The 56,786-nt window shown below is 56.7% G+C and carries 57 protein-coding genes, 1 other RNA gene and 2 pseudogenes (2 of these 60 only partly in view); 43 read left to right on the top strand and 17 right to left on the bottom strand.

Annotation, left to right across the window (positions count from 1 at the left end):
• The 10 genes and pseudogenes from pth to A7P96_RS09245 form a co-directional block, all read left to right on the top strand.
• Positions 1-244, top strand: the end of a protein-coding gene (gene pth / locus A7P96_RS09270; protein ID WP_067526542.1) for an aminoacyl-tRNA hydrolase. The gene continues 329 nt to the left of window position 1, outside the view; the window shows 244 of its 573 coding nt (coding positions 330-573); the start codon falls outside the window, past its left edge; it ends in the stop codon at positions 242-244.
• A gap of 39 nt (positions 245-283) precedes the next feature.
• On the top strand, positions 284-1,165 hold the full coding sequence (locus A7P96_RS10490) for a DUF1176 domain-containing protein (protein ID WP_082887971.1): 882 nt from the start codon (positions 284-286) through the stop codon (positions 1,163-1,165).
• A 32-nt stretch (positions 1,166-1,197) separates the two neighbouring features.
• A complete protein-coding gene (locus A7P96_RS10485; RefSeq protein ID WP_231863671.1) occupies positions 1,198-1,527 on the top strand; it encodes a DUF1176 domain-containing protein in 330 nt (109 codons plus the stop codon).
• Between the two features lie 95 nt (positions 1,528-1,622).
• Positions 1,623-1,972, top strand: a pseudogene (locus A7P96_RS10480) (3-octaprenyl-4-hydroxybenzoate decarboxylase); the annotation flags it as partial.
• A 211-nt stretch (positions 1,973-2,183) separates the two neighbouring features.
• The gene (locus tag A7P96_RS10870) at positions 2,184-2,438 is read left to right on the top strand and encodes a hypothetical protein (RefSeq protein ID WP_156496322.1); all 255 of its coding nucleotides are present in this window, start codon (positions 2,184-2,186) and stop codon (positions 2,436-2,438) included.
• On the top strand, positions 2,428-2,829 hold the full coding sequence (locus A7P96_RS09265) for a hypothetical protein (RefSeq protein ID WP_067526540.1): 402 nt from the start codon (positions 2,428-2,430) through the stop codon (positions 2,827-2,829). Before A7P96_RS10870 ends, A7P96_RS09265 begins: the two co-directional genes overlap by 11 nt.
• Positions 2,830-3,021: 192 nt before the next feature.
• On the top strand, positions 3,022-4,539 hold the full coding sequence (locus tag A7P96_RS09260) for an ABC transporter permease/substrate-binding protein (RefSeq protein ID WP_067526538.1): 1,518 nt from the start codon (positions 3,022-3,024) through the stop codon (positions 4,537-4,539).
• Positions 4,540-4,646: 107 nt separating this feature from the next.
• Positions 4,647-5,537: an SDR family oxidoreductase gene (locus A7P96_RS09255; protein WP_067526537.1), complete on the top strand. Its 891-nt coding sequence runs from the start codon at positions 4,647-4,649 to the stop codon at positions 5,535-5,537.
• Between the two features lie 160 nt (positions 5,538-5,697).
• Positions 5,698-6,672 (top strand): serine hydrolase, encoded by a 975-nt coding sequence (locus A7P96_RS09250; RefSeq protein WP_067526535.1) that lies wholly within the window; start codon positions 5,698-5,700, stop codon positions 6,670-6,672.
• Positions 6,673-6,675: 3 nt separating this feature from the next.
• Positions 6,676-7,506, top strand: a complete 831-nt coding sequence (locus A7P96_RS09245) for an ABC transporter ATP-binding protein (RefSeq protein WP_067526533.1) — start codon at positions 6,676-6,678, stop codon at positions 7,504-7,506.
• Between the two features lie 88 nt (positions 7,507-7,594).
• Here the strand turns inward: A7P96_RS09245 and A7P96_RS09240 are convergent, their stop codons facing one another.
• Positions 7,595-8,716: an NADH-dependent flavin oxidoreductase gene (locus A7P96_RS09240; RefSeq protein WP_067526531.1), complete on the bottom strand. Its 1,122-nt coding sequence runs from the start codon at positions 8,714-8,716 to the stop codon at positions 7,595-7,597.
• 389 nt (positions 8,717-9,105) lie between these two features.
• On the opposite strand from A7P96_RS09240, the gene A7P96_RS09235 reads away from it, so the two are divergent.
• The 5 genes from A7P96_RS09235 (at position 9,106) to A7P96_RS09215 (ending at position 13,214) form a co-directional block, all read left to right on the top strand.
• The gene (locus A7P96_RS09235) at positions 9,106-9,912 is read left to right on the top strand and encodes a class I SAM-dependent methyltransferase (protein ID WP_067526529.1); all 807 of its coding nucleotides are present in this window, start codon (positions 9,106-9,108) and stop codon (positions 9,910-9,912) included.
• A gap of 191 nt (positions 9,913-10,103) precedes the next feature.
• Positions 10,104-10,646, top strand: coding sequence for a 5'-3'-deoxyribonucleotidase (locus A7P96_RS09230; protein ID WP_067526527.1), 543 nt, complete (start codon positions 10,104-10,106; stop codon positions 10,644-10,646).
• 408 nt (positions 10,647-11,054) lie between these two features.
• A complete protein-coding gene (locus A7P96_RS09225; RefSeq protein WP_067526525.1) occupies positions 11,055-12,440 on the top strand; it encodes a Na+/H+ antiporter family protein in 1,386 nt (461 codons plus the stop codon).
• Positions 12,440-12,664 (top strand): SlyX family protein, encoded by a 225-nt coding sequence (locus tag A7P96_RS09220; RefSeq protein ID WP_067447543.1) that lies wholly within the window; start codon positions 12,440-12,442, stop codon positions 12,662-12,664. Before A7P96_RS09225 ends, A7P96_RS09220 begins: the two co-directional genes overlap by 1 nt.
• Positions 12,665-12,878: 214 nt before the next feature.
• Positions 12,879-13,214, top strand: coding sequence for a hypothetical protein (locus A7P96_RS09215; protein WP_231863670.1), 336 nt, complete (start codon positions 12,879-12,881; stop codon positions 13,212-13,214).
• A gap of 279 nt (positions 13,215-13,493) precedes the next feature.
• On the opposite strand, the gene ssrA is transcribed toward A7P96_RS09215, so the two are convergent.
• The 6 genes from ssrA to A7P96_RS09180 all read right to left on the bottom strand — a co-directional run bounded on the left by ssrA (position 13,494) and on the right by A7P96_RS09180 (position 16,133).
• Positions 13,494-13,855: a transfer-messenger RNA gene (ssrA, locus tag A7P96_RS09205) on the bottom strand.
• A 227-nt stretch (positions 13,856-14,082) separates the two neighbouring features.
• Complete coding sequence (gene rplT / locus A7P96_RS09200) at positions 14,083-14,439, bottom strand: 50S ribosomal protein L20 (protein WP_067526521.1); 357 nt, start codon at positions 14,437-14,439, stop codon at positions 14,083-14,085.
• 13 nt (positions 14,440-14,452) lie between these two features.
• Positions 14,453-14,650 (bottom strand): 50S ribosomal protein L35, encoded by a 198-nt coding sequence (rpmI, locus tag A7P96_RS09195; RefSeq protein WP_003823953.1) that lies wholly within the window; start codon positions 14,648-14,650, stop codon positions 14,453-14,455.
• 150 nt (positions 14,651-14,800) lie between these two features.
• Positions 14,801-15,322 carry a translation initiation factor IF-3 gene (gene infC / locus A7P96_RS09190; protein WP_082880675.1) on the bottom strand — a complete coding sequence of 174 codons (522 nt, stop codon included), beginning with the start codon at positions 15,320-15,322 and terminating at the stop codon, positions 14,801-14,803.
• 16 nt (positions 15,323-15,338) lie between these two features.
• A complete protein-coding gene (locus A7P96_RS11065) occupies positions 15,339-15,596 on the bottom strand; it encodes a hypothetical protein (protein ID WP_151085934.1) in 258 nt (85 codons plus the stop codon).
• 24 nt (positions 15,597-15,620) lie between these two features.
• On the bottom strand, positions 15,621-16,133 hold the full coding sequence (locus A7P96_RS09180) for an O-acetyl-ADP-ribose deacetylase (RefSeq protein ID WP_067526519.1): 513 nt from the start codon (positions 16,131-16,133) through the stop codon (positions 15,621-15,623).
• Between the two features lie 304 nt (positions 16,134-16,437).
• Here A7P96_RS09180 and A7P96_RS09175 point away from each other — a divergent pair, with 304 nt between their 5' ends.
• Positions 16,438-18,639: a primosomal protein N' gene (locus tag A7P96_RS09175; protein ID WP_067526517.1), complete on the top strand. Its 2,202-nt coding sequence runs from the start codon at positions 16,438-16,440 to the stop codon at positions 18,637-18,639.
• A 617-nt stretch (positions 18,640-19,256) separates the two neighbouring features.
• Here A7P96_RS09175 and A7P96_RS11540 read toward each other — a convergent pair.
• Positions 19,257-19,733 (bottom strand): molybdopterin-dependent oxidoreductase, encoded by a 477-nt coding sequence (locus A7P96_RS11540; protein ID WP_067526515.1) that lies wholly within the window; start codon positions 19,731-19,733, stop codon positions 19,257-19,259.
• A gap of 338 nt (positions 19,734-20,071) precedes the next feature.
• Here A7P96_RS11540 and A7P96_RS09165 point away from each other — a divergent pair, with 338 nt between their 5' ends.
• The 4 genes from A7P96_RS09165 (at position 20,072) to ribF (ending at position 22,828) form a co-directional block, all read left to right on the top strand.
• Complete coding sequence (locus A7P96_RS09165) at positions 20,072-20,389, top strand: hypothetical protein (RefSeq protein WP_067526513.1); 318 nt, start codon at positions 20,072-20,074, stop codon at positions 20,387-20,389.
• 72 nt (positions 20,390-20,461) lie between these two features.
• Entirely contained in the window at positions 20,462-20,767 is a 306-nt protein-coding gene (locus A7P96_RS10865; RefSeq protein ID WP_067526511.1) for a hypothetical protein, read from the top strand.
• A 136-nt stretch (positions 20,768-20,903) separates the two neighbouring features.
• A complete protein-coding gene (locus A7P96_RS09155) occupies positions 20,904-21,716 on the top strand; it encodes a class I SAM-dependent methyltransferase (RefSeq protein ID WP_067526509.1) in 813 nt (270 codons plus the stop codon).
• Positions 21,717-21,889: 173 nt separating this feature from the next.
• Entirely contained in the window at positions 21,890-22,828 is a 939-nt protein-coding gene (ribF, locus tag A7P96_RS09150) for a bifunctional riboflavin kinase/FAD synthetase (RefSeq protein WP_067526507.1), read from the top strand.
• Between the two features lie 240 nt (positions 22,829-23,068).
• Here the strand turns inward: ribF and A7P96_RS09145 are convergent, their stop codons facing one another.
• From A7P96_RS09145 to A7P96_RS09135, 3 genes are all read right to left on the bottom strand, one after another.
• The gene (locus A7P96_RS09145; RefSeq protein ID WP_067526505.1) at positions 23,069-23,704 is read right to left on the bottom strand and encodes a DUF4189 domain-containing protein; all 636 of its coding nucleotides are present in this window, start codon (positions 23,702-23,704) and stop codon (positions 23,069-23,071) included.
• Positions 23,705-23,863: 159 nt separating this feature from the next.
• Positions 23,864-25,318 carry a cysteine--tRNA ligase gene (cysS, locus tag A7P96_RS09140; RefSeq protein WP_067526503.1) on the bottom strand — a complete coding sequence of 485 codons (1,455 nt, stop codon included), beginning with the start codon at positions 25,316-25,318 and terminating at the stop codon, positions 23,864-23,866.
• An 80-nt stretch (positions 25,319-25,398) separates the two neighbouring features.
• Entirely contained in the window at positions 25,399-25,992 is a 594-nt protein-coding gene (locus tag A7P96_RS09135; protein WP_156496321.1) for a hypothetical protein, read from the bottom strand.
• 144 nt (positions 25,993-26,136) lie between these two features.
• Between A7P96_RS09135 and A7P96_RS09130 the strand changes: the two genes are divergently transcribed.
• From A7P96_RS09130 to A7P96_RS09065, 14 genes are all read left to right on the top strand, one after another.
• The gene (locus A7P96_RS09130; RefSeq protein WP_067526499.1) at positions 26,137-26,793 is read left to right on the top strand and encodes an OmpA family protein; all 657 of its coding nucleotides are present in this window, start codon (positions 26,137-26,139) and stop codon (positions 26,791-26,793) included.
• A 465-nt stretch (positions 26,794-27,258) separates the two neighbouring features.
• Positions 27,259-28,647, top strand: a complete 1,389-nt coding sequence (locus A7P96_RS09125; RefSeq protein ID WP_067526497.1) for an MATE family efflux transporter — start codon at positions 27,259-27,261, stop codon at positions 28,645-28,647.
• Positions 28,640-29,665: a UDP-N-acetylmuramate dehydrogenase gene (murB, locus tag A7P96_RS09120; RefSeq protein ID WP_067526495.1), complete on the top strand. Its 1,026-nt coding sequence runs from the start codon at positions 28,640-28,642 to the stop codon at positions 29,663-29,665. Before A7P96_RS09125 ends, murB begins: the two co-directional genes overlap by 8 nt.
• A 168-nt stretch (positions 29,666-29,833) precedes the next feature.
• Positions 29,834-30,478, top strand: a complete 645-nt coding sequence (locus tag A7P96_RS09115; protein WP_067526494.1) for a TetR/AcrR family transcriptional regulator — start codon at positions 29,834-29,836, stop codon at positions 30,476-30,478.
• Between the two features lie 308 nt (positions 30,479-30,786).
• Positions 30,787-31,971 carry a 1-deoxy-D-xylulose-5-phosphate reductoisomerase gene (gene ispC, locus A7P96_RS09110; protein WP_067526492.1) on the top strand — a complete coding sequence of 395 codons (1,185 nt, stop codon included), beginning with the start codon at positions 30,787-30,789 and terminating at the stop codon, positions 31,969-31,971.
• 232 nt (positions 31,972-32,203) lie between these two features.
• Positions 32,204-33,547 carry an RIP metalloprotease RseP gene (rseP, locus tag A7P96_RS09105; RefSeq protein ID WP_067526808.1) on the top strand — a complete coding sequence of 448 codons (1,344 nt, stop codon included), beginning with the start codon at positions 32,204-32,206 and terminating at the stop codon, positions 33,545-33,547.
• Positions 33,548-33,550: 3 nt separating this feature from the next.
• On the top strand, positions 33,551-35,947 hold the full coding sequence (gene bamA / locus A7P96_RS09100) for an outer membrane protein assembly factor BamA (RefSeq protein WP_067526490.1): 2,397 nt from the start codon (positions 33,551-33,553) through the stop codon (positions 35,945-35,947).
• Positions 35,948-35,956: 9 nt separating this feature from the next.
• Positions 35,957-36,460, top strand: coding sequence for an OmpH family outer membrane protein (locus A7P96_RS09095; protein ID WP_082887968.1), 504 nt, complete (start codon positions 35,957-35,959; stop codon positions 36,458-36,460).
• A gap of 72 nt (positions 36,461-36,532) precedes the next feature.
• Positions 36,533-37,564, top strand: a complete 1,032-nt coding sequence (gene lpxD, locus A7P96_RS09090) for a UDP-3-O-(3-hydroxymyristoyl)glucosamine N-acyltransferase (protein WP_067526489.1) — start codon at positions 36,533-36,535, stop codon at positions 37,562-37,564.
• A gap of 3 nt (positions 37,565-37,567) precedes the next feature.
• Positions 37,568-38,032 carry a 3-hydroxyacyl-ACP dehydratase FabZ gene (gene fabZ / locus A7P96_RS09085; protein ID WP_023887998.1) on the top strand — a complete coding sequence of 155 codons (465 nt, stop codon included), beginning with the start codon at positions 37,568-37,570 and terminating at the stop codon, positions 38,030-38,032.
• A gap of 121 nt (positions 38,033-38,153) precedes the next feature.
• Entirely contained in the window at positions 38,154-38,930 is a 777-nt protein-coding gene (gene lpxA, locus A7P96_RS09080) for an acyl-ACP--UDP-N-acetylglucosamine O-acyltransferase (RefSeq protein WP_067526487.1), read from the top strand.
• Between the two features lie 144 nt (positions 38,931-39,074).
• The gene (locus A7P96_RS09075) at positions 39,075-39,416 is read left to right on the top strand and encodes a hypothetical protein (protein ID WP_067526485.1); all 342 of its coding nucleotides are present in this window, start codon (positions 39,075-39,077) and stop codon (positions 39,414-39,416) included.
• A 136-nt stretch (positions 39,417-39,552) separates the two neighbouring features.
• Entirely contained in the window at positions 39,553-40,515 is a 963-nt protein-coding gene (locus A7P96_RS09070) for a tRNA-dihydrouridine synthase (RefSeq protein WP_067526483.1), read from the top strand.
• A gap of 69 nt (positions 40,516-40,584) precedes the next feature.
• Positions 40,585-41,313, top strand: coding sequence for a TIGR02117 family protein (locus A7P96_RS09065; RefSeq protein WP_067526481.1), 729 nt, complete (start codon positions 40,585-40,587; stop codon positions 41,311-41,313).
• 249 nt (positions 41,314-41,562) lie between these two features.
• On the opposite strand, the gene A7P96_RS09060 is transcribed toward A7P96_RS09065, so the two are convergent.
• From A7P96_RS09060 to A7P96_RS10860, 5 genes are all read right to left on the bottom strand, one after another.
• The gene (locus A7P96_RS09060) at positions 41,563-42,114 is read right to left on the bottom strand and encodes a DNA-3-methyladenine glycosylase I (protein ID WP_067526479.1); all 552 of its coding nucleotides are present in this window, start codon (positions 42,112-42,114) and stop codon (positions 41,563-41,565) included.
• A 4-nt stretch (positions 42,115-42,118) separates the two neighbouring features.
• A complete protein-coding gene (locus A7P96_RS09055; RefSeq protein ID WP_067526477.1) occupies positions 42,119-43,261 on the bottom strand; it encodes a DUF1294 domain-containing protein in 1,143 nt (380 codons plus the stop codon).
• Between the two features lie 80 nt (positions 43,262-43,341).
• Positions 43,342-46,803 carry a transcription-repair coupling factor gene (mfd, locus tag A7P96_RS09050; RefSeq protein ID WP_067526473.1) on the bottom strand — a complete coding sequence of 1,154 codons (3,462 nt, stop codon included), beginning with the start codon at positions 46,801-46,803 and terminating at the stop codon, positions 43,342-43,344.
• A 209-nt stretch (positions 46,804-47,012) separates the two neighbouring features.
• Complete coding sequence (locus A7P96_RS09045; protein WP_023887707.1) at positions 47,013-47,498, bottom strand: YbaK/EbsC family protein; 486 nt, start codon at positions 47,496-47,498, stop codon at positions 47,013-47,015.
• 225 nt (positions 47,499-47,723) lie between these two features.
• A complete protein-coding gene (locus A7P96_RS10860; RefSeq protein ID WP_156496318.1) occupies positions 47,724-47,879 on the bottom strand; it encodes a hypothetical protein in 156 nt (51 codons plus the stop codon).
• 276 nt (positions 47,880-48,155) lie between these two features.
• Here A7P96_RS10860 and ilvC point away from each other — a divergent pair, with 276 nt between their 5' ends.
• From ilvC to A7P96_RS09020, 5 genes and pseudogenes are all read left to right on the top strand, one after another.
• On the top strand, positions 48,156-49,169 hold the full coding sequence (gene ilvC, locus A7P96_RS09040) for a ketol-acid reductoisomerase (RefSeq protein WP_067526471.1): 1,014 nt from the start codon (positions 48,156-48,158) through the stop codon (positions 49,167-49,169).
• 483 nt (positions 49,170-49,652) lie between these two features.
• A pseudogene (locus A7P96_RS10470) lies at positions 49,653-50,012 on the top strand (methylenetetrahydrofolate reductase); the annotation flags it as partial.
• A 142-nt stretch (positions 50,013-50,154) separates the two neighbouring features.
• Complete coding sequence (locus A7P96_RS09030) at positions 50,155-50,493, top strand: CidA/LrgA family protein (protein ID WP_067442780.1); 339 nt, start codon at positions 50,155-50,157, stop codon at positions 50,491-50,493.
• Positions 50,490-51,185 (top strand): LrgB family protein, encoded by a 696-nt coding sequence (locus A7P96_RS09025; protein WP_067526467.1) that lies wholly within the window; start codon positions 50,490-50,492, stop codon positions 51,183-51,185. The genes A7P96_RS09030 and A7P96_RS09025 overlap by 4 nt, the downstream gene beginning before the upstream one ends.
• A 146-nt stretch (positions 51,186-51,331) precedes the next feature.
• Positions 51,332-52,027, top strand: a complete 696-nt coding sequence (locus A7P96_RS09020) for a hypothetical protein (RefSeq protein ID WP_067526465.1) — start codon at positions 51,332-51,334, stop codon at positions 52,025-52,027.
• A 64-nt stretch (positions 52,028-52,091) separates the two neighbouring features.
• On the opposite strand, the gene A7P96_RS09015 is transcribed toward A7P96_RS09020, so the two are convergent.
• On the bottom strand, positions 52,092-52,715 hold the full coding sequence (locus A7P96_RS09015) for a DUF4189 domain-containing protein (RefSeq protein WP_067526463.1): 624 nt from the start codon (positions 52,713-52,715) through the stop codon (positions 52,092-52,094).
• A gap of 320 nt (positions 52,716-53,035) precedes the next feature.
• On the opposite strand from A7P96_RS09015, the gene A7P96_RS09010 reads away from it, so the two are divergent.
• The 4 genes from A7P96_RS09010 to A7P96_RS08995 all read left to right on the top strand — a co-directional run.
• Positions 53,036-54,799 (top strand): acyl-CoA dehydrogenase, encoded by a 1,764-nt coding sequence (locus A7P96_RS09010; protein ID WP_067526461.1) that lies wholly within the window; start codon positions 53,036-53,038, stop codon positions 54,797-54,799.
• Positions 54,800-54,885: 86 nt separating this feature from the next.
• The gene (locus A7P96_RS09005) at positions 54,886-55,293 is read left to right on the top strand and encodes a VOC family protein (protein WP_067526459.1); all 408 of its coding nucleotides are present in this window, start codon (positions 54,886-54,888) and stop codon (positions 55,291-55,293) included.
• A gap of 76 nt (positions 55,294-55,369) precedes the next feature.
• A complete protein-coding gene (locus tag A7P96_RS09000) occupies positions 55,370-55,981 on the top strand; it encodes a hypothetical protein (RefSeq protein ID WP_067526457.1) in 612 nt (203 codons plus the stop codon).
• Between the two features lie 150 nt (positions 55,982-56,131).
• Positions 56,132-56,786: the 5' portion of a DNA ligase gene (locus tag A7P96_RS08995; RefSeq protein WP_067526456.1), read on the top strand. 152 nt of this gene lie beyond the right edge of the window; 655 of the gene's 807 nt are visible here — the first part of the coding sequence; it begins with the start codon at positions 56,132-56,134; its stop codon lies off the right edge, out of view.

Below are 56,786 nucleotides of genomic sequence, written 5' to 3'. Positions count from 1 at the left end.
TAACGGCGGCCACAATGGCCTCAAAGACATCCAAGCTCGTCTCGGCACACCCGACTTCTACCGCCTGCGCCTAGGCATCGGCCACCCCGGTGATCGCAACGAAGTAGTGAATTATGTGCTGAAGAAACCCCGCTCCGGAGACCGAGACCTCATCAACCAAGCCATCATCAAATCCATCCACGCCCTGCCCGACATCCTCATCGGTAAAATCGAAGCCGCCCAACGAATGCTGCATGGCAAATAGCAGGGCAGTATGCCTGAGCGAATAAAGGCTACCTGAAAAATTAGCGCAGTACGCAAACCAATCCACCCGGCCAAACCAATCTTTTCAGGTAGCCTCAACCTTTGCAAAACCCCATCCCTCATCTCGGCCATCCCCCTAAGGAGATTACAATGTTGCGTCATTCACTATGGTTGCTACTGTTGCTCGGCAGCAAGCTGGCCGCCGCGTCTATTCAAGGTTTCTACACCACGCAGGGCGAAGCTGGCCTGCGACAACACTGGCACGTGCCGTGCCGCAGGCCATGCCAACGAAGAAGACTCTCACGGGCTGCCGGTTTCCCTGCTGCTGCAACGCGCCGCCGGCGAGCAGGCTGTCGTGTCTAGCCATCTGCAAATTAGTTATCAAGATAATTTGGCTCGGCAGCAAACCGTAACTGAGTTACGTATCGACATCCACTCAGTTGGCCGAGTTGTATTCACTGATCAGGGTGAAGGTGTAACCAAATTACCTGCCTCGCAAACGCAAGCTCTGTTGGCAGCCTTAAAACGCCGAACTGCCATCAGCCTACACACAACAAACGGCACGGTATGGCGGCTGTCGGCCAATGGTGCCACCGCCATTTTGTGCCGCATGGATGCGTTCCAACGCCGCAACGGTACTCCCTCTGCTCTCATCAACCCCGGCCACAGCCGCCGCTCCGTGTTGCAGCCGCGACCCTTACCGATAATCCATGCGGCAGCTGTACCGGAAATGCCACGCATTCAGCCAAATAGTGCGCTGGCAAACAGTAATAGCCCGTCTATGCCGATGGTGCGCGTATTAAAACGCCATACCCCGCGATACCGTGCATTGGTGCAAAAACTGCGTCGTTTGCCGCAGGCAAAATTCTGCGAGTTTGTTGATTCACCAGAGGAGGCCCCAAAATCGAAGCCTACCGCTTGAGTGGCGGCCATATACTGATACGAGTCGACTGTATGCATACGGCTTCGAACGGTGTAACCCAATTTGTTACAGTAACCAACAGGGATTTCTCACGAATCGAATCAATACTTGGCAATAAAATTAACGAAAGTTATAGATATGACGGCATCATATCCAACAACTGGAAAGAACGCGGTTTCGGCGATTGTTGGGGGCATGAAAACTGGATTTGGAACGGCAGAAAATTTAGACTGACTTATTCCGCCACCGATCAAATGTGCCGTGGGTTTGCCGGCGGTGCGTGGACAATGCCCACCTTCATCTCCCTGCCCGACGGCCGCCTGCAGCCGAAGGAAGAGCGGAGTGGATTAGGGAGTGGCTGAAAGAATGTGCCGACTGAACTCTCCTCAATCATCCCAAAGCTATATATCATTTTCAGGTAGCCTTTAAATGAAATAACCTACGCGACTTTATCTTCATGCTTGAGCAGTAGAACAAACTCAAGCATTTCGCCCATCCCGTTTCCCTGCATTTGGAAATGGCTGAAATCGCCGACCGCGTGCTGCGCGCCGAAAGGCTGGTGTTGCTGTTTGAAAACTCGATTAAGCCCGACGCACGCCCGAACGCGTGGCGACGGGCATGGGTGCGGACAGCGTGTCCAAGTTGCGCGAAATCGGGAAGATACTGGCGTATCTGAAAGAACCCGAGCCGCCCAAGGGCATCAAAGACGCGTTTTCCAAACTGCCACTGTTGAAAGACATTTAGAGCATGGCATCGAATGTGGTGAAAATGCCCCATCGACTACCTCGACTTCGCCAGCCCTGTCAGCGGACTCGGCGGCAAAATGGGCTTGGACGCGACCAACAAATGGCCAGGCGAAACCGACCGCGAATGGGGACGGGTGATCAAAAAAGACCCTGCGGTTACGGCTAAGATTGATGAGATTTTTTTTGGGGGGGCTGAGGTTGTAGGCGGCTGAATCTTGTCAGGCATTTTTGGACTTTTTCAGGTAACCTTTTGCCATGCTGGATGGCTCGGTTTGGGAAATAAGTGGCGTGGTGCCGGTGGCGACTTAGGCAACTCGGTCATCGCGCTTTCCGATGCACACTGGATATATAACCGCCACGTACGCGATGCGGCGATGCGCGACACCCTGCATCAGGTACCGCACCTGCTCGGCCTTGCCCTGCAAAGCGGCCTGCATATGCGTAACACCCACGAACACGCCGCCGCCCTGCATGAGCACCTGGAATACATGCGTGGCGAAATGCGCCACCTCCTGAATGAGCAATAACGAATTGATTGAACAAATCAAAAATCCACAAACCCCGCTGCGGGACAAAATCCTACTGATTTTAGACCTTGCCGAACAACGCAATCGGGAAATCTACCCGTTGATTTTGGCCGCACTAGACAGCGCGGAATATGCCAAAGTTCGCGGTACGCTGATTTATGCATTGGCAAACTATCCGGCGAAGCCTTTGTTTGAGAAAGCCATCGGCTGGCTGATTGACGGCAATTTCGAAATGGCGCATGAAGCAGCGGGTATTCTCGACAAAATTGCAAAAATAGAAGGCTCGCGTGCAGACAAAGCATATGCCGCCCTCACTACCGCGCTGAACAATCCCGCCAACGAAACATGGCGCGTTGAGCTATTGGGAGAGGTGCTGGGGATGTTTGAATAGCAAAGAGAAACGCGTAGATAAGGCCCATATCGCCTAATAAAGGCTACCTGAAAACCTAAAAAGCAGCCTACACTTGGTAAATTCAAAGTGCAGGCTGCTTTTCCCACCTCCGCCTTCACGCCACCATTCCTTGCTACACGCTAAAAACCCCTATACCATTCAATCCACTAATCATCAACACGGCCAAACATCATGCCCACATCCCTCCCCTTTTCCCTTGCCGAACTCTGGCAAATGCTGCTTACGCATTTATGGCTTTCCGGACTGGCTTTGCTCGCGGCCGTGGCCATTGCGGTGCCTGCCGCCGTGTTGTTTGCGCGCAGACAGCGGGCGGCGGAAGCGGTATTGCAGTTCACCAATATATTGCAAACCATCCCCTCTTTGGCACTGCTGGGTTTGCTGATTCCGTTTGTCGGCATTGGATCACCGCCCGTCTTGATTGCGCTCACGCTATACGCGCTGTTGCCGATTTTTCAAAATACCTATTTGGGGCTGACCCAAATCGACCAATCGATTCAAGATGCGTACACCGCATTCGGCCTGTCGCGTTGGCAGTCGCTGTGGCGGATTGAGCTGCCGATGGCGTTGCCTGCCATGATTTCAGGCATCCGCACGGCGGCGGTGCTGATTGTCGGCACGGCAACTCTGGCGGCGTTAATCGGTGCAGGCGGCTTGGGTAACCTGATTCTGCTCGGCATCGACCGCAACAACATGACGATGACGTTTACCGGCGCATTGCTCTCCGCGTTACTGGCTGTCGGCGTAAGCGGCATTATCGGACTGTTGCAGAAATCGCGACGCAAATTGCCGATTATTCTTGCATTGGCGGTGGGCTTCGGTGCACTCGGTCTGTCGCAGATTTCATTTACGCCTGCCACAAAAAACGTGGTGGTTGCCGGCAAAATGGGTAGCGAGCCGGATATTCTGATTAACATGTATAAATTCTTGATTGAGCGTGAAAATCCGAATATCAGAGTTACAGTCAAACCTAATTTTGGTAAAACCACCTTCCTGTTTAACGCGCTAAACAGCGGCGAAATCGACATTTACCCCGAATTCACCGGCACCGTGTTGGAAGCCTTAGTACAAGTGCCGCCCGAACAGAAAAACCGCCATCTGTCGCCAGATGAAACCTATCAACGGGGCAAACAATTATTGGCGGAACAATATCAGCTAGAGTTTCTACCACCGATGTCTTATCAGAACACTTATGCGTTGGCAGTCAAAGAAAGCTACGGCGCGGCGCACCAACTGAAGACAATTAGCGACTTAAAGCAGGCTGCGCCCGATATCCGAGCAGGTTTCTCACTGGAGTTTACCGACCGAGCGGACGGCTACAAAGGCATGCAGGCAGCCGGTATCACGCTAAAACATATTGTTAGCCTAGAGCCCGCCCTGCGCTATACGGCATTGTTGAATGACAAAATCGACCTAGTCGAAGCCTTCTCTACCGATGCAGAATTGAAGCAATACCAGTTGCGCCTGCTGAAAGACGATATTGCCCTGTTCCCTGCTTATCAGGGCGCACCGCTAATGAAAGCAGAATTTGCCGAAAAAAATCCTCAAATTGTGACCGCACTTAACCGACTGGCGGGAAAAATTAGCGAAGAAGAAATGAGCGAGATGAACTACCGCGTGAAAGTGCAGGGCGAAAGCGCGGAAAACGTGGCTCGGGATTATTTGGAGGAAAATGGGTTATTGACGAAATGAAATAAGCAGTAGGCTACCTGAAACCCCAAAAGCAGCCTGCACATGGTTTGACAGAAAGCCTGCAAACGGCAAAGCTATCCCTTTTGAAAACGCATAAGGAAAACAACATGAATCTAGCCATCACCGGCGCCAGTGGTCACATCGGCGGCATGGTCGCCCGCCACCTCAGCGCACGCGGTTTGTCGCTCGTTCTGCCGCTGCGCAACCCCGCCAAAGCGCCCGATTTGCCCGCTTGCGAAGCGCGCCCCTTTGCCTACGGCGATTTCGAGCTGGCCCGGCAGGCGTTAAGCGGGGCAGATGTGCTGTTTATGGTGTCCGCCGCCGAAAGCCCGACGCGCGAGCAGGAGCACCTGACTCTGGTACGCGCGGCAGCAGTGACAGGCGTGCAGCATTTGGTGTATCTGTCCTTCGCTGATGCCAGCGCCAGCAGCACTTTCACCTTGGCGCGCACCCACGCCGCGACCGAAGCTGCCATCCAGCAAACTGCCATGCGCTACACCTTCCTGCGCGACAACTTCTACAGCGAAATGATAGCGACGATTGCCAACGCCGACGGCATCATCGCCGGCCCTGCGGGCGATGGCCGCGTTGCCTGCGTCTCGCAGCAGGATGTAGCGCAAGCGGCGGCCAACATCCTCACCGCCATCGCTTCTGGCGACGACCGCCACCACAATCGCAGCTACACCCTCACCGGCAGCGAAGCGCTGACCTTCACCGATGTCGCCGTCATTCTCAGCGACGTCACCGGCAAACCGCACCGCTACCACAACCAAACCCTTCGTGAGGCCTATACCAGCCGCGAGCGCGACTACCCCGACACGCCCGCCTGGCAAATCGAAGCGTGGGTGTCTACCTACACCGCGATCGCAGGCGGCGAACTCGCCACTGTTTCAGACGACCTGCCGCAACTATTGGGCCGCGCACCACGCCGTTTTGCCGAAGTGGTTAAAAGCATATTTATCAAGGGAAATACAAATGACGAAAGCAGAGATTCTTGAAACAGAGATACGCTTTACGTTTCCATGGTCAATTATCACGCCAAACTCAATAGTGAGTCTATTTGCTATTTTTAACCACGCTAGGCAGTTACAACTGATAACTTTCAAAAATATCAGCAAATACGTTTTGGCTGCAGTCATATAATTAAAAGGGGTTCTTATGGAAAACACCATTCTCAGCAACAAGAAAATTCACCAAGCGACGGTGCTTGCCTATCGCGGTGAACAAAAAGTTGCGGAACTCTCAAAGGGCGGGATGACCTGCGATTCCCCTTTTGCCATTGCCAGCATCTCGAAGCTCTATACCCATGCGATGACCTTTGCGATGATAGATAAACGGCTGCTTGCCTACACATCACGGCTTGTTGATTTACTGCCGGCGGATAAAGTCGGCTGTTTACCCAATGCCAAAGAAGTCACTGTGCGGCACCTGATTGATCAGACTTCCGGTTTTGCCAACCATGAATTGGATAAATTGCCGAACGGCACCGTATTATTTAAGGAAATATTGCATCAGGATCGCGCAGTGAGCGTTGTGGAGTCGCTGCGGTTGGTGGCTGCATTGCCGCCGAAGGGTAAACCGGGCAGTCGAGCTTACTATGCCGACATCAATGCGTTGTTACTGGGCGAAATCTGCGAAACCCTTACCGGTAAAACCTTGCCTGCCTTATTGGCAGAAATCATCTGCCAACCGCTTGGCCTTAAAAACACGCATTACTGCACGGGTAACGAAAATAATATTACGCCCATTTATAACGGTTCTCACGCTGCCTTTTGGCTCAAATATCTATCAGCACAAATGGCGCAAGGCGGTATTGTTGCGACCAATCATGAATTGATGCAATTTTTGCAGGCATTTATGAAAGGCCAACTATTTTCCAAAAATCACCTTACAAATCCGAACTTTCGCCGCATACAATTCATACCGCTGAAATACGGCAGCGGCATGATGCAACTCAAAATTCCGCGCATATTATCGCCATTTGTTCCGGCTCCGGAAATCATCGGCCATAGTGGCAGTAGCGGCAGCTTTGCCTTTTATTGCCCGTCGAAGAATATCTTTATTACCGGCACTATTAATCAGATTCAACACCGACCCTTTGCCGTCATCTATCGTATCATCAATAAGGTTTAGTCAATGACCCCGCCGCCTGAATTAACCCTGCTGATTGAATTCAAAAACGTCAGCAAACACTACGACAATCACGCCGCCGTGAGCGAACTGAACCTCACCATCCACCAGGGCGAATTCTTCGTGTTAGTCGGCGGCTCCGGCAGCGGCAAATCCACCACTTTACGCATGATTAACGCGCTGATTGAACCGACCGACGGCAACGTTCATCTGCACGGCAAGCGGATTAAAGACTACGACATCCGCCAGCTCCGCCACCAAATCGGTTACGTATTGCAGCAAATCGCCCTGTTCCCCACCATGACCGTGGCGGAAAATATCGAACTCATGCCTGACATACTGGGCTGGCCGAAAGCAGAACGCAAAACGCGTGTGAACGAATTATTGGGGTTGGTGGAACTTGACCCCGCGCACTACCGCGACCGCTATCCGCACGAACTTTCCGGCGGTGAACAGCAGCGCATCGGCATTTTGCGCGCCATCGCCGCCAAGCCCCAAGTGCTGTTGATGGACGAACCGTTTTCCGCGCTCGACCCGCTGGTGCGCACCGTGCTGCAAGACCAAATCGCCATGATTCACCAAAAATTTGGCACCACTATCGTTTTTGTTACCCACGATATGCAGGAAGCCCTGAAACTCGCCTGCCGTATCGGCGTGATGCACAACGGCAAACTGGTGCAAATCGGCACGCCCGAAGAAATCAAAAAGCAGCCTGCAAACGATTACGTGCAATCGCTGTTTTCCGCCGCCGACACGCCCGATGCCGAACGCATCATCAACCAATTCCTGCGGCTGGACCAACAAGGGCAGGAGGAGGTGAGACGGGCGTTGCTTTGATGCGGGGTTGAGGCTACCTGAAAACCTAAAAAGCAGCCTGCACTTTAATGTGCAGGCTGCTTTTTCATGTTCAGACCGTCTAAAACGCTCAAATATCCACAATCTGCCGTTCCATCCCTTTCACCGGCGGCAGCCACGGCGAGTTGGTCAGGCAGCGTTGCCACAGCGCGTCGGGCAAGCGGTAGTGGTCGGCGCGGTTGGGGTCGAGGTCGGTTTGGATGTCAGCCTCGCGGTTCCCCCGCAGCAAATCGGCCAAATCGGGGTTAATCATTACGGTTTTGCCCAGCGCAATAAACTCCGCCCAACCGGTGTTAAACGCCTTGGCGATGTCGCTGCCGGTGTAAAGGTTGCCCACGCCGATTAAGGGCAGGCGGCCGGCGATGCGTTCGTGCAGCAGTTCCATACGGGCGCGGTTAGTGTCTGCGCCGCGTCGGGCGTGTTTGTAGAAGTCCCACAGCGAAACGTGCAGATATTGCAGCGGTTTTTGCACCAGCGCGTCCACGAGTGCGAAAGTTTCCGCCATGGTAATGCCGTGTTCACCAGGCTCTTCGGGCGAGAAACGGTAGCCCAAGATGAACTCTGGTTTGGCGTGCGCTTTGACGGCGGCGGCCACCGCATCGACCACGGCCAGCGGGAAGCGCAGACGGTTGTGCAGGCTGCCGCCCCATTCGTCGGTGCGGCGGTTGGTTTGGGCGGACACGAATTGTTGCAGCAGATAGCCGTTTGCACCATGGATTTCCACACCGTCAAATCCGGCCTGCACCGCGAGGGTGGCGGCATTGGCATAGGCGGCGATGAGCTGCTCGATTTCGGCGGTGGTCATTTCGCGCGCACCCGTGGCTTCATCGGCGGACGGGGCGACGGTGTCACCGCAGAGTTCTTTGAGGGCGGATTTGCCGCCGTGATGGATTTGCAGGATGGCTTTCGCACCTTGCGCTTGGGCGATTTTAGCAACTTCGCGCAGGCTGGGCAGGTCGTCCTCGTTTATGGCATACGGCTGGCCGTGGAAGGCTTTGCCGTTTGCCTGCACCAACGTGGCGGCGGCGATAAACAGGCCGAAACCGTTGAAGCGGTTTTGCAAAAACGTGCGCTCTTGGTCGGTAATATGGCCGTTTTCATCGGAGGAAAAATGGGTCAAGGGGGCGACGGCGAGGCGGTTGGGAACAGTGGCGCCGTTGTTGAAGGTGTAGGGCTGGAAGACGGGGTTCATGTTGGATTCCTTTCGGGGTGTGAGTTTCAGGTAGCCTGAAGCGGCAGGTGTATTCGGTATACGCGTAGTTGCCGCATCAGCAACACTTTGCTAGTTGGGCGGTTTGGCTTGGTTTTCAAGCAGAAGGCTACCTGGAAACAGCACGAAGCAGCCGGTGCTCTCCCCATATAGCTAACTTCAATCTATCTGGATAAGCGGCTTTTTGGCTTTCAGGTAGCCTTTCACATCATCTCAAGCTGCTTATTCGGGTGTACAATCTCTTCTGCAAGATTCTCATTTCTATTTAGTCCAACAGGCTACCTGAAAGCAGAGCTGCAACCCAGTTTCTGTACAGCTCAAATCTCCGTTTAAGGAAACGCCTGCAGGCAGCCCAGTTCAGGAGAGATGCTATGCTGAAAATCCAAAATGCCGTTAGCGAAACCCTGCTGATTCCGCTCTACATGAAATACCTCGATGCACAACAAAGTCGGCCGATACTGAACGACCCGGCCGCCCTGCGCCTTGTGCCGCAAATCGACTACGACTTCACCCTATTCCGCGCCGCCCGCAACAGCCGTGTGGGCACAGCCCTGCGCGCCCGCTATTTCGACCAAGTGGCCGCTGATTTTATCCGCCGATACCCAGAAGGCATCGTTGCCATCCTCGGCTGCGGGCTCGACAGCCGCCGCGAGCGGCTCGGCAGTACCGCCGACCATACCCCTTTCTACCAGCTCGACCTGCCCGACGTCATCGCCCTGCGCGAAACACTGCTGCCGCCGCAAGCCAATGAAACCCTCGTCCCAGCCTCTGCATTCGACACCGGCTGGATGGAACGGCTGCGCCAAAACCACCCCACCGCCCCCGTACTCTTTATCCTTGAAGGCGTGCTGATGTATTTTGCCGAAGCCCAAGTGCGCGAACTGTTCCAACAGCTTGCCCAACGCTTCCACGGCGAAATTGCCTTCGACGTAGCCGGCACGTTTATGGTGAAACATTCCGACCAACACGACGCCCTCAAACACGCCCGCGCCAGCTTCGATTTCGCCTGCGACGACGACCGTCAAATGGAAAGCTGGGCCGCCAACCTCCATCTCGTGTCCGCCAAACGCATGACCGATTTCCCCGAAGCCAAAGACATCGGCCTCAACTACTGGCTCATGCGCCTATTTCCCCAAATCCGCCATTCCTATCGATTGCTGCACTACCGGATTGATTAGGGCAAACAGAGCAAAGGCTACCTGAAATTTCAGGTAGCCTTTTCAGCCCAACAGACAATGCCACAAATTCAGGCATCCGGGCATTGGCGCTTGAAAATTGACAGCCCAAACCTAGATGCCCGATAAAACCTTATAATCGAACTACCAACTTTTCAGCCCGCCTTATCCCAACACACCACAGAAAGCCCGCCATGCTCATCCTGCTCGACCAAGACAACGTGCTCGCCGACTTTGAAAGCGGATTCCGCCGCCATTGGCGCGGCCGCTTCGGCGAAGACGCGCCGATAGAAGGCAAAGAACACATTTTCTACATCCGCGACCGCCTGCCCGAGCACCTGCGCACGCACGCGACCGAACTCTACGGCGCAGTCGGGTTTTTCGAAAGCCTGCCGCCCATGCCCGGCGCAGTGGAAGCTGCCCACGCCCTTTTGGCTGCCGGCCACGACGTGCGCATCTGTACTGCGCCGGTCAACCAATACCGCTACTGCGCCGGCGAGAAAATCGCCTGGGTGGAACAACACTTGGGCGCGGAATGGACACGGCGCGTGATTATCGCCAAAGACAAAACCTGGGTGCGCGGCGACATCCTCATCGACGACAAACCGACTATCGAAGGCAGCCTGCCGCCCCTGTGGCAACACCGCCTCTACGATGCGCCACACAACCGCCACCTGAACGTATCGCGCATTGTATGGACACAGCCGGAAACCTGGGCGGATTTGCTGGATAATTGATGCCACTAGCTTGAAGGCTACCTGAAAAATGAGTGCAACTGTTTTTCAGGTAGCCTTTCTTATTTAAATAGCACGCCACTCTGCTCCCCGGCCGATAATTATCTTTCCCGTTCATCCGCACCTAAACTCTGCTTATGCAGAAACTACTTTCCTGCTTTTCAGGTAGCCTTCACTATTCTGCTGAATCGGCGGGGAAATTTATTCACAGCCGATCAATCTGCCTGTTGCCTGCCGCTTTTTCCGTTGTTATACTCATTTCCCGATTAATGAAATAAATCTGCGGCCAATGTCCATCCGGCCACAAAGCTAAAGCGCTTATTTCTCCACATCGGGCAATAAACGGAGAAATTGGGCTTTGGCTTTTGCTTTTGGCGGATGTGGATTAGGCGCAGGAAAGGAGAAAGCAAAATGAATGCCGTAGTGTTGGCTGTGCTGGTGATGCTGATTTTGTCGGCAGCACGGGTACACGTTGTGTTGAGCCTGGTTATCGGCGCATTTGTGGGCGGCCTGGCCGCCGGGTTGCCGCTGGCGGATATTACCGACCCAGCCACTCATGAAATCATCACTAAAGGCGTAATTACCCATTTCCAAAGCGGCTTGGCCGGCGGTGCGAAGATTGCGCTCTCCTATGCCATGCTCGGCGCGTTTGCCATGGCGATTGCCCACTCCGGCCTGCCCTATCAGCTGGCTGGTATGGTGGTGCGCAAAATGGGCGGCAATGCCAGCCGCGACCAAATCCCTTCCAGCGTAAACAGCCTGAAATGGGGGCTGATTGGCGCGCTCTTGCTGATGAGCATCATGAGCCAAAACATCATCCCGATCCACATCGCCTTCATCCCAATGGTGGTGCCGCCGCTTTTGCTCGTGTTCAACCGCATGCAAATCGACCGCCGCCTGCTGGCGTGCGTGATCACCTTTGGTTTGGTGACCACCTATATGTTCCTGCCCTATGGCTTTGGCGCGATTTTCTTAAACCAAATCTTGTTGGCCAACATCCAAAAAGCCGGCATAAGCGTGCAGGGCATCAACGTGATGGAAGCCATGGCGATTCCCGCCGCCGGTATGTTCACCGGCCTGCTACTCGCCTTCATTCACTACCGCAAACCGCGCCACTACACCAACAATCAGGTGGATTGGAGCTCCGAGCAGGCCGCGGCCAATGCGCCAAAAATTTCTACCTACCGCAGCGTGGTAGCCGTGGTGGCGATTGTGGCTTCCTTTGTGGTGCAGTTGGTGTATAGCGATGCACTGCTCTTAGGCGCAATGGTCGGCTTCGGCGTATTCATGGCCACTGGCGTGGTGCGCCGCCGCGAAGTGGATGTCGTATTCGATAGTGGCCTGCGCATGATGGCGATGATCGGCTTCATCATGATTGCTGCCCAGGGCTTCGCTGAAGTGATGCAGGCCACTGGCCAGATTAAACCCTTGGTCGACACCAGCGCCAGCCTGTTTGCCGGCAACAAAAGCATGGCCGCGTTGGTTATGCTCGCCGTCGGCTTATTGGTAACCATGGGCATCGGCAGCTCCTTCTCCACCCTGCCCATCATTGCCGCCATTTACGTTCCCCTGTGCGCCAGCATGGGCTTCTCACCGATGGCCACCGTAGCCATCATCGGCACTGCCGGCGCACTGGGCGACGCCGGATCACCTGCTTCCGATTCCACCCTCGGCCCCACTTCCGGCCTAAACGTAGACGGCCAGCACGACCACATCTACGATTCGGTTATCCCCACCTTCCTCCACTACAACCTGCCGCTAATGGCCGCAGGCTGGGTGGCCGCCATGGTGCTGTGATGACGCATAACGACACCGAAGCGCGGCTGGCCGAGCTGGAAATTCAGGTAGCCCTGCAAAACGACCTGCTCGACAGCCTGAACGACACCGTCGCCCGCTTGCAGCAAGCTTTAGATTTGCAACAAGCCCAGCTGCGGTTGCTCTACGGCCGTTTGCAAGAGAAAGACGGTAGCGGCACCAACCAAACCTTTAATCCCGCTGCCGAAATCCCGCCGCATTACTAAAGACCAAGCGTGTATCAACCAAGAGGCTACCTGAAAACGTTTCATGTTTTTCAGGTAGCCTCTTGTCAGCTTGCCTATTCTTTTTTTATCATTCCGCCTTTCATTTCCACCATGAAGAAAGCACATTATACCCACCCGAATCTCTATCAGCCGCGCCACCCTCCTGGCCGGCCTCGTTTGCCTCACTGTCGGCTGCGCCAGCCTAGACACACGTATGAAACGCTTTGTTGGCAAACCCATCGATGCCGTTATCAAATCCTATGGCGTCGAACCAACAGAAGGTAGAGTCAAATCGGGAAACAATCGCTATGCCTACCTCTGGCGCTATACTTATTACTCCTACGGCGGCCGTGAATACGAAGGCAGCAGTCAAAACGGCCCCATCATTACCAACTACTATAGCGACGTCTGCTACGGCCAAAACCAAGACCGCATCTTCTACACTGATAACCAAGGCATCATCGTGGATTATTATTGGCAAAACAGCAACAAATGGCGCATGAATTGCCGTACTCACCAAATTGGCCGGTATTTCCGAAGATCTCTGTAATCAACCACATCCTTCAAACTACATTGATGAGTTTGCCATAACGGAAACGGTTTAGCCACAGAAAAACCTTATCAAATAGTGGAAAATAAGAGTGAAATAAAGCGGCAAGCCGCAGACAATACAACCTAGCGAGCTTACACAGTAGCATTCTTGTTTTAATCCACTACAAATCAAGGCTACCTGAAACTTTCAGGTAGCCTTTTTAACCCGTCAACACACTTCAATTACAAAAAAGTAGCAGCCCAAAGGCTGCCCAAACAAGTTTTACGAAAAAAAATTTGGTGGAGGCGGGGGGAATCGAACCCCCGTCCGAAAGTCCTCTACAAAGCGTTCTACATACTTAGTCTTGCCAACTTAAATCTCGCCCCCATTCCGCCGACAGACAGGCTGTTTGGGAGCCAGTTACCTTAAATCTCATTTCCCGCCAAGTAACCCGACGGGAAACCAGTCAATGTAGAATGACGTTGCGGTAGCTTACGCTACACAGCCCATTGACCAACTGCTGCAACGGCAGGCCTTAGGCGGCCAATGCGAAAGTTTCGTCGTTTGCGACTATTTAAATTCAGTGTTTTACGGGAAATCTGAGACCCCGGTATGCCCGCATCTGCTTCGCAACCCCCGTCGAAACCAAAGTCGCCCCCAGATAAAGGAAGGTGGATTATACGCTGCCAGTCGGCTTTGGACAATTCGTTTTGCTGGCTGCCGCCACAAAGGCTACCTGAAAGCGTTGGTTGCAGCGAGGCGGATCGATGATTTTGCGTAACCAAGGCTAAGTTTCTGCAAAGCTAAAGCCTAACCTTCCTCTAGCATCTAATCCAACACAATAAAAAATCGGCCGGAAGATTCCGGCCGATTTTCCAATCAGGCATTAAGCCAAAGCAGCTTTGGCTTTTTCAACCAGCTGCGCGAAAGCAGCTTTGTCGAATACGGCCAAGTCGGCCAATACTTTGCGGTCCAGCTCGATAGCGGCGCGTTTCAGGCCGTTCATGAACTTGCTGTAAGACAGGCCGTGCTGGCGGGCACCAGCGTTGATACGGGCAATCCACAGTTGGCGGAACTGGCGTTTGCGCTGACGGCGGTCGCGGTAGGCATATTGGCCTGCCTTCATCACCGCCTGTTTGGCAACGCGGTAGACGTTTTTACGACGGCTGCGATAGCCTTTGGCCAGAACTAATACTTTTTTATGACGGGCACGTGCGGTTACACCGCGTTTTACGCGTGGCATATTTCAGACTCCTTTAAGCGTAGGGCAACATTTTGTGAACGGAAGCCACGTCGCGCTCGTTCACCATAGCGGTGCCGCGCAGCTGGCGTTTGTTCTTAGTGGTTTTTTTGGTGAGAATGTGGCGTTTGAACGCGTGAGCGCGTTTGATGCCACCGTTGCCCAGCACTTTGAAACGTTTCTTCGCACTGGATTTGGTTTTCATTTTAGGCATGGGAAAACTCCATTGGTTTATCGGATTAGGCATCGGGAGGCTGCCTGCAACAGGCCGCGCTTAATACCCGAAACCACGGTTTTATGCCGCACACACAACATTGAAGCCGTTTCCCGCGTGCAGCGGAGCGGAAAGCGGCGAATTATACGGTTACTTCTTCTTAGGTGCAACCATCATCACCATCTGGCGGCCTTCCATTTTCGGAAACTGTTCCACAGCGGCCACTTCGGCCAAATCGGCCTTCACACGCTCCAGAAGCTGCGCGCCCAAGTGTTGGTGCGCCATTTCGCGGCCGCGGAAACGCAGGGTGATTTTCACTTTGTCGCCATCGGCCAAGAAGCGGGTAACGTTGCGCATTTTGATTTGATAATCGCCTTCGTCGGTGCCGGGGCGGAATTTGATTTCCTTAATCTGCACCTGCTTCTGCTTTTTCTTGGCTTCGTCGCGTTTTTTCGACTGCTCGTATTTATATTTGCCATAGTCCATCAGCTTGCAAACAGGCGGTTTGGCAGTGGGGGAAATCTCCACCAAATCCACATCTTGTTCTTCGGCCATGGCCAGGGCTTCTTTCACGGTTACGATGCCGAGCTGCTCGCCCGTGCCGCTGATTAAACGCACTTCTTTGGCGTGGATTTCGCCGTTAATCCGTGCTTCGCGTTCTTGTGCGATGATGAATCTCCTATTAAGGTTAGTCTTCTGGTGGTGCGCTTTGGCGCACCTGTTGTTCAGATAGCCTTAGGTGATAACGCTGTTCAACCCGGCTACCAAAACACTGTATTTTATCAAAAACCGCTGCGCTTGGCGCAATGCGCCCGCGATTATAGCAAGTTTCGCCATAAATACACCAAAAACCTGCATTTAGCCACCAAAAACGATACTTCCCGCCAACAATCCAAGCAATCCGTGTTGGCGATACACCCGATTTTGCCTGCTTACTGCCAAACATGCGCTGCGTATCCGCCCGAATTTTTCAGGTAGCCTCCAGTAATCGCCGGTACAGTGCTGCATCTTGCTGAGAAAAACAGCAAAATACCACGCGCTCTATCTGCGGGCATTGCGGCAGCGTTTCACGCACCGTCCGCACCGCAATTTTCGCTGCTTCGCGCGCGGGGTAACCATACACGCCGGTGCTGATACAAGGGAAAGCAATGCTTTGCGTGCCCTGTTCCGCAGCGAGGCATAGAGAATTGGCATAGGCTGCGGCCAGTAGTTTCGCTTCACCACGCTGCCCGCCGCGCCACACCGGGCCGACCGTATGTACCACCCAGCGTGCCGGCAGCCGGTAGCCCTGCGTGACTTTGGCCTCACCAGTGCGGCAGCCGCCCAGCTGGCGGCACTCAGCCAACAACTCCGGCCCGGCAGCGCGATGTATCGCACCGTCCACCCCTCCTCCACCCAACAGCGAGGAATTGGCAGCATTAACTATCGCGTCCACCGCCAGCGTGGTGATGTCGGCTTGGCATACTTCCAAAGTGGCATTCATATTGATTTCCTTAAGTTTTAGATGAGGCCACCTGAAACTGGCTTCGGCCTTGCCGCAGGCTATTTTCACTATGTTGCAGCAACAGTTTTCAGGTAGCCTGATTTTACGTTGGCACGATACGCCCAGTTTACCGCCCGCCCTGATTTAGAGGCTACCTGAAATCTGTGCTGCCGTTTTAACTGCAGCAAGGCCAAAGCCTTAGCTACGCCAAAACCTTGGTTCACCTCGTTGAAGCCACGCTTTCAGGTAGCCTTTGCCATTTCAGGTACAATAGCCGCCATCTCCGTACTCACACACAACCACCGTGCCCTACTGCCAAGTTGCCCTCAATGTTCCGCTCGACACACTGCTTACCTACCGTGCCGACCACATTCCCGCGCCCGGAGTGCGAGTGGCCGTGCCGTTTCGCGGCAAAACCGTGGCCGGCATCGTGTGGGGTGCGTGCGAAGAGCCGGAAATCAGCCCGGACAAAATCCGCCCGCTCGCGCAAGTGTTTGAACACGAGCCGCCGCTGCCCGCCGCCTGGCGCAAACTGATTGAATTTACTGCCCGTTATTATCACCATCCCATCGGCCAAACCGCCTTCACCGCCCTGCCCGCCGGCCTGCGCGAAGCCAAGCCCTGCCCGCTGCCGCAGCCGGAAACCTATTTTTCTCTCACCGATTTGGGGCGGCAGCAGCCCGCACCGCCGCCGCACCACCGCCGCAAAGCCGCGCTGTGGCAGGCGCTGCTGGAGGGCTCGGTGAGCCAAAGTGCCGCCCGCACCATCGCGCCGCAGGCCGCCGCTCAGCTGGCAAGCTGGCAGGCGCAAGGCTGGCTGGCAGCCGAAACCGGCGCTTTGCCCGCCCGCCTGCCTATTCCGCCCTCGCCCGTGCCGCTCAACCCCGAGCAGCAGGCCGCTGCCGATGCGGTGGCGCAGGCACAGGGTTTTGCCCCCTTCCTGCTGCACGGCATCACCGGCAGCGGCAAAACCGAAACCTATTTCGAAGCCATGGCCGCCGCGCTCTCGGCGGGCAAACAAGTGTTGTTCCTACTGCCTGAAATCAGCCTAACACCGCAGCTCATCGCCCGCTTACAGCAGCGCTTTGCCGACGTGCCAACTGCCGTGCTGCACAGCCAAACCGCCGCCGGCGAGCGCACCCAAGGCTACCTGAAAGCCATGTGCGGCCAGGTGCGGCTGGTAGTGGGCACACGGCTGGCGGTGTTCACGCCGCTGCCGGATTTGGGGCTGATTGTGGTGGACGAAGAACACGATTCCTCGTTCAAACAAGACAGCGAGCTGCGCTACCACGCCCGCGATTTGGCCGTGTGGCGCGCACAGCAGGCCGGTTGCCCGATTGTGCTCGGCAGCGCCACGCCCTCGCTGGAAAGCTGGCACAAGGCGCAAAGCGGCGGCTACCGCCTGCTCAGCCTACCACAACGCGCTCGTGCGGCTGCCCGCTTGCCCGAAATCCGCCTGATCGACATCCGCCGCGAGCTATTGGACCAAGGCTTCAGCCCGGCCGCTTTCAAGCTGTTGCAACAAAATCATGCTGCCGGCGGCATGAGCATGGTATACCTCAACCGGCGCGGCTTCGCCCCCGCCCTCTTCTGCGGCGACTGCGGCCACACCTTCGGCTGCCCGCACTGCTCTGCCAAACTGGTGCTGCACCAGCGCGCACGCCAGCTGCGCTGCCACCATTGCGGCCTGGCGGTGCCGATTCCGAAAAAATGCCCCGACTGCGGCAACCAAGACCTCACCGCAGTGGGCATCGGCACGCAGCGGGTGGAAGAAGCTCTGCGTGCACAACTTCCCGAGGCCAAAATCGAGCGCGTGGACCGCGACAGCGTCGCCCGCAAGGGCGACTGGCAACGGCTCTACCAACGCATCGCCGAAAACGGCGTGGATATTTTGGTGGGCACGCAGATGCTGGCCAAAGGCCACGATTTTGCCCGCCTGAATTTGGTGTTGGTACTCAACGCCGACGGCAGCCTCTACAGCGCTGATTTCCGCGCCCCCGAGCGGCTGTTTGCTGAACTGATGCAGGTGGCCGGCCGCGCCGGGCGTGCCGAGCTGCCCGGCCGCGTGTTCATCCAAACCCGCCTGCCGGAGCATCGCGTGTATCAAACGCTGCTGCGGCAAAACTATGCCGACTTCGCCGCTGGCGAGTTGGCCGAGCGCGAAAGCTTCGATATGCCGCCCTTCGCCCACACCGCCGCCGTCCGCGCCGATGCCGCCAATATGGCCGATGCGTTGGAGTTATTGCGCCTGGCCGCCGAATGGGTGGCGCAACAAAGGCTACCTGAAAGCGTGGAAACCGAAGCCGCGGAAGTGCTCTGCCTCGGCCCCGTGCCCATGCTGCTGGCCAAACTCGCCGGCCGCGAACGCGCCCAAGTGTTTCTGGAAAGCCCCTGCCGCAAAACGTTGCACCGGCAAGTTTCCCTCTGGCAGCAAGCCCTCGCCGTGCTGGCACGGCAATTTGCCGCGGCCAGATGGTCAGTGGATATCGATCCCTTGGAGACGTAAAGTTTCAGGTAGCCTCTACGCCTCCACCATCTTCCCGATATCGCCAAAAGCTACCTGAAAACCTAAGCTGCTATTTCTCTTTCTCTGCAAAACTGCATAATGCCCGCTTTTCACTTCACAATACAAAAAGGAAAAAAACCCTAATTACCGCCACCCAAGCCTGTGCCTGCCAAGCAGGCTGCCAATCATCGAGCATAAAACAAGGCTACCTGAAACAGATTTGCTGTTGTTCATCTTTATCTAGCGAGGGGCAGATGAAAGTGAATTGCTCGTAAACCGTGCCGTAATCGTGTTCCATCACAATCATAGCCGGCACACTGGCATGGTTTCACCCAGAATCGGCTCGCACTCGCCAAGTTTCCAGTCTTTCGGCTCAAAGGGCCGGCCGAGCTCCTGCAAGCTGTCGTACATCAGCGGGGAGGGGAGTTACGATGTCTTTGTGTATGCCGAGGTAGTCTTTGGCCGGCTCGCTGAGTTTTTTGGCCAAGTCTTTGTGGATTTCTCAGTCAGGCCTGCTCTGCCACAGAGACTGCACCGCTTCGGTAAGCGGGCAGATGTGGAGGTGCATGTCAGACCTGTTCAAATCGTCTTTTTCATACCAGGTGGCGATGAGGAAATCACGTCAGCATACGTAAAGCGGTGGCATTCATGCGGAAATCGAGCAGGGCAAACAAATCCAGCTTGTCTCCTACGCCGTCACGCTGTTTCTCTTCGGTGGGTTTCAAGCAATCTTCTTCGACGCTCATCAGGCCGTTTTGCGTATCGGGCAGGTATTTCAGGAAATAATCGTGCCCTTTACCGGAAGAAACCAAAATGTTGGAGTGAAAAATAAACATATTGTACGGCCAGTTTTTCGGATTTTCCGGATCGTTGCAAGACATTTCCAGCGTGCCCTCCTTCAACCCTTTCGCCACATAATCCACCGGTGCCATGCCGGCTTTTTCGGCCGCATCGGCTACATCCAGCGGATTGATTTCCAACTGCGGCGCGTTCGAAACCCAACCCATGCAAGCAACTTTGGCACAGTAATCAATTATGGTCAGGCGGCGCATTTCGTCGCCGACATCGGCAGTGGGCAGCTCCCCGGCAGACACGGCTTCGTGGCAGTATTGGCCGGTGTAACCGTAGCAGAATGCTGTACCATCACTCCCCGACCCCGCCCAATAACGCCTACTTAGGCTGGCCTGATCAGCAACTCCTGCCCTGTATGTCTCCTAAACTGAAAGGGCAGTTTACGGGTAACGGCAAAGCGAGCCAACTCAGTAGGAGGTGAAGTGCTTTAGCTGTATATCACTTCGCTGAAACCCCACTTTCAGGTAGCCTTTTGCCGTTCAAACGCCCTTTATGAGGCGCTTCGGCTATAGACAATTCCGCCGCCAAACGGCACAATATGGTTTCGTTCCCAATTCATCGTGTTAGAAAGGAAAGCCTAATGAAAAAATACCTATTTGCCACCGCCGTATTAGTCGCTGTTGCTGCTCCTGCCGCCCAAGCCAAAACCCTGCAGCAAATGCGCAATGAATTCGTGAGCGCTTGCACCCAATCTGCCACCTCTCAGGGCAGCACCCTGAACCAACAAATGGCTCGCACCCTTTGCTCCTGCACCTTCGACGAAACCGGCAAACAATATGGCACTCGCTGGAAAGCCGCGCTGGATGCCTACGACCGCACCGGCAACGACCCCCAGTTTGAAAGCCGCATGAAACGCAACACCCAGGCCTGCGTAGACCGCCACCTCAGACGCCGCTAAACGGTGCACAGGCAGCCCGCCATTCTGCAGGCTGCCTGATTTTTATCTTTAATTCATCCACATCAAAACATTATGTTCAGAAAACTCATCCCCGCCCTATTCCTGCTCGCCCTCATCCCCGGCGCCGCCGCCTACAACCCCTCATCCAGCATGCGTGATTTGTTTATCAGCCGCTGCACCGGCGAAATCGCAGCCGCCGGCATTTCCCGCCAATCAGCCGCCGATATCTGCGCCTGCACTTTCAATCAAATCAGCAGCCGGTATGGCAGCAACTGGCCGCAAACCCTCACCAGCCAAGACATCAGCAATAAGTCCGAACTCACCAGCTTCATCGACACCGCCACCCGGCAATGCGTCACTCGCCATATGCCCCGCTAAATGCGGAATGATTCAAAACCCACTTTATCAGTTAGTCTTCACCAGCCAATACGCGAAGCCTCCTACACCTGCGCATACGTCGCCGCCACGCCTATTAAATTTCTTTCCACAGTCCATCCGATTTTCAGGTAGCCCTATGCCCCACTGCCGCACCCTGCCCATCGACTTCGCCGCTGCCTACCGCGAGCGCATGATCGAACTCGGCTTCAGCGAAAAACCCGCCGCCGAATGGGACGACAAAGCCCCCAGCTTCAGCACCAAAATCCACCAGCCCAGCCCCTATGCCGATGCCTTTATCGCCCAAATGCACCTCCGCCCCGGCGACACCCTGCTCGACGTCGGCTGCGGCCCCGGCACCCTCGCCCTGCGTCTTGCCTCCAAAGTACATCACCTCTACGGCCTCGACTACAGCAGCGGCATGCTCCGCTGTTTGGAAAACAACGCCCAAGCCGCCGGCCTCGCCAACATCACCCCCATCCACCTGAGCAAAGAAGACAGCTGGCACAACGTGCCCGTGTGCGACATCGTCGTTTCCTCCTGCAGCGGGCTCGACCGCGACCTCGCCGCCCTCTTCGCCAAACTCAGCGCCCACGCCCGCCGCAGCGTGTATTTCACCATCCTGGCCGACGGCCATTTCAACCCGCCCCAAATCGGCCGCCTGCTCGGCCAAGAGCGCAGCCCCTACCCCGGCTACATCTACGCCCTCAACATCCTTTACCAAATGGGCTACGACCCCACCCTAAGCTACATCACCACCCCCAGCCGCCTCGCCGACTGCACCCAACTGCCCGACTTCCTGCAGCGCATGGCCGCCGCCTACGGCACGCTCACCCCCGAACACACCCAACTCCTCACCCAATTCTTCTACCGCCACCATAGCCAATTTGCTGAAGCCCCCTTCGCCATGAAATGGGCACTCCTAAGCTGGAATACCGAAACCGCCGCATAACAAGCGGAAACAGAAAGGCCACCTGAAAACCTTCGCTGCAACGCCGTACAAACAAACACACGACTTTCCGCTAGGCCAAAAGTTTCAGGTAGCCTTATCGCCACTCATACCGCACCGGATGCTTTAATCCGCCCTTCCCGCTACAATAGCCCCTTTTTCCCACCCCGCCCGCCATGAACATCCGCTTCGGCAACACCGTATTCCGCCCGCACCCGCACGGCAGCGCCGTTACCATCGGCAATTTCGACGGCGTCCACCTCGGCCACCGCCACATCCTCGAACGCCTGCGCCGCGAAGCCGACGAGCGCGGCCTCGCCGCCGTGGCCATCGTATTCGAGCCCCAGCCGCAAGAATTTTTCAGCCGGCAGCGCGGTATGGAAAAACCCTTCCGCCTCAGCCCCCTGCGCGAAAAACTGCGCCTGCTGCGCGATACCGGCTGCCTCGATGCCGTATGGGTGCTGCGTTTCAACGCCGGCCTCGCCGCCGTATCCGCCGCCGATTTCATCCGACACCTGCTCATCGAACAGCTGCACACCCGCCACCTGCTCATCGGCGACGACTTCCGCTTCGGCGCCGGCCGCCAAGGCGACTTCAGCCTCCTCAGCCGCTGCCCCCATTTCACCACCGAGCGCACCCCCTCCGTGATAGTGCAAGACGTGCGCGCCAGCAGCACCCTCGTGCGCCAAGCCCTCAGCGAAGGCTGCCTTAGCTACGCCGCAAGCCTGCTCGGCCACCCCTATTCCCTCAGCGGCCGCGTGAAACACGGCGCCAAGCTCGGCCGCACCATCGGCTGCCCCACCGCCAACCTCCACCTCCCCCCGCACTGCTACCCCCTCTCCGGCGTATTCGTCATCGCCGCCCACGGCGCATTCGGCACACGATACGGCGTGGCCAGCTTCGGCCAAAACCCCACCGTATCCAGCCTGCCCACGCAAAAACTGGAAGCCCACCTTTTCGACTTTGCCGACCAACTCTACGGCCAACGCCTGCGCATCGACTTCCTGCACAAACTGCGCGACGAAGCCAAATTCCCCGGCCTGCCCGAGCTGCAAGCACAAATCGCCGCCGACATCGCCCACGCCCGCGATTGGCTGGCGCAACACCAGCGATAGGAACATCATCAGCCGTACTGCCGAATCCGACTAGCACACAAAAGGCTACCTGAAAGCACAACTTCAACGAAGTGAAAAACCGCGTGCGTGCGTTCCGCAGCACCCCCACCCATACATGCTGCGCTGGCTTTGGCAGGTGGTTTCGGAAGGCGGGCATTGTGCAGCATTGGCGGGGCGGCAAGATGAAAGGCTACCTGAAACTTTCAGGTAGCCTTTTGGTTTGAATAGCTTCTACCGCTTCTAACGTTGGTTGTAGTTGCTGTAGTCGTAGCCGGTACAGAAGGCAGTGCCGTGCTTGGTTTCGCTGGCTGAATACAGGCAGTTACCTTTACCGTGGCGGGCTTCGCAGGCACGAATGGATTTTTCTGCCGCCCTGTTGTGGTCTCGGTCATAACCGAAGAAGAAATCGCTCACAGAGTGGAGTTCGCGGCCAGCGGGGAAAGTTAAAACCGCACAGGAGTTGCTGAAAGTCGTCAGTACTTGGCAGTTGCCGCTGCGGCAATATTTCATGGCATCTTCAATGGCGCGTTGCTCGGTTTTAAACCCGCCTGCATAGGCTATTCTATCTGTGCCGAAATCATTGATGATGGCCATATAAAACGGCGTGCGGCGCAGTTCCGCGATTTCGGCTTGCACCTTTGCCTCGCGCTGCTCCCAGGCGCGTATTTCGGCGGCGGTGGGGCCGCGGTTGATCGGCTGTTGCCGTGTGGCATTGCGCTCGCGTTGTATCCGATCTGCTTCTGACTGCATGATGCCATTAAAGTTGTGCCATTGCTGCGAGCCAACCGGATAGGGGTTGGCATATGCCAAGCCCGCACTGCCCAATAGCACTGCCGCCAATACGCCCGCTGCCGTGTTCATCATGGTTTGCTTCATCTTGCCGCTCCTGTTTGGAAAGGGGAATAAGGGTATTGCCGATGATCTGATTGTAACAAAAAACAAGATATTGTAAACATCTATCCCGCTGCTTGAAGGCTACCTGAAAAAAGGCTACCTGAAATTTCAGGTAGCCTTTATTTGCTTACATCAAACTCATCAGCCGCGTGTCCAGCTGGTGCCGTCTGCGCCGTCGCGCAGGGTGATGCCTTGCTCGGCGAGCAGGTCGCGGATGCGGTCGGATTCGGCCCAGTTTTTGTCGGCGCGGGCTTGTTTGCGCTGGGCGATGAGGGCTTCGATTTCTTCGTTGCTCAAACCGTTTGCGGGTGCGCCGCCTTGCAGGAATTCGGTGGGGTTGCGTTGCAGCAGCCCGATGGTGCCGGCAAGGGCTTTGAGACAGCCGGAAAGCTCGGCAGACTGGGTTTTATTGGCTTCGCCTGCCAACTCAAACAATACGGCCACAGCCTGCACGGTGTCGAAATCGTCGTTCATGGCGGCGAAGAAGCGGCGGGTGTAGCCGTTGGCTTCGGAGGCTACCTGAAGATGGTTTTCACGAGTTTCGGCAGAGCCAAACTCGGCTGCGGGCGGCACATTGGCCAGGGTGTTGTAGAGGCGGGTGAGGGCGTTTTTGGCGTCGTCAAGGTGCGCATCCGAATAATTCAGCGGGCTGCGGTAGTGGGCACGCAGGATGAAGAAGCGCACGACTTCGGGGTCGTATTGCTTCAGCACGTCGCGGATGGTGAAGAAGTTGCCCAGAGATTTGGACATTTTTTCGCCGTCTACGCGGATGAAGCCGTTGTGCAGCCAGTATTTAACGTGGCTGGCGATGCTTCGGCCGTGGTGGGTGTGCGCGTGCTCGTTTCCGCAAACATGGCCGCTGGCGCCAACGCTTTGGGCGATTTCGTTTTCGTGGTGCGGGAACTGCAAATCTGCGCCGCCGCCGTGGATGTCGAAGGTGTCGCCGAATAGGTTGTCGCTCATGGCGGAACATTCGATGTGCCAGCCCGGGCGGCCGTTGCCCCACGGGCTTTCCCATGCCGGCTCGCCTGCTTTGGCGGCTTTCCACAACACGAAATCGAGCGGGTCGCGTTTGAAACCATCCACTTCCACGCGCTCGCCGGCGCGCAGGTCGTCCAGCGATTTGCCGGATAATTGGCCGTAAGCGGCAAACTCGCGCACGGCATAATAAACGTCGCCGTTGGCGGCGGGATAAGCCTTGCCGTTGCGAATCAGGGTTTCAATCATGGCAATCATCTGCGGAATGTTTTCCGTGGCCTTCGGTTCAACGTCGGGGCGCAACACGCCCAAGGCATCGGCATCTTCGTGCATGGCTTGGATGAAGCGGGCGGTGAGCTCGCCGATGGTTTCGCCGCTTTCGGCCGCTCGGGCGATGATTTTGTCGTCGATATCGGTGATGTTGCGCACATAAGTGAGCGGATAGCCGCACTCGCGCAGCCAGCGGGCAATCATGTCGAACACCACCATCACGCGGGCGTGGCCGAGGTGGCAGTAGTCGTACACGGTCATGCCGCAAACGTACATGCGCACGTTTTTCGGGTCGATGGGGGCGAAGGGCTCTTTTTGGCGGGTGAGGGTGTTGTAGATGCTTAGCATAATGGCAATGGATGTGATTAGTTAAAGATTAGAGGCTACCTGAAAATAAAACTACAGCGAAGTTTCTGTGCAGCCGAAATTTATTTGCTATCGGCTTCGGCGGGACAACTTGGGCCTTGGAAGGTGTAGCGCTGGTTAACTTGGGTGTTGTGGACAGAATTGCGTTCGGTGTCGGTGGAGTTGATTGAGAAGGCAACGGCAGGGCGGCCTTGCGGGTCTTCTTTCAGCACCATGCTCACGGTATAAGCATCCAAACCTGGCTTGGCTTGGGCGGGGTTGAGCAGGGTGTAAACCCGGCCGTGGCCGGTTTGGCGTTCTTCAAACCGGCCTTGGGGATAGAGGCCGGTCGTGAGCCGACTTATTTGCTCTTGCAGCCAGGCTTGGCTGTCGGCAGGGATACAAACTTTCCGCTCGGCATGGATGGAGGGCGAACGCAGGAACGGAATAGCATCGGGCTCGTCGGCGGGGCGGTAGTTGCCGCCATCGTTGCCCTGGTATAGATAAAGGCCGGCGGGGAGCTCGGCGTGGGCAAAAGCAACAGCACACAAGGCGAGCGCAGGCAGGAGGAGGCGGGAGAGGCGCAACATATTTTCAGGTAGCCTGTTTAGGTTATTGGGAAGGGCATTGTAGCCGAAAGCCTTGTTTGCAGCCACCTGACGGGCAAATGTAAACAAACATTTGGAAAGTTTTGAAAACGGTAAATGTTGCAGCGGCGGCTTTTGTTTGCGCGGCGGCTCGCCTATAGTAACTGCTGCAAGCAGCGTGCTTTATATTAACTTTTTGTTTTCAATGAAATCTACAAAACAAGGGAATCGATTATGATGAAACGTCTAACCGTTTTAACCCTGGCCGCCACCTTTGCCCTGAACGGCTGCGTTACCGACCCGGTTACCGGCCAGCAGACTATTTCCAAAACCGCTCTATTCGGCCTCGGCGGCGCGGCGGCCTGCGGCGCCATCGGGGCACTGACTCACGGTAGCAAAGGCGCGCGCAATGCGGCACTGGGCTGCGGCGTGGTAGGTGCGGGTGTTGGTGCCTATATGGACGTGCAAGAGCGCCGTTTGCGCCAAGAACTAGCTAATACGCCGGTGGAAGTGCAGCGCCAAGGCGACCAAATCAAACTGACTATGCCCAGCGGCGTAACCTTCGCCACCAACAGCGCCAGCCTGAGCCCCGATGCGGTAAATTCGCTCAACACCGTGGCCAATGTGTTGACGCAGTATCCGGAAACCACCATCACTGTGGCCGGCCACACCGACAACACCGGCAACGACCACATCAACAACCCCTTGTCTGAAAACCGCGCCCGCTCCGTGGCCGGCTACCTCACCGGCCGCGGCGTGGCTGCCAGCCGCATCAGTACCGTGGGCTACGGCTCACGCTCGCCGGTGGCTGACAACTCCACCGAAAGCGGCCGCGCGCAAAACCGCCGTGTGGAAATCTTAATCAACCCGACCACGCAGGCAGGCCAATAGTAAGCGTAATAGCTGAAACAAAGGCACGACGGAAGCAGCTCCAGCGTGCCTTTAGTTTTTTTTTGGGGGGGGGGGACAGCCGCCTTCATCAGGATCAAAGGCAATGCTGCTTTATTCAAATCTTCATCTCTATCTCTGCTGCAACAAAGGCTACCTGAAAACGAAGAACGAAGCGCGACACAGTCAAAACCAAAATGTGCCGTTCCACTGGCGTTCTCAGGTGGCTTTTGCACCAGAACCCAGCTGTTTTCATGTTTTTCCGGTTTTGTCTACTCTAAAAACAGCATCCGGGCAGATTTTCCCAAGTAAAATCCGCAACACAGCAGGGAAAAATATTTTCTTCGACAAATCAAGCATACTATTGCAGAATATATTCATAAAACCAGGGCAGAAAGTGTTGCATTGCTACAACTTATGTTGCATTTCTGCTAAAATTACGATCGTGTTCCACTCTTATTTTTGATTATGCTACTCGACCTAAACCGTTATTCCCCCGCCGTTTTCCGCAAAGAAGCCTCCAAATTGGGCGCTTTGGCGGTGCCCATGCTATTGGCGCAGATTGCGCAAGTGGGGCTGGGGTTCGTGGATACGGTAATGGCCGGTGGCGCAGGCAAAACTGATTTGGCTGCCGTGGCACTGGGCAGCAGCGCATTCGTTACTGTTTACATAACCTTCCTCGGCATCATGACCGCGCTCAATCCGATGATTGCCCAAGAGCACGGCGCAGGCGAAGTCGAGAAGGTGGCCGAACTGGGCCGGCAGGGCATATTGTATGGCCTGATGCTGGGCATTATCGGCATGATTCTGCTGTGGCTGATGATTCAGCCCTTCAATAGCTTTCTCGACTTGGATGCCGAAGTAAAACGGCAATTTGCCTTGTATGTGGGTCTGATTGCCCTTTCCATGCCGGCTGCCATGATCCACCGTGCGTTGCATGCTTTCGCTTCCAGCTTGGGCAAACCCAAACCCATTATGTGGATGAGCTGGATCAGCCTGTTTTTAAACATCCCGCTCAACCACATCTTCGTTTACGGCGATTTGGGCATGCCGGCCTTGGGCGGTGCGGGCTGCGGCCTGGCCAGTACCCTAGTATTCTGGTTTAACGCCGCCGCGCTGTGGGCTTATATTGCCAAACAGAAATATTTCCAACGCTTCGGCCTGTTCGCCCGCTTCTCCAAACCCAGCGCCAAGATTTTCCGCCAAATCACCAAGCTGGGCGTGCCGATTGGCTTGTCTTTCTTCCTCGAAGTTAGCTTATTTACCGTGATGATGATGCTGATTGCCCAACTGCCGGGCAATGCCGAAGACCACGTGGCCGCACAGCAAGTGGTAAACAGCATCACCAGCCTGATTTATGTGATTCCGCAAGGCATCGGCGCGGCAGTAACCGTGCGCGTGGGCTATGCCATCGGTGCCGACCGCTATTTCCAGGCGCGTTATGCCTCCGGCGTGGCCTTGGCCTGCGGCTCGGCTCTGGCCATTGTAACCGCGGTACTCACTCTACTGTTCCGCTATCCGATTATGCGCGTTTACACGGATGACCAGGCCGTGATCGGGCTCGGCGCCACTATCCTGCTGTTCGCCGCTGCTTTCCAATTAGCCGACGCCATCCAATGTATTGCCTCCTACGCCTTGCGCGGTTATAAGGTAACCAAACTGCCGATGGTGATTCACGGCATCGCCTTCTGGGTGGTCGGCCTCGGGCTGGGCTGCCTGTTGGCCTTCGGTACGCGTATGGGGATTTACGGCTTCTGGGCGGCGCTGGTGCTGTCGCTAGGCTGTGCCGCTGCCGCCCTCTTATGGTGTTTGGCGGTAGTAAGCCAAGAAATGCTGGAACATGAAGACGATGAATAGACTGCAATATGATGCCGATTTAACCGCACTGAACACCTTCGGCCTGCCCGCCCGCGCCGCCGCACTCTACACGCTGGACGCCGCCGAAAGGCTACCTGAGATTTTCCAACTGCCCGAATACCGTCGCGAGCACACCCTGTGGCTGGGCGGCGGCAGCAATATCCTGCTGATGAAAAACTATGGCGGGCTGGTGGTACGCATGGCCAATAAAGGCATTTCCGCGCCAGAGCCGGTCGGCATCGGCAAAATGCGTATTACCGCGCAGGCCGGCGAAAACTGGCACGATTTCGTGCAGCACACCATCACACTAGGCTTGAGCGGGCTGGAAAACCTCAGCCTGATTCCCGGCACAGTGGGCGCCGCGCCGGTGCAGAATATCGGCGCCTACGGCGTGGAAGCCGAAAGCTGTATCGGAACCGTACACGCCTGGGATTTAGACAGCGGCAAACCGGTATCGTTCGGCCATGCCGACTGCCGTTTTGCCTATCGCAACAGCGTGTTCAAACAATCCGGCGGCCGCTTCGTGATTACCGCAGTAACGTTCGTGCTGGATAGCGAATTCAAACCCAAGCTGCACTACGGCGACGTGCAAGCCGAAGCCGAAACCCTGGCTCAAGGCGCGCCGCTCACTGCCGCCCTGGTGGCCGAAGCCGTATGCCGCATCCGCCGCCGCAAACTGCCCGACCCCGCCGAAACCGGCAGTTGCGGCAGCTTCTATAAAAACCCCATCGTTTCCGCCGAACAAGCCGCCGCGCTGAAGAAGCAGCACCCCGCCCTGCCGGTATACCCCCAGCCGGGCGGTCAGGCCAAACTCGCCGCCGGCTGGCTTATCGACCAATGCGGGCTCAAAGGCCACCGCGAAGGCCATGCCGCCGTACACCAAAAACAAGCCCTGGTGCTGATTAACCTCGGCGGAGCCAGTGCTGAAGACGTGTGCCGTCTGTCCGAACGCGTTCAAAATAGCGTTTACCAGCGCTTCGGCGTACGGCTCGAGCCCGAGCCGGCGTGGCTGGAATAAGGAAGCTGGAGCATATTTTTCCTACCAAGCGGCGAAGCACAGCCGTATGAAAAATAAGTGCTTTATCTATAAGGCAATACAATCGATAATGTATTAAAATCCCGCTATATCATTTTCAGGTAGCCTCTTGCACAGGCATAATTCACATTGCAGCCAAGGAGATAACCCATGCCCAGGAAGCCCGGCAAACCCAACACCTACAACCGGATCATCGACATCAGCCTCCAGCTGTTCAACGAGGAGGGTGAGCGCAATATCAGTACCAACCACATCTCCCAACGCCTCGGCATCAGCCCCGGCAACCTGTACTATCATTTTCGCAATAAAGACGAAATCATTGTTCAGCTGTTCCAGCGCTACAGCAACAAACTGCTCGACTACATCCGCCAAACCGAGCTGCCCGACAGCATGGCCAAAATGGGGGGATACCTACAGGGTGTGTACGACATCCTGTGGGAATACCGCTTTTTATTCAGCGATGTAAACACCCTGCTCTCCCGCAGTAAGCAGCTTTTGGGCGAACACAACGAATTCACCCATGTGAAAATCTCCCCGCTTTTGGTGAAAATCTTCATCGAACTACGCGACAAAGGCATCATCGAAGCTGACGACGAAGCCCTGCGCGAGCTCGGCCTAAACGTGTGGCTACTCACCAAATACTGGTTCGACTTCGACAACTCCCAGCACATCGGCTGCTGGGACGAAAACACCAAACGGCGCGGCATCTACCAAACCATGAGCCTGATTCGCGGCTTTGTAACCAAAGAGCACTACCAAAACTACTGCGAACTGATGGCGCAATATCGTTCCTAAAACAGCAGACCAAACGGCAGCCGGAAACCGCCTTTCCGCTGCCGTTGAATATTGTGGGCGGCTTGGCGGCATTTTCCCGCGACTGCCATGCCCGGCAAGCTGAGGCCTTCGCAAAACCCAGCTTGTTTCCCCCAACATTTTCAGGTAGCCTGCCGCCCGCATTGAAGGCTACCTGAAAAATAAATCTGCCTCCCTGCCCTTCCATATACTGTCGATTAAGTTTAAGCAGAATCAGGCAACAAGCCAACACCATGCTGGTTTAAAATGAATCACTATAAGCAAAAAAAGCTACCTGAAACACACCAACCATGATCCAATCCCTCACCATCCTCGGCAGCACCGGCAGCATCGGCAGCAGCACGCTCGATGTGGTTGCCCGCCACCCCGAACGCTTCCGCATCTTCGCCCTCAGCGGCCACAGCCAAACCGCCAAGCTGGCCGAACAATGCATTGCCTTCCGTCCGCAATACGCCGTAACCGCCAACGAAGCGCAAGCCGCCGAACTGCGCGCGCACCTGACCGCCGCCGGCTGTCAAACCGAAGTGCTGCACGGCGAACAAGCCTTGTGCGACATTGCCGCCGCGCCGGAAACCGACGGCGTGATGGCCGCTATCGTCGGCGCTGCCGGCCTGCCGCCCACATTGGCCGCCGCCCGCGCCAACAAAACCATCTACTTGGCCAACAAAGAAACGCTGGTGGTTTCAGGTAGCCTCTTTATGCAAACCGCCACACAATCCGGCGCACGCATCCTACCGGTGGACAGCGAACACAACGCCATCTACCAAGTGTTGCCGCAAGAAAAAGGCTACCTGAAACATAACGGCGTACAATCCATCATCCTCACCGCTTCCGGCGGCCCCTTCCTGCACACCGACTTGGCCGACTTCCCCGCCATCACGCCCGAGCAGGCGGTCAAACACCCCAACTGGCAGATGGGGCGCAAAATTTCGGTGGACAGCGCCACCATGATGAACAAAGGCCTGGAGCTGATTGAAGCGCACTGGCTGTTCAACTGCCCGCCGGAGAAACTGGAAACCGTTATCCACCCGCAAAGCGTGGTGCACAGCATGGTGCGCTATGCCGACGGCTCGGTGCTGGCGCAAATGAGCACGCCCGATATGCGCACGCCCATCGCCTACTGCCTCGGCCTGCCCGAACGTATCGCTTCCGGCGTGCCGCCGCTGGATTTCGCCACCCTCTCCGCGCTCACCTTTGAAACGCCTGACTACCGCCGCTTCCCCTGCTTGGAACTGGCCTATCAGGCCATGCAGGTCGGCGGCGGCGTGCCCTGCGTGCTCAACGCCGCCAATGAAATCGCTGTGGCCGCCTTTTTGGCCGGACACATCCGCTTCACCGACATCGCACGCACAGTACGGCATTGCTTGGAACAAGATTTTTCAGGTAGCCACCACAGCCTGGAAGGCCTGCTGGATTTAGATGCTGCTGCCCGACGCACTGCAGAAGCGTTTGTGCAGCAAGTGGCACATCGCTGAACATCTTTTTCATGCCAGGTAGCAAGCCGTTTGAGTAATACGGCAAGTCAAGCAAATATGACAGGCCTTAGTTATGGGCGCAGGCTTTGTCGGGAACCTCTGTTTCCATTACAATTACGTTTTTCTTCCTGCAGCCGATTGGCTGCTGAGGCTACCTGAAAATACGGCTTTCTCTCTTTCAGGTAGCCTGCATCCGATTCGCCTGCTTCAAGGAGCTTCTTGTTTGTTTCTTTTGCACACACTCGGCGCGTTTATCGTTGCCATCCTGATTTTGGTCAGCCTGCACGAGCTGGGGCATTTACTGGTGGCGCGCTGGTGCAGCATCAAAGTGCTGCGCTTCTCGGTGGGCTTCGGCAAGCCGTTTTTCAACAAACGCTGGCGCAATATCGAATGGTGCCTGGCGCCGATTCCGCTGGGCGGCTATGTGAAAATGGTCGATACCCGCGAAGGCAACGTGACCGAGGCCGACCTGCCCTACGCCTTCGATAAGCAACACCCGTTCAAACGCATGCTGGTGGTAGCCGCCGGCCCGTTTACCAACCTGGCGCTGGCCGTGCTGCTCTACACCTTCTCCTTCGGCTATTTCGGCGTGCAGGAAGTGCGCCCGATGGTGGGCATGGTGATGCCCGACACACTGGCCGCAAAAGTAGGCTTTCAGCCGGGCGACACCATCACCGCTGTAAACGGCAAACAGATGTTCACTTGGGGCGACGCACAATCGGAAATCATCCTGAATTTGGAAGCCGGTAAGGTTCAGGTAGCCGTGCGCGAGGCCAATGGCAGCCAAACCACGCGCACCATCGATGCCGCCGGCACGCCGGAAGCGGAAGCCGTGGCCAAACACGGCGGCTGGTTCGGTATCACCGCCCTGCGCCTAAACACCACACTCGCCTCTATCCAGACCGGCTCCCCCGCCGAGCACGCCGGTTTGCGCAAAGGCGACCGCGTGGTGGCCGTGAACGGGCAAATCGTGCACACTTGGCCAGATTTAACCGCTGCCATCCGCCAACACCCGCAAGACAAGCTTGCTATCGATATTTTGCGCGGCAAAGAACCGCTTCAGGTAACCTTGCGCCCCAACAGCCGTGAAGACCGCAACGGCGAACGCTACGGCTATGCCGGTTTTGAGGCCGAAGTCGACCAACAATGGATGGCTCGCTCTACCTACCGCTACCAGCCCACCTGGCTGGGCGCTGCCGAAATGGGCATGCAGCGCGTGTCTTCCTACACCGCGCTCACCGGTCGCCTGTTTGCCCGCCTGCTCACCGGCCAGGCTTCTGTAAGCCACATTTCCGGCCCGATCACCATCGCCAGCTATGCCGGCAAAACCGCTTCCGCCGGCATTCAGGATTATTTGGAATTCCTCGCCGTGGTGAGCATCAGCCTAGGGATTTTGAATTTGCTGCCGATTCCTGTTTTAGATGGCGGCCATTTAATGTATTATGCCGCCGAATGGATTCGCGGCAAGCCCGTTAGCACCAATGTGCAAATGTGGGGATTGCGCCTCGGCCTCTCCCTGATGCTGATGCTGATGCTGCTGGCTTTTTTCAACGATATCACCCGCCTATTGGGATAAAGCATGAAACTGAACAAACTTACTTTCTCTTTATTTGCAGCCGGATTGTCTTCTTGGGCGCTGGCCGCCGCACCGTTTACCATCCAAGATATCCGCATTGAGGGCTTGCAGCGTACCGCCCCCTCCACCGTATTGGGCTACTTGCCGGTTAAAGTGGGCAGTACCTTCACTGATGGCGAAGGCGAGCAAATCATCAAAAACCTCTATGCCACCGGCCTGTTCGACGACGTGCGCGTGGAAACCATGGGCAACCAAGTGTTGTTGACCGTAGTAGAACGCCCCATCATCAACACGCTCACCGTTACCGGCGGCAAAACCCTGCCCAGCGACGCGATCAAGAAAAATCTCGACAGCTTCGGCCTGGGCCAATCGCAGCCATTCAACCAAGCGATCCTAAACCAAGCCGTGGCCGGCCTGCAGCAGGAATATGCCAACCAAGGCAAACTCTCTGCCACCATCACCCCCGAGATTTCCCGCCTTTCGCGTAACCGTGTGGACATCACACTGAAAATCGACGAAGGCCCTACCACCCACATCAAAGAAATCGACTTTGAAGGCAACCAGCACTTCTCCAACCGTACTCTGCGCCGCCAAATGCAGATGGATCGCCACAGTATGTTGAGCTGGCTCTCCAAAGACGACCGTTTCTCCGACGAAAAATTCCGTCAAGACCTGCAATCCATCACCGATTTCTATCAAGACGAAGGCTTCTTTGAAGGCCGAGTGCAGGATGCTGATGTGCGCTACAACGCCGACCGTACCGAGCAGACGCTGTGGATTAAAGTACACGAAGGCGAACGTTACCGTTGGGGCAAAGTGCGCATCGAAGGCGACACCCGCGAAGTGCCGCGCGAAGAGTTGGAAGCCCTGCTGAAAATGCGCGAAGGCCGCCGCTACAACCGTTCACAGATGGTAGAAAGCCTGCAAGCTATCCAAGACCGTATGGGTCAGGCTGGTTACGCCCTGGCTCAAGTGGGCGTGCAGCCGCAGCCCGACCAGGCCAACCACACCGTGGATTTCGTTCTAACGGTAAATCCCGGTCGTAAATACTATGTGAATCAAATCCACATTTCCGGCAATAACAAAACCCGTGATGCCGTTATCCGCCGCGAAATGCGCCAAACCGAAGCAGCACCCTACGATTCGGCCAAACTCAACCGCTCCAAAGACCGTATCCAGCTCTTGGGCTATTTCGACGATGTGAAAGTGGAAACCCGCCCGCTGCCCGATACGCCTGACCAAGTGGATGTGGATGTATCCGTGAAAGAACGCTCTACTGGTTCGGTGGAAGTAGCTGCCGGTTGGGTGCAAGACACCGGCTTGGTACTTTCTGCCGGCGTGGCACAAGATAACCTGTTCGGCACGGGCAAATCTGCCAACTTCCGCATTGCACGCGGCAAAACCCAAAATACCGCATCCCTGTCGTTTACCGATCCCTACTTCACTCCCGACGGTGTGAGCTTGGGCTACGACATCTACTATCGCGGCTACATGCCCTATAAATCCAGCTCCAGCTCCAGCTCCAACAACTACGAAACTACCCGTATCGGCTTAGGTGCGCGTATGGGTGTGCCGGTTACCGAGTATGACCGCGTAAACTTCGGCCTCGCAGTGGAGCACCTGAACGTGAAACTACATGGCGACGTAAATTATCAACCCTACCGCTACCGCCAGTTCCTCCAAGAACATGGTGAGAAAAACTGGATTCTCAAAGGCAATATCGGTTGGGGACGCAACAAAACCGACGATGCCCTGTGGCCAACCCGCGGCTACACCACCAGCGTAAACGCCGATCTCGGCCTGCCTGGCGGTGATTTAAAATACTACATCCTTACCCACGACCAACGCTGGTTCTTCCCCTTAAGTAAGAGTTTCACCCTGATGCTGGGTGGCGAAGTGGGCTATGCCGGCTCCTACGGCGGCACCTCCACTGTACCCTTCTTCAATAACTTCTACGGCGGCGGCCTGGGTTCCGTGCGCGGCTACGAAAGCGGTTCTCTGGGCCCGAAGGTGTACGAAATTTACGGCAACTCTCGCAACATCGTCAATTACGGCGGCACCTATAAAGCCTATGCCTCCGCCGAGCTGCTCTTCCCCTTCCCCGGCGTGAAAGACCAGCGCTCCGTGCGCCTGAGTGTATTTGCCGATGCCGGCAGCGTGTGGGATGGCAAAAACTACAACACCGGTGCCTACAGCTCTACTAACCCCTACGGCACCAACGGCTACTACAGCCAAGACCATCGCTCCACCTTCAGCAACGAATTGCGCTATTCTGTGGGCGCAGCGCTAACTTGGCTTTCGCCACTAGGCCCGATGAAATTCAGTTTCGCCCACCCGATGCGCCGGCGGGATAACGACCAGATCCAACGTTTCCAATTTCAATTAGGCACGACTTTCTAAGGAAAGCAGATGATGAAGATTAATCTCCCCCGTATAGCAGCGGCAGCTGCTGCGATGCTGCTCGCATTGCACGCCGCGGCCGACAGCATACAGAAGCTGGGGTTTATCGATACTGAGCGTGTGTATCAGCAGTCCACCCAAGCGCAGCGTATCCAAACCATCCTGCAAAACGAATTCAGTGCCCGACAGCAGGCACTGCAACGGCTGCGTAATCAAGGTATTGCCCTGAAAACCAGGCTCGACCAGGGGCGCCTGAACACCACCGAACGCCGCCGCACAGAGCAGCAGCTGATTGCCCTGGATAGGGATTTGCGCCGCCAGGCCGCGCAGCTCACTGAAGAATACAACCTGCGCCGCAACGAAGAGTTCGCTGCCCTGCAGCAAAATGCCAACCGCGTGATTACCGAGCTGGCACAGCGCGATGGCTATGACTTGATTATCCAAGACGTTATCTACGTAAACAGCAAATTCGACATCACTGACCAAGTTATTCGCGCTCTCAACAACCAATAAAGGCCACCTGAAAATTCCGGCCTCCCTGCCGCAAAACAGGCTACCTGAAAGCGAAACTTCACCGAAGTTAAAATGCAGAAACAGCTTTCCCACATTATCGCCGCCTTGGGCGGCACGCTTGCCGGGCAAGACATCGCCATCAGCCGTATTGCCCCGCTGCATACCGCACAAAAAGACGACATCAGTTTTGTTTCCCACCCCAAACACCTGCCCGAAGCCCTGGCCAGCCAAGCCGGCGCGCTGATTGTGCACCACAAATTGGCCGACAAACTGCCCGGCCGCAATCTGATTGCGTGCGACAACCCGCAACTCTATTTCGCCCAAACCGCCCGCCTGTTCCACCCCGCCCCCGCCGCCAATCCCGGCATTCATCCCCGTGCCGTGGTGGAAGCAAGCGCCATCGTGCCCGATAGCTGCGAAATCGGTGCCAACGTTTATATCGGCGACTGCGTTGTGCTGGGCGAAGGCTGCCGCATTTTGGCCAACTGCGTGGTGGAAGCCAACTGCGTGCTTGGCGAGCATACCGTGCTGCATCCCAACGTAACCGTTTATGCCGGCTGCCGCCTCGGCGATCGCGTGGAAATCCACTCCGGCACCGTGATCGGTGCCGACGGCTTCGGTAATGCCTGGGCGCAAGACCATTGGTACAAAATCCCACAAGTTGGCGGCGTGGAAATCGGCAACGATGTAGAAATCGGCGCCAACACCACCATCGATCGCGGCGCAATCGAAGACACCGTGATTGCCGAGGGCGCAAAAATCGACAACCTCGTGCAAATCGCCCACAACGTGCATATCGGCGCCCACACCGCCATCGCCGCCTGCGTGGGCATTGCCGGCAGCACCCATATCGGCGCCTACTGCCAAATCGGCGGCGCCGCCATGTTTGTCGGCCACATACGCGTGGCCGACCGCACCTTCATCGGCGGCGGCACCCTCGTGGCCGCCTCCATCAACCAGCCGGATTACTACGCCAGCTCCTATCCGCTGCAAACCCACCGCGACTGGGTGAAAAATGCCGTACACCTGCGCCGGCTCAACGAACTGTACCGCCGCGTGAAAACACTGGAAAACACAATCAACTATCCCGAAAACAAGGAATAACCCATGCAAATCGAAAATATCGAACTCCCGCTGGACGTGCGTACCCTGCAACGTCTGCTACCGCACCGCTACCCCTTCCTGCTACTGGATCGCGTGATCGGTTTTGAAAAAGAAAAAAGCCTCACTGCCATTAAAAACGTTTCCGTAAACGAGCCGTTTTTCCAAGGCCACTTCCCTGATTTTCCCGTGATGCCGGGCGTGTTGATTATCGAAGCGATGGCACAGGCTGCCGGCGTGCTCGCCATCCTCAGCCGGGGCGAGCGCAAAGAAAACGAAATCTACTTTTTCGTTGGCATCGACGAAGCCCGCTTCAAACGCCAAGTTGTGCCCGGTGACCAAGTGCAGATTCATCTGGACGTCATCACCCACAAGCGCGACATCGGCAAATTCAAAGCCACTGCCACCGTAGACGGCCAAATCGCCGCCGAAGCCGTCATCATGTGCGCCAAACGCGCAGTGGATAAATAAGCCGGCAAGCTAGGCAACGCCCTTTTCAGGTAGCCTCCGCCAAACCGCCCACCGCATTTCGCACAAACCATTTTCAGGTAGCCCCTTACCCCTGCAAAGCCTGCTGCCACAAGGAAACCCCATGTCCCTAATCCACCCCACCGCGATTATCGACCCCAAAGCCGAGCTCGACAGCAGCGTTAAAGTCGGTGCCTACACCGTCATCGGCCCGAACGTACAAATCGGCGCCGGCAGCGAAATCGGCCCGCACGCCGTTATCGAAGGGCACACCACCATCGGCGAAAACAACCGCATTTTCCAATTCGCCAGCCTGGGCGCCATACCGCAAGATAAAAAATACCGCGGCGAACCCACCCGCCTGATTATCGGCAACGGCAATACCATCCGCGAATTCACCACCTTCAACCTCGGCACCGTAACCGGCATCGGCGAAACCCGCATCGGCGACGACAACTGGATTATGGCCTACTGCCACCTCGCCCACGACTGCGTGATCGGCAGCCACACCATCTTCGCCAACAACGCCTCCCTCGCCGGCCACGTTACCATCGGCGACTACGTCATCCTCGGCGGCTACACCCTCGTATTCCAATTCTGCCAAATCGGCAACTACGCCATGACCGCCTTCGCCGCCGGCGTACACAAAGACGTCCCCCCTTACTTCATGGCCGCCGGCTACCGCGCCGAACCCGCCGGTATCAACAGCGAAGGCATGCGCCGCAACGGCTTCATGCCCGAACAGATCACTAATGTGAAAAACGCCTACAAAGCCCTCTACCGCCAAGGCCTGTCCTACGAAGAAGCCCGCAGCCAGATTGCCCAAGCCGCCAAAACCGCCCCCGAGCTGGCCGTGTTGCGCGACTTCCTTGCCGACTCACAACGCAGCATCATTCGCTGACCCCCCAAGACCATCTGAAGCAACCAAACCATTTTCAGGTAGCCTGCCGTTTTCCCCTTCAGCAAGCCCCCACCGCCATGCCCACACGCTGCCTCTTATCTTCGCTTCTGCCCATTCTGCTGTTGTCTGCCGCAGGCGCAACGCATGAACCGCGAAATCGTGCGCAAAAAAGACCGACGCGCCCGGCTGCACGAACATTTCCGTGGCAGCCTGTCCCAAGGCAAATCCAAACTCCAGCAAATCAACCTGCGTGCCGGCAAACACTACACCTTCTTCGCCGATTGCAGCCGCCAATGCAACAACATTAACCTCACCCTGCTGCGCGACGGCCGTACCCTTATCGCCGACACCGATCCCCATGCCTCCCCCATGTTTGGCTGGTATGCCCGCCAAAGCGGCCAATACACCCTCACCATGCCCAACTGTATCGACCGCGTGTGTGATTACAGCATTCAAGTATTCGAAGGCAGCCAAAAAATCCTCTAGCCGCCAAATCGGGGCGCACACAACTCGTGCAGATTTTGCCCAAGCCCAACAAACAGTGACGGCATGGAATACCTTCGCCACAAATTTTTCAGGTAGCCTCTATCTCAAAGGCTACCTGAAAACTTAAAATACCCCCATGAACCTAATTTTAGCCCCCATGCAGGGTCTGCTCGACCCCGTCATGCGCCGCCTGCTCACCGACATCGGCGGCTACAACGAATGCGTTACCGAATTCGTCCGCATCACCCACACCCTGCACTCTCGCGCCACCTGGCGGCGGCATATGCCCGAAATCGATCACGGCTGCCGCACCCACGCCGGAACCCACTGCACCCTCCAGCTGCTCGGCAGCGTCCCCGACAACATGGCCGCCAACGCCCAAGCCGCCGTGGCCGCAGGCGCGCAAAAAATCGACCTCAACTTCGGCTGCCCCGCCCCCACCGTCAACAAACACCAAGGCGGTGCCATCCTCCTGCGCGAGCCCGAACGCATCCGCCAAATCGTCGCCACCGTGCGCCAAAGGCTACCTGAAGACATCCCCCTCACCGCCAAAATGCGCCTCGGCTACGAAGATAGCTCACGCGCCCTCGAATGCGCCCAAGCCATCGCCCAAGGCGGCGCCTCCGCGCTGGCCGTACACGCCCGCACCAAAATCGAAGGTTACCGCCCGCCCGCCCATTGGGAGCAAATCGCCCCCATCCGCCAAGCACTCAGCATCCCCGTTATCGCCAACGGCGACGTATTCAGCCTGACCGACTACCTAGCCATCCGCCGCACCAGCGGCTGCCAAGATGTGATGCTCGGGCGCGGCGCCGTCATCACCCCCGACCTCGCCCGCCAAATCCAGCGCCACAACCAAGGCCTCCCGCCCCAGCCCGCCGGTTTCGCCAACTACCTCGTGTGGATACGCCGATTCTTCCAACTCTGCCGCGAACACGCTGGCGACACGCCCTACCCCGCCGCCCGCCTCAAACAATGGCTCGGCATGATGAAAACCAGCCACCCCCAAGCCGCACACCTCTTCACCCAACTGCGCCCCCTCACCTGCCCCCAACAAATCGAGCAGCTGCTGGATAACTACCAGCCCCAGCCCGAATAAGCAAAGGCTACCTGAAAACCAAGCCCCACGAAGCCCAAACTTTCAGGTAGCCTCAAGCCACACATCACCATGCCCAAACTTTCCCGCCTCATCCGCCGCAGCCTCCTCAGCCTGGCCGCCCTCCTCCTGCTCTACGGCGCCGCCGTTTGGCTGCTACCCCGCATCAAAAGCCCAGGCTGGCCCGAAGGCGAGCCCGAAATCACCGTATGGCTGCTTTCCAACGGCGTGCACACCGACATCGTCGTCCCCACCTTCAGCAGCGAAGCCGACTGGCGAGCCGTCTTCCCCGCCGAACACACCCGCAACCAAGAATACGCCCCCTGGCTCGCCATCGGCCTAGGCGACAAAAACTTCTACCTCACCACCCCAACCTGGGCCGACCTCCGCCCCAGCACCGCCTTCAAAGCTGCCACTGGCCTATCCAGCAACGCCGTCCACGCCACCTACTACCACAGCCTCGAAGGCTGCACCCGCTGCGCCCCCATCCGCATCAGCCGTGCCCAATACCGCCGCCTCATCGCCTACATCCGCCAAAGCCTGCAATGGCAAAACGACCGCACCCTCCCCATCCCCACCGATATGGTCTACGGCGAAAACGACGCTTTCTACGAAGCCGTCGGCAGCTACAACCTCTTTTACACCTGCAACACCTGGACCAACAACGCCCTCAAAACCATACACACCGACGCCGCCCTCTGGACCATTACCGAACAAGGCCTCTTCCACCACCACCCGCCCCAACCTCCCGCCAGCGGAAATGAAGGACTGCCTGAAACAACATCGCAACCCGGCAATTGAGGCTACCTGAAAATACACCTTCAACGAAGTTCAAACAGTCTGAATACAGCATCACTCAATCCCGCCGTTAAAGGCCACCTGAAAATTCGAAAGAACAGGCAAAACTAAACGGCGGAGCCACTTGCCGCCCTGCCCCGCCACATAAGCTATCGCCCACAGCCAAACAAAAAGGCTACCTGAAAACTCAGCTTCGCAGAAACTCGCAAAGCTAACGCTTTCAGGTAGCCTTTTTCTAACTTGCCAGTCGCATCAGCCCCGCAACCACGGCGGATTGGCGGCAGCGGCGCGGGCGGCGGTGGGGCAGTCTTCGCTGTGCGCGCCTTTCAGGTAGCCTGTGCTCACCAAAAATTCGCGCACGATTTCAGGGCCGGTGAATTTGAAGGTGCGGCGAAACAGCTTCACCCAATCGGCCAACGGCTGCGGATGGTGGCCATCGAGCCAGTTTTTGAACGAACCGAATACCTGTTGCAGCTGCAAGATTTGCTGCGCATTGTGGATGGCGGCATTGATTTTCAGGCGGTTGCGGATCACTTTCGCGTCGGCCAGCAGGCGTTGGCGATCGGCCTCGCCGAAGGCGGCCACTGCGGCGATGTCGAAGCCGGCGTAGGCGGCTCGCAGGCCGGCGGCGCGTTGCAAAATCAGCGTCCAGCTCAAGCCGGCCTGATTGATTTCGAGCAGCAGGCGGCCGAAGAGTTCGTTGTCGTCTTCGATGGGGAAGCCGTAGAGATAGTCGTGATAATGCTTGTTGGGGTCGGGGCTGTCGGCGGGCAGGCCGTTGGCAAGGGCGCAGTAGCTGTTCATGCGGCTAGTTTTTCAAGAAGGCAAACGCGGGCGAGCCGATAAAGTACACCAGCAAAACATAAGTGCCCACGGCATTCAGCGCCACGCTAAACCAAAAAGCGCGCACAAAGCGGATATTGGCGGTGTGCTGCTGATAACGCATCTGCGCCAACAGGCCGCCGGGCCAGCCGCCGAGCATGGCCAACAGGTGCAGCACGCCATCGGGCACGCGGGTGCGGCCGCTTTGGGCGCTGCGCTTGTCCGTGCGGTAGAGAATAAGCAGCAGGCAGCTGGCCAGCAAATAGGCTGCGGCCAGCGGCAAGGAAATAAAGGATACGGCGGCAAGGAAGAGCAGGATAAACGTGCCGCCGAGCAGGCTTTCGCTGAAACCGCCGCCCAAAATCGTGCCGGAAGAAGGGCTTTCGCGGTCGGCCCAGCCCAGTTCGTAGCCTTGCGGAATCACACGGGTGGCCACCCATTCGCCGCCCCGCCGCCCCAGCACAAAGCTCACCTGCTGGTGGTTGGCCGGACTTTTATCGCGGAACACGAAAGCCGATTGAGGGAAAAACACCCGCGCTTTAATGGACTTAACCTTGATATAGCCCGATTTTTCCTCTTCGTTCCAGCGCACCACCTTGCCCACATAAGTTTCGCCGTTCACCAATTTATCTTGCCGCTTGGCCTGCTTGCGCTCTTTATGCAGCGCCTCTTCTTCTTCCGGGCTGCGCCGCTGCAGGCTGGACGTGGCGGCATTTTCCGCGCTATCGAGCAGCCAATAGCCGCTAACAGGATGGCTCTGCAACACGCCACGCAACACATCGCCCGGCTCGGGGGCAAGGTCGGTGGCGGCAAAAAGGTCGCCCACCAAAAACACGCCCAAAGGCGGCTCGTCGCCATTGTTCACCACATCGGCCACGCCGGTGCGCTCTGCAGCATCCCACACACGCACGGCAGCATCCACAATCCGCCCCTCGCGCCACTTGCGCCCCGGCTCGGCAACCTCCTCACCGCCATCAGCCACTAGCTGCGCAGGAATTTCCGCCAACACGGCAGCCTGCGACTCAGTTACCACTGCGGCAAGCGTTTCAATCGCGGCAGGCTCAATCTCAGACGCCCCATCGGGCAAGGTTTGCGGCGCAATTCCAGGCAATTCGTTTTCGGTGTTCATGGCGGGCAGGAGATAGAATTTGGAAAAAGAGAAAGGCTACCTGAAAAGCACCCGCCTGCCAAGCAGCAGGCGGGCGCTTTTCAGGTAGCCTCTTTTTCTTTCGTTACCGCGCCTGCCTTTAACCTTCGCAACACATTCTTCACGGTATTTATTCGCGTCTCCACATCCTCCATCTGAGCCGTAAACTTCAGCTTATCCGCCCCAGCCAGCCGGTATTTTTTATCCGTCTGAATCAGCAGGATGATTTCTGTCGGATCGATTTGGTGGTGTTTGCCGAAGGCAATGGTAACGGATTCGCTTGTCGCGTCGATGGCGTCTATGCCCAATTCTTTTGCCGCAAGCCGTAAGTGGTGACTTTCGATAAGGGTTTTGACGGGTTGTTCAGGCAGTCCGAAGCGGTCAACCAGCTCTTCGTGTATTGCATTGATTTGCTGCACAGTTTCGCAGACGGCGAAGCGTTTGTAGAGGACGAGCCGTTCGTGGATGTCGGGGCAGTAGCTTTCGGGCAGCAGGGCGGGGCTGTGCAGTTTGATTTCGGTGGTGATGCCCAACGGTGCGTCGAGGTCGGGCTGGCGGCCTTTTTTGAGGTCACGCACGGCTTGTTTGAGCATTTCGGTGTAGAGCGTGAAGCCGACCTGCATCATTTCGCCGGATTGTCCTTCACCGAGGATTTCGCCTGCGCCGCGGATTTCCAAATCCTGCATGGCGAGGGTGAAACCTGCGCCGAGTTCGTCTGCCGCCGCGATGGCGTCGAGGCGTTTTTCTGCGTCTTTGGTGAGGTATTCGGACATGAGCAGGTAGGCGTAGGCTTGGTGATGGCTTCGGCCGACGCGCCCGCGAAGCTGGTGCAGTTGCGCCAGCCCGAATTTGTCGGCGCGGTTGATGATGATGGTGTTGGCGTTGGGAATGTCGATGCCGGTTTCGATGATGGTGGAACAGAGCAACACGTTGAATCTTTGCTGCAAAAAGTCGCGCATGACTTGTTCCAATTCGCGCTCGCGCAGTTGTCCGTGCGCTACTCCGATGCGGGCTTCGGTCAGCAGGGTTTCCAGCCGCTCGCGCATATTCTCAATCGTATCCACTTCATTGTGCAGGAAAAACACTTGTCCGCCGCGTTTGAGTTCGCGCAACACGGCTTCGCGCACACTGCCTTCGCTGAAGGGTTTGACAAAAGTTTTGACGGCAAGGCGGCGGCTGGGCGCGGTGGTAATCAGCGAGAAGTCGCGCAGGCCTTCGAGCGCCATGCTGAGGGTGCGCGGAATCGGCGTGGCGGTCATGGTGAGGATATCGACATTGGCGCGCAGGCGTTTGAGCTGCTCTTTTTGGCGCACGCCGAAGCGGTGTTCTTCATCAATAATCACTAAACCTAAATTTTTGAATTTGATGTCGTCCTGCACCAGTTTGTGCGTGCCGATAACGATATCGACCGTGCCGTTCGCCATGCCTTCCAGCGCGGCTTTGGTGGCTTTGCTGTTGTTGAAACGCGAAAGGCTGGCGACTTTCACGGGGAAATCGGCGAAGCGGTCGGCAAAGTTTTGCGCGTGCTGCTCGACCAGAAGCGTGGTCGGGGCGAGTACGGCGACCTGTTTGCCGCCCATCACCGCCACAAACGCGGCGCGCAGGGCGACTTCGGTTTTGCCGAAACCGACATCACCGCACACGAGGCGGTCCATCGGTTTCGCCTGCGTCAAATCTTTAATCACGGCAGCGATGGCGGCGGCCTGGTCTTCGGTTTCCTCGTAACCGAAGCCGTCGGCAAACGCCTGATAGTCCAACTCGTTGATTTCAAATTTGTGTCCCGATTGGGCGGCGCGTTGGGCGTAGAGGTTGAGCAATTCGGCGGCGGTATCGCGCGCCTTTTCGGCGGCTTTGCGCTTCGCTTTGTTCCATGCGCCGCTGCCGAGCTTGTGCAAAGCAACGTTTTCATGCGCCTGACCGGAGTAGCGGCTGATTAAATGCAGTTGCGAAACAGGTACATAAAGCTGCGCTTCGCCCGCGTATTCGAGCAACATCATTTCGTTGGTTTCGCCGCCCAAATCCATCGTTACCAAGCCCATATAGCGCCCGATGCCGTGTTCTTCGTGTACGACGGGGTCGCCGATGTTGATTTCGGCAAGGTCGCGCAACAGGCCGTCTGAAACGGCGGCGTGTTTTTTGCGGCGGTTGTGGGCGCGCGAACGGGCGACGTATTGATACAGCTCGGATTCGGTGATGACGGCGAGGTGCAGGCTACCTGAAAGGGCATTCTGGCTGTTTTCAGGTAGCCTGCCCAATTGAAAGCCTTCTGCCAACGGCGTAACCGTGATGCACAGCGGCGCGTTGTCATCTAAAAACGCCTGCCAGCCGGCCACAGGTTTGGGTTTCAAGCCGTGCTGGGCAAAGAAGCCGAGCATGGTTTCGCGCCGGCCGGCGCTTTCGGCACACAGCAAAATACGGCCGCCGAAGGCTACCTGAAAATCTTGCAACGCAGCCAGCGGCTGTTCGGATTGGCGATTTACCGCCACATCGGGCAGGGCATGGGGCGAGGTGGCGGAAAGATCGGGCCAGATTTGCGGGTAGGCTTTCAGGCTACCTGAAAATCGGTCGGCAGCAAGATACAAATGCTGTGGGTGCAACGGCGGATAGCTTGGGTCGCCCTGCGCCAGCGCGTGACGCGATTTGATTTCGCCTTCGAAGCGCACGGCTTCGGCGTGTACATCGCCCACGCATACGGCCAGGGCGTTTTCGCCAATGTAGTCGAACAGGCTGGCGCAGCCGTCTTCAAAAAACAGCGGCAGGTAGTATTCCACGCCTGCGCCGAACTGGCCGTTGCTGACGGCTTGATACACGGCGGCCTCGTTCGGGTTGCTTTGGATTTCCTCGCGGAAGCGGGTGCGGAAGATTTTTTGCGCGTCGGCATCAGTGGGGAACTCGTGCGCGGGCAGCAGGCGGACTTCGGACACGGGCGCGAGGGTGCGCTGGGTGTCGGGATCGAAAGTTTTGATGCTGTCGATTTCGTCGTCGAACAAATCAATGCGGTAAGGCGTGCCGCTGCCGATGGGGAACAAATCCACAATTCCGCCGCGCACGGCAAATTCGCCGCTGGCCACCACGTTGGACACGGCAGAATAACCGGCTTCCACCAGATTTTCGCGCAGTTTGTCTAAATCCAGCGTCTGCCCCGTTTTCAGCCAAAACGTGCGCCCCAGCAGGAAGGGCGGCGGCGCAAGCTGCTGCATGGCGGTGGCAACGGGCACAAACAGCACATCTACCGCACCATTTTTAAGCTGCCACAACACGGACAACCGCTCAGACACCAAATCCTGATGCGGCGAAAAGCGTTCGTAGGGCAGCGTTTCCCAATCGGGCAGGAACAGGGCGTTGTCTTGCGGACGGAAAAACTGCCACGCGGTTTGCAGGCGCAGCGCGGTTTCGGCATCGGGCGTGAGCACGAGCTTGAGTGGTTTTTCCGGCAGGGCGGAGGCCAGGAAATAAGGCAAGCTGCCGGCGGAAAGCTGCGGCCAGCGGGACTTTTGTGCGGGTTTGGGCAGAGGAAGATTCATAGTGTACCGACAAAGGGGTGCGGCAGCCTGAAGGATATTCGGGCTGCCATGTGTTTATGCTGTCCACAATAAAAACGATGCGGCATTGGTTTGCCGCTTGGCCTCGTTTTCATTTGAGCAACTGTCGTTTGGATTGATGAAAAGCGAATTTTAGCAGATTAAGGCTACCTGAAACTTTCAGGTAGCCTTTCTTACAGCACCGAAGGCGGCTAATCCACCGCCACCTCCACCGGCTGTGCATTCAGCGCGGCGAGCGCGGGGGCGGGGGCAACAGTGACAAACAGGCCGCGGCCGCCACCGTTGATATACATCAGTGGCAAATCCCAAATGCTGCGTTCGGCATACACCGGCAAGGCGGTACGGCAACCGAAGGGGCTGGTGCCGCCCACAAAATAGCCCGTCCATTTGTGCGCCTGGTCGTGCGCGGCCAGCTCCACGTGTTTCATGCCGAGCTGGCGGGCGAGGTTGCGGGTGGAGATTTGGCGGTCGCCGTGCATCAGCACAATCAGGCCTTTTTTGTGTTCGTTAATCAGCACGATGGTTTTGACGATTTGGTGTTCGTCGATGCCGAGGCATTCGGCGGAATGCGCCGTGCCGCCGTGCTCTTCATAGGGATACTGCATGGCGGTGTGCTCGATTTTGTGTGCACGCAGAAAACGGATGGCTGGGGTAACAGGGTGGTGGGGTTTGCTCATAATAAAGGTTTCATCGATGGATACAGCAATCAAAAAACACAAGCCAGGCAAAACTGCCGGCCTGTGTTTTCAATATGTCTCAGACAGTTTTTCAAACTATAACTGAACTGAGACTATCCCCGCAATTAACAGCGGCCTGCTGCATGCGATACTTCGTTACATAGCCCTTGCCCGCCACGGGCGGGAGCTGCCCGACTACTGGAGCACCCACCTGAGCAAACAGTATCAGAAGTGATTGAGGGTATAGCTTTCAGTAATCATCACATACAACTGCCGAAATCCGGCAAAGCAGATACAAAACACGCCGGCGAGCAGGAAAATCAGGCCGAGCTCTTGGCAGCTCATGGTGTGGGTTTTTTGAAAAATTTGCTCAGACAGCATTAATAAGGTTACCTGAAAACGTAGTGAAGCGGAGTTTCTACGAGGTCAAATTAGACAATATGCCTAAAAAACATTACATTTTACCTTTCCTCGAGCCTATTTTGAAAACTTGTCTAAAAACGCTGTCGACTTGTCAAAATTCGGGTAGCATGCATCATCTAAATACATGCGACGGTGCCTTTCCCTGCCACCGCTATGTCCACCTGCCAGCCCGCCGCACTGCATAACGGCCGCGCCGGCTACCTTGTTTAACCGAATCCCAAAAAAGGAATCCACATGCAAGTTTACTTCGATAAAGATGCCGACCTCTCCCTCATCAAAGGCAAAACCGTGGCCATCATCGGCTACGGCTCGCAAGGCCACGCCCACGCGGCCAACTTGAAAGATTCAGGCGTAAACGTGATTGTCGGCCTGCGCAAAGGCGGCTCCTGGAACAAAGCCGAAGCCGCCGGCTTCGACGTGCGTACCGTGGCTGAGGCCACCAAAGCCGCCAATTTGGTGATGATTTTGCTGCCGGATGAATCCCAGCCCGCCATATACTGCGCCGAAATCGAGCCCAACCTGAAACAGGGCGCCGTATTGGCCTTTGCTCACGGCTTCAACGTGCACTACAACCAAATCGTGCCGCGTGCCGATTTAGACGTAGTAATGATTGCCCCCAAAGGCCCAGGCCACGCCGTGCGCAGCGAGTTCCTCAAAGGCGGCGGCGTGCCCTCACTGATTGCCGTGTATCAAGACAAAAGCGGGAAAGCCCGCGACATCGCCCTCTCCTACGCCGCAGCCAATGGCAACACCAAGGGCGGCGTGATTGAAACCAACTTCCGCGAAGAAACCGAAACCGACCTGTTCGGCGAACAAGCCGTATTATGCGGCGGCGCGGTCGAACTGGTGAAATGTGGCTTTGAAACCCTGGTGGAAGCCGGCTACGCGCCCGAAATGGCCTACTTCGAATGCCTGCACGAGCTGAAACTGATTGTGGACTTGATGTACGAAGGCGGCATTGCCAACATGAACTACTCCATTTCCAACAACGCGGAATACGGCGAATACGTTACCGGCCCAGAAGTCATCACATCTGCCACCAAAGAAGCGATGAAAAAAGCCCTGTACCGCATTCAAAGCGGCGAATATGCCAAAATGTTCATTCAAGAAGGCGCCACCAACTACGCCAGCATGACTGCCCGCCGCCGCCTAAACGCCGCCCACCAGATTGAAAAGGTGGGTGCACAGTTGCGCAGCATGATGCCTTGGGTTACCAAAAACAAACTGGTGGATCAGAGCAAGAACTAATTATTTGCAAGTGATTGCTTAAAAAGTAGGCTACCTGAAAACACAGTGCAGCGGAGTTTCTGCGAAGCTAAATTTCAGGTAGCCTTATTTGTCTGATTTCCATCTTATTAAACTAAACACGGTGCTTGTGGCGCGAACGATTGTGGCCACAACGGCAGAAAAATGGCTAAGCTGATCAATCGGTGGGGATTGTTTGATTTAGGTTTCCAGATTGTAAAAAATGGTATAGGCTACCTGAAACGCTTCACTCCGTTTCGGATGAACGGTTTCAGGTAGCCTATCCCTCAACATGGATTCCTTATCATCTACTCACGCCGATTTTTCAATCCGCCTCCCTTGCCTAAATCCCCGCTACCGTATCGTCTTTACTTCCGCATTCATTTTCTCCACCATCATGCAACACAATACTCTCGGCTTCGAATTTTCCCCACCCGCACGCCTGAAGGCCGCAAAAACAGAAAATCACCCGCAACCAATCTAATAGTGGCTGCCTACTCGGAATATCACCTGCAATCGTTCAACACCGAAGACAACATCCAAAGCTTCGTGCACAAAGTGTAAAGCCAGCGCCGATTCCGCCATCACCCAGTTTTTCTTCAATGCCGATGCCCACTTCTCCAAACTCACCTGCTTCGCCGATATGTGCGGCGCCGAAATTCCGCGCTGGCTGCGCCTGAAGCTGCAATCCTATGCCGACGACACCGCCTCCATCAAAGCCTTGGGGCTGGACGTGGTAACCGAAATGTGCGGCCGCCTCCTGCGCCACGGCGCCCCGGCCTGCATTTCTACACCCTCAACCAGGCCGGATTGTCTTCCACCATCTGCCAGCGTTTGGGCTACTAATCCGCCCTTTTTCAAATAGAGATGAAAGCTACCTGTAGAGATGAAGGCTACCTGAAAAGGTTTCAGGTAGCCTTCATCTCTTCTGAGCGCCCATACGGTGCTATAATTCGCCCTTTCCAACATTGCTCTTAGGCAAGCAACCATGTTACGCGCACTCATTATCGTTTTCGCCTGCCTAGCCGCAGGCGAAGTGCTTTTACACCTCACCCACCTCAAACTGCCTGCCAGCATTGTGGGCCTGCTGATTTTGTTCGGCCTACTCCAAGCCGGCTGGGTGAAGGAAGCCTGGTTTAAACCAATGACCGAATTTCTCATGCAGCACATGATGCTGCTGATGATTCCCGCCTGCGTGGCATTGATGGATTATTTCTCCATCGTGGCGCACGATTTCTGGTCGATTACCATCGCCACCGTAGCCAGCAGCGTGCTGGTGCTGCTCTCCAGCGCGAAAACGCATGAAATACTGAGGAAACACAAATGAGGGAAATCGCCACCAACCCCATTGTGCTGATTTTGATGATGCTCGGCCTCTACCGCCTCAGCCTGTTTTTGCGCCTGCGCAGCGGCAGCCCGCTGGCCAACCCGCTGATGGTGAGCACGCTTTTGGTAATAGGCTACCTGAAACTCTTCGGCATCCGCTACGACGATTTCATGCAAACCGGCCGCATGGTCGGCTTTTGGCTGCAGCCGGCCATCGTGTGTCTGGCCATCCCCATGTATCAGCAGTGGCCGCGCATCCGCAGCCAATGGCTGCCGATTGCCGCCTCGCAGCTGGTGGGCAGCGTGGTGGGGATTGTGAGCGGCGTGCTGTTTGCCCACTGGCTGGGCGCCAGCCACGACGTGAGCCAGTCGCTAGCCGCCAAATCGGTTACCATGCCGATTGCGCTGGAAATTACCCACGTACTAGATGGCATCCCCGCCGTTTCCGTGGCCGCCGTGCTGCTGGCCGGCCTCACCGGCCAGTTTATCGGCTTCTGGATTCTGCGCCACAGCCACATCCGCAACCCCATCTCGCACTCCATCGCACAGGGCACGGCCTCGCACGCCATCGGCATTGCCGCCAGCCTGGAAATCAGCGGCCATTTCGCCGCCTACGCCACCCTCGGCCTGATCTTCAACGGCATCCTCACCTCCTTCCTCGCCCCGATTATCGTGCCGCTACTCAGCGTTTGAGCTAGCCGCGCAAACCAAAGGCTACCTGAGAATATCGCAAAGAGCACGCACAAAACGCCGGCAAAGCTGCCATTTTTCAGGTAGCCTCCATCCATTAGGCTACCTGAAAAACAGCCCGCCCCCCCTTCCTCACGCATTCACCCGCCATGCTCCTCTTCCCGCCCGCCCTCGCCAGCTTTATCGCCACCATCCAAGCCAAGCCCGACAACAACGGCTATTTTCCCCTGCATTTCCCTAAAAATGCCGATTTAGCCGCCTTCCAAGATCCCTACTACAAAGAAAACACCCCTCTCTCCGCCAGCCAATACGTCTTCGCCCTCAACGCCATGGACGACCCCTTCATCATCGACTTAAACCAAGCCGCAAAAGGCTTTCCCGTTTACTTTGCCTGGCACGACCAAATGCAACCCGAAGCCATCGCCGGCAGCCTGGCCGAGCTGGCGCAACATATCCAACACATCTGGCAACACGCCGCCCGCAGCCCTGAAGCCGCCGCCCAATACATCGCCGATTATTGCAACACCGCCGCCTCCTTCTGGCGCGAAGTGCAAAAATCCTTTGCCGAACACGAGCGCCTTGCTGCCGAAATCGCCCGCTGCGCCACCCCGCCCAACGATCCGGACTACGTTTTCGGCGACATCATCGTTTCCCATCCCGGCCGGCAAAGCACCCGCCTCGCCGCCGGCCTGAAAAAACACCGCGGCCTCAACACCGCCCAAGCGCTCGCGCTCAGCAAATCCCCGCCCTTCGTGTACTGCAGCGGCATCTGGAAACACATGAAAAACCACCTCGCCGAACTGCAGGCAATCGGCGTACAGGCAGAATTTGTGCCCAAGCCCTAAGCAAAGGCTACCTGAAACGGTTTTCCTGTTTTCAGGTAGCCTTGTCAGCCTCAAACGGCAGGTTTTAGCGCTGATTGTAAAGATTGTAATCGTAGCCCACGCAGAAAATGCCTTTCCCATGCGGCGTTCGCAGCAGGGAGGAGAAGCATCTGTCTTCCCGCTTGCCATGCACCGCCTCGCAGGCCTGAATGGCTTTTTGTTCTGCCCGATTACCGTCACGATCGTAGGCCACAAAGAAATCCCGTACCGAGCGCGGTCTTGGCACTGAACTGACGAAATGCGCGCAGGTATTGTTGAAGGTGGCAATAATGTGGCAATTGGGAGAGGCACATATTTCTTTTGCGCGTTCAATAGCCCTTTGCTCTGAACTAAATCCTCCAGGCCATGCTATGGTATTTTTATCAGGATTCCAAGCCAAAGCCATCCAATACGGCGTGCGGCGCAGTTCCGCGATTTCTGCTTGCACCTCCGCCTCGCGCTGCTCCCAGGCGCGTATTTCGGCGGCGGTGGGGCCGCGGTTGATCGGCTGTTGTGTTGCTCCTCTTCTTGCACGGGCTGCATTATCTGCATCCGTCTGCATACCTGCTCTGGTGTGTGGATCTAAATTCTGTGCCCAAGCCAAGCCCGCGCCGCCCAATAGCACTGCCACCGATACGCCCGCTGCCGTGTTCATCATGGTTTGCTTCATCTTGCCGCTCCTGTTTGGAAAGGGGAATAAGGGTATTGCCGCTGATCGGATTGTAACAAAAAACAAGATATTGTAAACATCTATCCCGCTGCTTGAAGGCTACCTGAAACGCACGCTTCAACGGAGTTCAAACGCTGCAAACCTGCGGCTTGCCGCCTCTCCCACAGCGAGAAGAAAAAGGTTTTCAGGTAGCCTCCAACTCCAACCAACCTTTTGCCGCCCATCAGCCCCGCCGCACAAAACCCGCGCCCGCCATACCCAAGCCCGCGCGGATTTGCTATGCTAGCCCGTATCTTTTCCCTACTACAAAGGAGCCTTTCATGTCCTACCGCGCCCCCGTAAACGAACTCTTATTCGCCCTGCAAACCCACGGCAACCTGGCCGAAATCGCCCAATGGTATGCCGAAAACGGCCTGGACGAAGACACCGCCGCCGCCATCATCGAAGAAGCGGCCAAGTTCAGCGAAGAAGTATTCCTGCCCACCGGCCGCACCGGCGATTTGCACGGCGCGCGCCTGGAAAACGGCAAAGTCGTCACCCATCCCGACCTCGCCGCCGCCTACCAATCCTTCTGCGAAGCCGGCTGGCCCGGCCTGCGCGCCCCGGCCGAATACGGCGGCCAAGGCCTGCCCGCCGTGATTTCCGCCGCGTGCGAAGAAATGTATTACTGCGGCAACCTCGCCCTCTCGCTGCTGCCCATGCTCACCGTGGGCGCCATCGAAGCCATCATGCGCCACGGCTCCGAAGAGCAGAAGCAAACCTTCCTGCCCAAAATGAGCCAAGGCCTCTGGAGCGGCACCATGAACCTCACCGAGCCGCAAGTCGGCACCGACCTCTCCCAAGTAGCCACCAAAGCCGTGCCGCAGGAAGACGGCAGCTACCGCATCAGCGGCCAGAAAACCTTCATCACCTGGGGCGACCACGAGCTCACCGAAAACATCATCCACCTCGTGCTCGCCCGCCTGCCCGGCACCACCTCCGGCGTGAAAAGCCTTTCGCTGTTTATCGTGCCCAAATATAAAATCAAGCCCGACGGCAGCATCGGTGGGCACAACAATGTGCGCGCCATCGCGCTGGAACACAAAATGGGCATCCACGCCAGCCCCACCTGCGTGATGCAGTTCGACGAAGCCGAAGGCTACCTCATCGGCAAAGCCGGGCGCGGCCTGCTTTATATGTTCACTATGATGAGCCATGCCCGCCTAGGCGTGGGCATCGAAGGCCATGCCGTGGCCGAAGCCGCCTACCAGCTCGCTCTGGCCTATGCCAACGAACGCGTGCAGGGCAGCGCGCCCGACGGCACCCCGCTCACCATCATCCACCACCCCGATGTCGCCCGCATGCTGCTGGTGCAAAAAGCCACCATCGCCGCCCAGCGCGCCCTGTATCTCCAAGCCGCCGCCGCGCTCGATGCCTCGCACCAACACCCCGAACCCGCCGCCAAAAAAGCCGCCAAAGGCCGGCTCGACTACCTCATCCCCATCGTTAAAGCCTGGTGCAGCGACAACGGCACGGTGCTCGCCAATCTCGCCATGCAAGTATTCGGCGGCGCAGGCTATATCGAAGAAACTGGCATCGCCCAGCTCGTGCGCGACGTGCGCATCACCGCCATCTACGAAGGCACCAACGGCGTGCAGGCCGCCGACCTCGCCCGCAAAACCGTGTCCGACAAAGGCAGCCTCGTGCGCACCCTGCTCGCCGAAGCCCAGCAGACTGCCAACGAGCTCGCCGCCATTGAGCCCGCCACTGCCGAGCCGCTCCAGCGCGCCCTTGAATTGGCCGAACGCAGCACCGCCCTCCTCGTGCAGCAGCACGAGACCAACCCCGCTGCCACCGCCCTCAACGCCGCCGCCTATCTGGAGCAAATCTCCCTCACCCTCGGCGCGGCCGCCCTGGCGCAAAACTTCCTCGCCGCCCGCAACGCAGAAGCACGCTTCGGCAGCGCATTCTGCCAAGCCCAGCAGCACACCGCCCGCACCTACCTCGCCTACGTTCTACCCCAAGCCCACGCCTGCGCCGAACGCATCCGCCAAGGCGCCGAGTCCCTGCTCGCCGTGCCGTTTGAAGCCTTCGCCTCGTCGTAAAGCGCGGCATGACAAAGGCTACCTGAAAACGCAGAACCGCTTTTCAGGTAGCCTCTCAATATCTCTTCCAGCCAAAAGGAAAACCGATGGAACAACACATCAACTACATTACGCTCGGCGTGGCCGACCTTGCCGAATCGCGCCGTTTTTATCGGGATGTATTCGGCTGGCAGGAAACAGCCGACAGCAACGAGAATATTGCCTTTTTCCAAGCCGGGAACGCGCTACTGCTCGCCCTGTTCGGCAAAGCCGCCCTGGCGCGCGACGCACAAATACCGGAACAAAGCAGCGGCTTTCCTCGCTTTACCTTGGCGCACAACGTGGGCAGCGAAGCCGAAGTGGACGCACTGTTTGCCGGGTTTGCCGCAAAAAACATCAACATCATCAAAGCCCCGCAGAAAGTGTTCTGGGGCGGCTACAGCGGCTACCTCGCCGATCCAGACGGCTTTTTGTGGGAAATCGCATTTAATCCGTTTTTGCAGAAATTGCGCTGAAACCGCGCTTTCAGGTAGCCTGTGGGTATCAATTAAGAATCAAACAAATATAAACGAAATTCCAACAGAGAACCCCATGTCCGAACCCTTAACATACAGCTACACCGTGCCGCCCACGCCCGAGGAATACCTGAAAGGCGCTTATGCCCAGATGAGGTATTACAACAAAGCCGCGCCGCGCAAATATTCGCCGCTGCTGTGCTTTTATCTGCCGCTCCTCATTATTGTGTTGGCGATGTCTTTTCTGCTGTTCCACAACCAAACCCAACTGTCTGCCCTGCTGGAAGAATGCTATTTAGACGAAGGTACGCTCGGCTCCATCATACATGCCAACACAACAGCGGTGAATATCGTCGCAGTCGGCTTTCTCCTGATCTGCATTATCAGCAGCATATTCAACCGCCGAATCCTGAAATATATCTACTGCCGCAGCTACCTGCTGCACGAAAGCCGCTTCAGCGCCGACAGCGCAGGCTGCCGCCAAATTTACCCGCAGCAGCACGAATCATGGTTCGGCTGGGCAACTTTAGACAGCGTGCACACCGTAAAGGGCGATATCCTCCTGATTTTCGGCAGCGCGTTCATCGTCCTGCCGCACAGCATTTTTGCTGATAATGCCGAGAAACAAGGTTTTATCGAGCAGGTAACTGCATGGCAGCAGGCCGCCCAAAAGCAGCCTGCACCCTGAGAACCCCATTCCGGCCATACAAGGCATTGGTAGGCGTTTTCTGCCGTATATCCCTTTCAGGCTACCTGAAAACTGTAAAATGGCTTTCCGCCTCGCCAAAACCAACATTTTCAGGTAGCCTTAACTATCTCATCCAAGCGAAGCACCGCCATGAAATCACTCCTCCCCTTTCTCGCCGTCCTTCTGCTCGCCCCCGCCCTGCACGCCGCACCCAACCTTATCCTGGCCAAAGAATACAGCGGCCAAAACATTGCCGGCTGGGCGATGAGCGAAAAGCTTGATGGCGTGCGCGCCTATTGGGACGGGCGTAAACTCATCAGCCGCCAAGGCCACCCCTTCTCTCCGCCCGCCGGTTTCACCCGCGATTTCCCGCCCTATCCGCTCGATGGCGAGCTTTATAGCCGGCGTGGTGCATTCGAGCAGATTTCCGCCGCCGTCCGCAGCGCCAACGGCGATTGGAGCGGCATCAAGCTGCACGTTTTCGACGCACCGCAAGCCCCGGGCAACCTGTATCAGCGTCTTGCCCTCGTGCAGCGCCACCTCGCCACCCACCCGCAGGCCAAAATCGCCGTTATTCCGCAAACTCCCGTGCGCGATGCCGCCCATGCCCAACAATTCCTACGCCAAATCGAAGCCCAAGGCGGCGAAGGCGTGATGCTGCGCAACCCCAATATCCCCTACCAAGGCGGCCGCAGCGACAACCTGCTCAAACTCAAAAGCGCGCACGACGCGGAATGCACCGTTACCGACCACCATGAAGGCAAAGGCCGCAACACCGGCCTGCTCGGCGCCGTGTCCTGCCGCA

It is taken from the genome of Eikenella sp. NML03-A-027 (assembly GCF_001648395.1).
Classification (GTDB): domain Bacteria; phylum Pseudomonadota; class Gammaproteobacteria; order Burkholderiales; family Neisseriaceae; genus Eikenella; species Eikenella exigua.
Note: the sequence above shows the minus strand (reverse complement) of the source record. Positions and strands in the feature narration are given on the sequence as shown.

Bases quoted from the DNA above. Each gene is read 5' to 3' on its own strand.
- A7P96_RS10485 (WP_231863671.1), top strand. From the start codon at position 1,198: ATGCATACGGCTTCGAACGGTGTAACCCAATTTGTTACAGTAACCAAC.
- A7P96_RS09265 (WP_067526540.1), top strand. From the start codon at position 2,428: ATGAGCAATAACGAATTGATTGAACAAATCAAAAATCCACAAACCCCG.
- A7P96_RS09260 (WP_067526538.1), top strand. From the start codon at position 3,022: ATGCCCACATCCCTCCCCTTTTCCCTTGCCGAACTCTGGCAAATGCTG.
- A7P96_RS09255 (WP_067526537.1), top strand. From the start codon at position 4,647: ATGAATCTAGCCATCACCGGCGCCAGTGGTCACATCGGCGGCATGGTC.
- A7P96_RS09250 (WP_067526535.1), top strand. From the start codon at position 5,698: ATGGAAAACACCATTCTCAGCAACAAGAAAATTCACCAAGCGACGGTG.
- A7P96_RS09245 (WP_067526533.1), top strand. From the start codon at position 6,676: ATGACCCCGCCGCCTGAATTAACCCTGCTGATTGAATTCAAAAACGTC.
- A7P96_RS09240 (WP_067526531.1), bottom strand. From the start codon at position 8,716: ATGAACCCCGTCTTCCAGCCCTACACCTTCAACAACGGCGCCACTGTT.
- A7P96_RS09235 (WP_067526529.1), top strand. From the start codon at position 9,106: ATGCTGAAAATCCAAAATGCCGTTAGCGAAACCCTGCTGATTCCGCTC.
- A7P96_RS09230 (WP_067526527.1), top strand. From the start codon at position 10,104: ATGCTCATCCTGCTCGACCAAGACAACGTGCTCGCCGACTTTGAAAGC.
- A7P96_RS09225 (WP_067526525.1), top strand. From the start codon at position 11,055: ATGAATGCCGTAGTGTTGGCTGTGCTGGTGATGCTGATTTTGTCGGCA.
- A7P96_RS09220 (WP_067447543.1), top strand. From the start codon at position 12,440: ATGACGCATAACGACACCGAAGCGCGGCTGGCCGAGCTGGAAATTCAG.
- A7P96_RS09215 (WP_231863670.1), top strand. From the start codon at position 12,879: ATGAAACGCTTTGTTGGCAAACCCATCGATGCCGTTATCAAATCCTAT.
- rplT (WP_067526521.1), bottom strand. From the start codon at position 14,439: ATGCCACGCGTAAAACGCGGTGTAACCGCACGTGCCCGTCATAAAAAA.
- rpmI (WP_003823953.1), bottom strand. From the start codon at position 14,650: ATGCCTAAAATGAAAACCAAATCCAGTGCGAAGAAACGTTTCAAAGTG.
- A7P96_RS11065 (WP_151085934.1), bottom strand. From the start codon at position 15,596: ATGTTTGGCAGTAAGCAGGCAAAATCGGGTGTATCGCCAACACGGATT.
- A7P96_RS09180 (WP_067526519.1), bottom strand. From the start codon at position 16,133: ATGAATGCCACTTTGGAAGTATGCCAAGCCGACATCACCACGCTGGCG.
- A7P96_RS09165 (WP_067526513.1), top strand. From the start codon at position 20,072: ATGAAAAAATACCTATTTGCCACCGCCGTATTAGTCGCTGTTGCTGCT.
- A7P96_RS10865 (WP_067526511.1), top strand. From the start codon at position 20,462: ATGTTCAGAAAACTCATCCCCGCCCTATTCCTGCTCGCCCTCATCCCC.
- A7P96_RS09155 (WP_067526509.1), top strand. From the start codon at position 20,904: ATGCCCCACTGCCGCACCCTGCCCATCGACTTCGCCGCTGCCTACCGC.
- ribF (WP_067526507.1), top strand. From the start codon at position 21,890: ATGAACATCCGCTTCGGCAACACCGTATTCCGCCCGCACCCGCACGGC.
- A7P96_RS09145 (WP_067526505.1), bottom strand. From the start codon at position 23,704: ATGAAGCAAACCATGATGAACACGGCAGCGGGCGTATTGGCGGCAGTG.
- cysS (WP_067526503.1), bottom strand. From the start codon at position 25,318: ATGCTAAGCATCTACAACACCCTCACCCGCCAAAAAGAGCCCTTCGCC.
- A7P96_RS09130 (WP_067526499.1), top strand. From the start codon at position 26,137: ATGATGAAACGTCTAACCGTTTTAACCCTGGCCGCCACCTTTGCCCTG.
- A7P96_RS09125 (WP_067526497.1), top strand. From the start codon at position 27,259: ATGCTACTCGACCTAAACCGTTATTCCCCCGCCGTTTTCCGCAAAGAA.
- murB (WP_067526495.1), top strand. From the start codon at position 28,640: ATGAATAGACTGCAATATGATGCCGATTTAACCGCACTGAACACCTTC.
- A7P96_RS09115 (WP_067526494.1), top strand. From the start codon at position 29,834: ATGCCCAGGAAGCCCGGCAAACCCAACACCTACAACCGGATCATCGAC.
- ispC (WP_067526492.1), top strand. From the start codon at position 30,787: ATGATCCAATCCCTCACCATCCTCGGCAGCACCGGCAGCATCGGCAGC.
- bamA (WP_067526490.1), top strand. From the start codon at position 33,551: ATGAAACTGAACAAACTTACTTTCTCTTTATTTGCAGCCGGATTGTCT.
- A7P96_RS09095 (WP_082887968.1), top strand. From the start codon at position 35,957: ATGATGAAGATTAATCTCCCCCGTATAGCAGCGGCAGCTGCTGCGATG.
- lpxD (WP_067526489.1), top strand. From the start codon at position 36,533: ATGCAGAAACAGCTTTCCCACATTATCGCCGCCTTGGGCGGCACGCTT.
- fabZ (WP_023887998.1), top strand. From the start codon at position 37,568: ATGCAAATCGAAAATATCGAACTCCCGCTGGACGTGCGTACCCTGCAA.
- lpxA (WP_067526487.1), top strand. From the start codon at position 38,154: ATGTCCCTAATCCACCCCACCGCGATTATCGACCCCAAAGCCGAGCTC.
- A7P96_RS09075 (WP_067526485.1), top strand. From the start codon at position 39,075: ATGAACCGCGAAATCGTGCGCAAAAAAGACCGACGCGCCCGGCTGCAC.
- A7P96_RS09070 (WP_067526483.1), top strand. From the start codon at position 39,553: ATGAACCTAATTTTAGCCCCCATGCAGGGTCTGCTCGACCCCGTCATG.
- A7P96_RS09065 (WP_067526481.1), top strand. From the start codon at position 40,585: ATGCCCAAACTTTCCCGCCTCATCCGCCGCAGCCTCCTCAGCCTGGCC.
- A7P96_RS09060 (WP_067526479.1), bottom strand. From the start codon at position 42,114: ATGAACAGCTACTGCGCCCTTGCCAACGGCCTGCCCGCCGACAGCCCC.
- A7P96_RS09055 (WP_067526477.1), bottom strand. From the start codon at position 43,261: ATGAACACCGAAAACGAATTGCCTGGAATTGCGCCGCAAACCTTGCCC.
- mfd (WP_067526473.1), bottom strand. From the start codon at position 46,803: ATGAATCTTCCTCTGCCCAAACCCGCACAAAAGTCCCGCTGGCCGCAG.
- A7P96_RS09045 (WP_023887707.1), bottom strand. From the start codon at position 47,498: ATGAGCAAACCCCACCACCCTGTTACCCCAGCCATCCGTTTTCTGCGT.
- A7P96_RS10860 (WP_156496318.1), bottom strand. From the start codon at position 47,879: ATGCTGTCTGAGCAAATTTTTCAAAAAACCCACACCATGAGCTGCCAA.
- ilvC (WP_067526471.1), top strand. From the start codon at position 48,156: ATGCAAGTTTACTTCGATAAAGATGCCGACCTCTCCCTCATCAAAGGC.
- A7P96_RS09030 (WP_067442780.1), top strand. From the start codon at position 50,155: ATGTTACGCGCACTCATTATCGTTTTCGCCTGCCTAGCCGCAGGCGAA.
- A7P96_RS09025 (WP_067526467.1), top strand. From the start codon at position 50,490: ATGAGGGAAATCGCCACCAACCCCATTGTGCTGATTTTGATGATGCTC.
- A7P96_RS09020 (WP_067526465.1), top strand. From the start codon at position 51,332: ATGCTCCTCTTCCCGCCCGCCCTCGCCAGCTTTATCGCCACCATCCAA.
- A7P96_RS09015 (WP_067526463.1), bottom strand. From the start codon at position 52,715: ATGAAGCAAACCATGATGAACACGGCAGCGGGCGTATCGGTGGCAGTG.
- A7P96_RS09010 (WP_067526461.1), top strand. From the start codon at position 53,036: ATGTCCTACCGCGCCCCCGTAAACGAACTCTTATTCGCCCTGCAAACC.
- A7P96_RS09005 (WP_067526459.1), top strand. From the start codon at position 54,886: ATGGAACAACACATCAACTACATTACGCTCGGCGTGGCCGACCTTGCC.
- A7P96_RS09000 (WP_067526457.1), top strand. From the start codon at position 55,370: ATGTCCGAACCCTTAACATACAGCTACACCGTGCCGCCCACGCCCGAG.